This window comes from Spirochaetota bacterium, from assembly GCA_034190085.1.
In the GTDB taxonomy this organism is placed as follows: Bacteria; Spirochaetota; UBA4802; order UBA4802; family JAFGDQ01; genus JAXHTS01.
Genome location: JAXHTS010000015.1, coordinates 57,672 through 115,342 on the forward strand (window position 1 = coordinate 57,672; position 57,671 = coordinate 115,342).

The 57,671-nt window shown below is 38.5% G+C and carries 44 protein-coding genes, 1 other RNA gene and 2 pseudogenes (2 of these 47 cut by a window edge); 33 read left to right on the forward strand and 14 right to left on the reverse strand.

Features of this window, described 5'->3' with window-relative positions; genetic code table 11:
* Positions 1-133, reverse strand: partial view of a TolC family protein gene (locus tag SVZ03_03015; protein ID MDY6933177.1) — the 5' portion only. Its footprint begins 1,439 nt before the window's first position; only the first 133 of its 1,572 coding nucleotides appear in the window; the start codon lies at positions 131-133; its stop codon lies off the left edge, out of view.
* Positions 134-1,040: 907 nt separating this feature from the next.
* Here SVZ03_03015 and SVZ03_03020 point away from each other — a divergent pair.
* On the forward strand, positions 1,041-1,778 hold the full coding sequence (locus tag SVZ03_03020) for a calcineurin-like phosphoesterase C-terminal domain-containing protein (GenBank protein MDY6933178.1): 738 nt from the start codon (positions 1,041-1,043) through the stop codon (positions 1,776-1,778).
* A 226-nt stretch (positions 1,779-2,004) separates the two neighbouring features.
* On the opposite strand, the gene SVZ03_03025 is transcribed toward SVZ03_03020, so the two are convergent.
* Together SVZ03_03025 and SVZ03_03030 are read right to left on the reverse strand one after the other, a co-directional pair.
* Complete coding sequence (locus tag SVZ03_03025) at positions 2,005-2,520, reverse strand: flavodoxin family protein (protein ID MDY6933179.1); 516 nt, start codon at positions 2,518-2,520, stop codon at positions 2,005-2,007.
* Between the two features lie 386 nt (positions 2,521-2,906).
* Positions 2,907-3,265: pseudogene (locus SVZ03_03030) on the reverse strand (IS3 family transposase).
* Positions 3,266-3,951: 686 nt separating this feature from the next.
* Here SVZ03_03030 and SVZ03_03035 point away from each other — a divergent pair.
* A complete protein-coding gene (locus SVZ03_03035) occupies positions 3,952-4,152 on the forward strand; it encodes a hypothetical protein (GenBank protein ID MDY6933180.1) in 201 nt (66 codons plus the stop codon).
* Between the two features lie 203 nt (positions 4,153-4,355).
* On the opposite strand, the gene SVZ03_03040 is transcribed toward SVZ03_03035, so the two are convergent.
* Positions 4,356-4,862 carry an Ig-like domain-containing protein gene (locus SVZ03_03040; protein ID MDY6933181.1) on the reverse strand — a complete coding sequence of 169 codons (507 nt, stop codon included), beginning with the start codon at positions 4,860-4,862 and terminating at the stop codon, positions 4,356-4,358.
* A gap of 613 nt (positions 4,863-5,475) precedes the next feature.
* Here SVZ03_03040 and SVZ03_03045 point away from each other — a divergent pair.
* The 8 genes from SVZ03_03045 (at position 5,476) to SVZ03_03080 (ending at position 17,819) form a co-directional block, all read left to right on the forward strand.
* Positions 5,476-6,204 carry a hypothetical protein gene (locus tag SVZ03_03045; GenBank protein MDY6933182.1) on the forward strand — a complete coding sequence of 243 codons (729 nt, stop codon included), beginning with the start codon at positions 5,476-5,478 and terminating at the stop codon, positions 6,202-6,204.
* 83 nt (positions 6,205-6,287) lie between these two features.
* Positions 6,288-9,242 (forward strand): molybdopterin-dependent oxidoreductase, encoded by a 2,955-nt coding sequence (locus SVZ03_03050; GenBank protein ID MDY6933183.1) that lies wholly within the window; start codon positions 6,288-6,290, stop codon positions 9,240-9,242.
* Positions 9,243-9,246: 4 nt separating this feature from the next.
* A complete protein-coding gene (locus SVZ03_03055) occupies positions 9,247-10,086 on the forward strand; it encodes a 4Fe-4S dicluster domain-containing protein (GenBank protein ID MDY6933184.1) in 840 nt (279 codons plus the stop codon).
* A 117-nt stretch (positions 10,087-10,203) separates the two neighbouring features.
* Entirely contained in the window at positions 10,204-10,863 is a 660-nt protein-coding gene (locus SVZ03_03060; GenBank protein MDY6933185.1) for a formylmethanofuran dehydrogenase subunit E family protein, read from the forward strand.
* A 354-nt stretch (positions 10,864-11,217) separates the two neighbouring features.
* Complete coding sequence (locus tag SVZ03_03065) at positions 11,218-12,627, forward strand: CoA-binding protein (GenBank protein MDY6933186.1); 1,410 nt, start codon at positions 11,218-11,220, stop codon at positions 12,625-12,627.
* Between the two features lie 331 nt (positions 12,628-12,958).
* A complete protein-coding gene (locus tag SVZ03_03070; protein MDY6933187.1) occupies positions 12,959-13,222 on the forward strand; it encodes a DUF5615 family PIN-like protein in 264 nt (87 codons plus the stop codon).
* Between the two features lie 512 nt (positions 13,223-13,734).
* On the forward strand, positions 13,735-14,124 hold the full coding sequence (locus SVZ03_03075; GenBank protein ID MDY6933188.1) for a toll/interleukin-1 receptor domain-containing protein: 390 nt from the start codon (positions 13,735-13,737) through the stop codon (positions 14,122-14,124).
* A 578-nt stretch (positions 14,125-14,702) separates the two neighbouring features.
* Entirely contained in the window at positions 14,703-17,819 is a 3,117-nt protein-coding gene (locus SVZ03_03080) for a tetratricopeptide repeat protein (protein MDY6933189.1), read from the forward strand.
* 30 nt (positions 17,820-17,849) lie between these two features.
* On the opposite strand, the gene SVZ03_03085 is transcribed toward SVZ03_03080, so the two are convergent.
* The gene (locus SVZ03_03085; GenBank protein ID MDY6933190.1) at positions 17,850-17,987 is read right to left on the reverse strand and encodes a hypothetical protein; all 138 of its coding nucleotides are present in this window, start codon (positions 17,985-17,987) and stop codon (positions 17,850-17,852) included.
* 545 nt (positions 17,988-18,532) lie between these two features.
* On the opposite strand from SVZ03_03085, the gene SVZ03_03090 reads away from it, so the two are divergent.
* The 4 genes from SVZ03_03090 (at position 18,533) to egtD (ending at position 24,644) form a co-directional block, all read left to right on the forward strand.
* Positions 18,533-18,853 (forward strand): hypothetical protein, encoded by a 321-nt coding sequence (locus SVZ03_03090; protein MDY6933191.1) that lies wholly within the window; start codon positions 18,533-18,535, stop codon positions 18,851-18,853.
* Between the two features lie 250 nt (positions 18,854-19,103).
* Positions 19,104-19,418 carry a hypothetical protein gene (locus tag SVZ03_03095; protein MDY6933192.1) on the forward strand — a complete coding sequence of 105 codons (315 nt, stop codon included), beginning with the start codon at positions 19,104-19,106 and terminating at the stop codon, positions 19,416-19,418.
* 759 nt (positions 19,419-20,177) lie between these two features.
* Positions 20,178-23,573 carry an IscS subfamily cysteine desulfurase gene (locus SVZ03_03100; GenBank protein MDY6933193.1) on the forward strand — a complete coding sequence of 1,132 codons (3,396 nt, stop codon included), beginning with the start codon at positions 20,178-20,180 and terminating at the stop codon, positions 23,571-23,573.
* 72 nt (positions 23,574-23,645) lie between these two features.
* On the forward strand, positions 23,646-24,644 hold the full coding sequence (gene egtD / locus SVZ03_03105; protein MDY6933194.1) for an L-histidine N(alpha)-methyltransferase: 999 nt from the start codon (positions 23,646-23,648) through the stop codon (positions 24,642-24,644).
* Between the two features lie 298 nt (positions 24,645-24,942).
* Here egtD and SVZ03_03110 read toward each other — a convergent pair whose 3' ends face one another.
* Together SVZ03_03110 and SVZ03_03115 are read right to left on the reverse strand one after the other, a co-directional pair.
* Positions 24,943-28,434: a hypothetical protein gene (locus tag SVZ03_03110; protein ID MDY6933195.1), complete on the reverse strand. Its 3,492-nt coding sequence runs from the start codon at positions 28,432-28,434 to the stop codon at positions 24,943-24,945.
* 314 nt (positions 28,435-28,748) lie between these two features.
* Positions 28,749-29,345: a 2-hydroxychromene-2-carboxylate isomerase gene (locus SVZ03_03115; GenBank protein MDY6933196.1), complete on the reverse strand. Its 597-nt coding sequence runs from the start codon at positions 29,343-29,345 to the stop codon at positions 28,749-28,751.
* Between the two features lie 456 nt (positions 29,346-29,801).
* Between SVZ03_03115 and yidD the strand changes: the two genes are divergently transcribed.
* The 4 genes from yidD to SVZ03_03135 all read left to right on the forward strand — a co-directional run bounded on the left by yidD (position 29,802) and on the right by SVZ03_03135 (position 32,927).
* Entirely contained in the window at positions 29,802-30,053 is a 252-nt protein-coding gene (gene yidD / locus SVZ03_03120) for a membrane protein insertion efficiency factor YidD (GenBank protein ID MDY6933197.1), read from the forward strand.
* A 17-nt stretch (positions 30,054-30,070) separates the two neighbouring features.
* Positions 30,071-30,994 carry a hypothetical protein gene (locus tag SVZ03_03125; protein ID MDY6933198.1) on the forward strand — a complete coding sequence of 308 codons (924 nt, stop codon included), beginning with the start codon at positions 30,071-30,073 and terminating at the stop codon, positions 30,992-30,994.
* Positions 30,995-31,059: 65 nt separating this feature from the next.
* A complete protein-coding gene (locus SVZ03_03130) occupies positions 31,060-31,662 on the forward strand; it encodes a hypothetical protein (GenBank protein ID MDY6933199.1) in 603 nt (200 codons plus the stop codon).
* A complete protein-coding gene (locus SVZ03_03135; protein ID MDY6933200.1) occupies positions 31,662-32,927 on the forward strand; it encodes an adenylosuccinate synthase in 1,266 nt (421 codons plus the stop codon). The genes SVZ03_03130 and SVZ03_03135 overlap by 1 nt, the downstream gene beginning before the upstream one ends.
* Before the next feature lie 38 nt (positions 32,928-32,965).
* On the opposite strand, the gene SVZ03_03140 is transcribed toward SVZ03_03135, so the two are convergent.
* Positions 32,966-34,051 (reverse strand): tetratricopeptide repeat protein, encoded by a 1,086-nt coding sequence (locus tag SVZ03_03140; GenBank protein ID MDY6933201.1) that lies wholly within the window; start codon positions 34,049-34,051, stop codon positions 32,966-32,968.
* A 495-nt stretch (positions 34,052-34,546) separates the two neighbouring features.
* Between SVZ03_03140 and SVZ03_03145 the strand changes: the two genes are divergently transcribed.
* Entirely contained in the window at positions 34,547-35,572 is a 1,026-nt protein-coding gene (locus SVZ03_03145; protein MDY6933202.1) for a lysylphosphatidylglycerol synthase domain-containing protein, read from the forward strand.
* Positions 35,573-35,714: 142 nt separating this feature from the next.
* On the opposite strand, the gene SVZ03_03150 is transcribed toward SVZ03_03145, so the two are convergent.
* On the reverse strand, positions 35,715-35,981 hold the full coding sequence (locus SVZ03_03150) for an RNA-binding protein (protein MDY6933203.1): 267 nt from the start codon (positions 35,979-35,981) through the stop codon (positions 35,715-35,717).
* Positions 35,982-36,283: 302 nt separating this feature from the next.
* On the opposite strand from SVZ03_03150, the gene meaB reads away from it, so the two are divergent.
* The 5 genes from meaB to SVZ03_03175 all read left to right on the forward strand — a co-directional run bounded on the left by meaB (position 36,284) and on the right by SVZ03_03175 (position 42,605).
* Positions 36,284-37,222 carry a methylmalonyl Co-A mutase-associated GTPase MeaB gene (gene meaB, locus SVZ03_03155; GenBank protein MDY6933204.1) on the forward strand — a complete coding sequence of 313 codons (939 nt, stop codon included), beginning with the start codon at positions 36,284-36,286 and terminating at the stop codon, positions 37,220-37,222.
* Positions 37,223-37,405: 183 nt separating this feature from the next.
* A complete protein-coding gene (locus SVZ03_03160; GenBank protein MDY6933205.1) occupies positions 37,406-38,134 on the forward strand; it encodes a class I SAM-dependent methyltransferase in 729 nt (242 codons plus the stop codon).
* A gap of 289 nt (positions 38,135-38,423) precedes the next feature.
* Entirely contained in the window at positions 38,424-40,664 is a 2,241-nt protein-coding gene (locus SVZ03_03165; GenBank protein MDY6933206.1) for a glycosyltransferase, read from the forward strand.
* Complete coding sequence (locus SVZ03_03170) at positions 40,664-41,593, forward strand: glycoside hydrolase family 130 protein (GenBank protein ID MDY6933207.1); 930 nt, start codon at positions 40,664-40,666, stop codon at positions 41,591-41,593. The genes SVZ03_03165 and SVZ03_03170 overlap by 1 nt, the downstream gene beginning before the upstream one ends.
* 1 nt (position 41,594) lies before the next feature.
* A complete protein-coding gene (locus SVZ03_03175) occupies positions 41,595-42,605 on the forward strand; it encodes a glycosyltransferase family 4 protein (protein MDY6933208.1) in 1,011 nt (336 codons plus the stop codon).
* Positions 42,606-42,676: 71 nt separating this feature from the next.
* Here SVZ03_03175 and SVZ03_03180 read toward each other — a convergent pair whose 3' ends face one another.
* The 3 genes from SVZ03_03180 to trpB all read right to left on the reverse strand — a co-directional run bounded on the left by SVZ03_03180 (position 42,677) and on the right by trpB (position 46,507).
* On the reverse strand, positions 42,677-44,161 hold the full coding sequence (locus SVZ03_03180; GenBank protein MDY6933209.1) for a glycoside hydrolase family 130 protein: 1,485 nt from the start codon (positions 44,159-44,161) through the stop codon (positions 42,677-42,679).
* Between the two features lie 313 nt (positions 44,162-44,474).
* Positions 44,475-45,242 carry a tryptophan synthase subunit alpha gene (gene trpA / locus SVZ03_03185; GenBank protein ID MDY6933210.1) on the reverse strand — a complete coding sequence of 256 codons (768 nt, stop codon included), beginning with the start codon at positions 45,240-45,242 and terminating at the stop codon, positions 44,475-44,477.
* On the reverse strand, positions 45,239-46,507 hold the full coding sequence (gene trpB, locus SVZ03_03190) for a tryptophan synthase subunit beta (protein ID MDY6933211.1): 1,269 nt from the start codon (positions 46,505-46,507) through the stop codon (positions 45,239-45,241). Before trpB ends, trpA begins: the two co-directional genes overlap by 4 nt.
* 203 nt (positions 46,508-46,710) lie before the next feature.
* Between trpB and rnpB the strand changes: the two genes are divergently transcribed.
* From rnpB to SVZ03_03210, 4 genes are all read left to right on the forward strand, one after another.
* An RNA gene (gene rnpB / locus SVZ03_03195) (RNase P RNA component class A) lies at positions 46,711-47,066 on the forward strand.
* Positions 47,067-47,275: 209 nt separating this feature from the next.
* Positions 47,276-48,301 (forward strand): hypothetical protein, encoded by a 1,026-nt coding sequence (locus SVZ03_03200; protein ID MDY6933212.1) that lies wholly within the window; start codon positions 47,276-47,278, stop codon positions 48,299-48,301.
* Complete coding sequence (locus SVZ03_03205) at positions 48,298-49,638, forward strand: helix-hairpin-helix domain-containing protein (GenBank protein ID MDY6933213.1); 1,341 nt, start codon at positions 48,298-48,300, stop codon at positions 49,636-49,638. The genes SVZ03_03200 and SVZ03_03205 overlap by 4 nt, the downstream gene beginning before the upstream one ends.
* Positions 49,617-51,269 (forward strand): hypothetical protein, encoded by a 1,653-nt coding sequence (locus tag SVZ03_03210; protein MDY6933214.1) that lies wholly within the window; start codon positions 49,617-49,619, stop codon positions 51,267-51,269. The genes SVZ03_03205 and SVZ03_03210 overlap by 22 nt, the downstream gene beginning before the upstream one ends.
* 146 nt (positions 51,270-51,415) lie before the next feature.
* Here the strand turns inward: SVZ03_03210 and SVZ03_03215 are convergent, their stop codons facing one another.
* On the reverse strand, positions 51,416-51,616 hold the full coding sequence (locus SVZ03_03215) for a hypothetical protein (GenBank protein ID MDY6933215.1): 201 nt from the start codon (positions 51,614-51,616) through the stop codon (positions 51,416-51,418).
* Between the two features lie 368 nt (positions 51,617-51,984).
* Here SVZ03_03215 and SVZ03_03220 point away from each other — a divergent pair, with 368 nt between their 5' ends.
* Both SVZ03_03220 and SVZ03_03225 read left to right on the forward strand, forming a co-directional pair.
* Positions 51,985-52,698 (forward strand): hypothetical protein, encoded by a 714-nt coding sequence (locus SVZ03_03220; GenBank protein MDY6933216.1) that lies wholly within the window; start codon positions 51,985-51,987, stop codon positions 52,696-52,698.
* 16 nt (positions 52,699-52,714) lie between these two features.
* Positions 52,715-53,119: a hypothetical protein gene (locus tag SVZ03_03225; GenBank protein MDY6933217.1), complete on the forward strand. Its 405-nt coding sequence runs from the start codon at positions 52,715-52,717 to the stop codon at positions 53,117-53,119.
* A 4-nt stretch (positions 53,120-53,123) separates the two neighbouring features.
* On the opposite strand, the gene SVZ03_03230 is transcribed toward SVZ03_03225, so the two are convergent.
* Complete coding sequence (locus tag SVZ03_03230; protein ID MDY6933218.1) at positions 53,124-53,648, reverse strand: hypothetical protein; 525 nt, start codon at positions 53,646-53,648, stop codon at positions 53,124-53,126.
* Positions 53,649-54,064: 416 nt separating this feature from the next.
* Here SVZ03_03230 and SVZ03_03235 point away from each other — a divergent pair.
* From SVZ03_03235 to SVZ03_03245, 3 genes and pseudogenes are all read left to right on the forward strand, one after another.
* A pseudogene (locus SVZ03_03235) lies at positions 54,065-56,341 on the forward strand (ribonucleoside triphosphate reductase).
* On the forward strand, positions 56,304-56,999 hold the full coding sequence (locus tag SVZ03_03240) for an anaerobic ribonucleoside-triphosphate reductase activating protein (protein ID MDY6933219.1): 696 nt from the start codon (positions 56,304-56,306) through the stop codon (positions 56,997-56,999). Before SVZ03_03235 ends, SVZ03_03240 begins: the two are co-directional and overlap by 38 nt.
* Positions 57,000-57,224: 225 nt before the next feature.
* Positions 57,225-57,671, forward strand: partial view of a glycosyltransferase family 4 protein gene (locus SVZ03_03245; GenBank protein MDY6933220.1) — the beginning only. The gene runs 741 nt beyond the window's last position; the window shows 447 of its 1,188 coding nt (coding positions 1-447); it begins with the start codon at positions 57,225-57,227; the stop codon falls past the right edge of the window.

Consider the following 57,671-nt stretch of genomic DNA (forward strand, 5'->3'; position numbering starts at 1 on the left):
CTTTTATGGTCTCTTCATTTTGCATACTTTTTTTGTCCATTCCTGGCTTATTATTTTGTGAAAAAGCCATACTCGAAATGAATATAAAAAAACATATAAACATCCATTTATACATCATTAATGGTTTTCGCATAAAATCCTCTCAATTTTAACTTTTTTATCCATTTGCTTGTGAATTCATTTATTAGATAGATTAAGGTGTTTATAGCGTGGTTTCAGATTTAATTATACTATGATTGTATTGGTCTAAAACTCCTATTCGCTAAATGGAAGTTGCTAATTAGTGTGAATGCCAAGATATATTTTTTTTCATCATGATGCAATTAAATAATCAGCAGGCAATGAGGATCAGATGTAAAAAAACATAAACAAACTGTTTGTTGATCCCTTATAATTTTTGGCGAATTCAGTTTTGATGGAATAACATTAACCTCATGATATTCAAACCTTTTTTTGAAGTAATCACTATCTCATTTTATTTAAAATTTACTATTTCCTTATTCGTAATTAACAGGCTGTGTGTTTTATTTTACTGTATTTTCCGGAAAAATATTAAAGCAGTGTGTATACTACTAATAACCTAAATCTTTTTATTAACTCAGTAATGGTATAAAAGATAATGGTTATAAAGGTCTGTATGGATTATGCGTTTCAAATGGCAAAGAGGTTGTCAAAACAAATGGATTAGGATATTATTCTTTACCCGCTTATGATGAGATGATTGTTTTTGTAAGTAAGCCAAGATGTTTTCAGTCCCCTCTAAATGAAAAAAGGATTCCTAAATTCTTCTATATTCATCAGGTGATTATAAAACCTATCATGGTGAAATTGATGCAAAACAGATGGAATGACTAAAAAATGAACTTAAATTTGTTCCGATGGATCATCTAATAGTTTTAAATATGCATATACCAATTGTATCGCATTGCGACAACCAAGCTCAGCAACATCAGTTGAAGAATTGAGAAAAATTATATCAGCTGCTCGAAGGGAGAAAAGCTATATCATTAGGCGGGCATTCACATACTCTTGAACATTTTTTGCCAGGGGATGAAGAGGACGGCTGGGGACAACCAACGCCAATTCGTCAAATAATTGTCAGCGCTGCTTGCTGTTCTTGGTGGTCAGGTGACGTTGATGATGCTGGTATACCAATGGCATATCAAGGAGGTGGAGCACCACGAGGTTACATGGTGTTTAATTTTAGGCAAAACACCTATATTGATGAATATAAAGCAACGGGTGAATGCAAAAACAGGCAGATGAATATTTCCTTCATGACACCATCTTTTCAGGGTTGGTATGATCAGTTATGGGATTGGGTAAATATTGATCCTGCTATCAGATCGCCAAGTCCGCCTGTGACGATTAACGATCTGAATAGTCCGAATTTGCTTGCCAAGTCCGATCTGGATAGCACAATACTAGTAGCTAATGTTTGGAATGGATCTAGGGATTCTATTGTTAAATGCAAAATTGATAATCGTAAACCCATTACTTTAATGAGAGATAGTGAATATCCTGATCCTTACGCGTTTCGACTACATGCATATGTTTATCGTTATGCAGCAGGATTTGAGCTATGGACAGGAGCACAGTATGGTCCAGCAGACCCTCAGCCATTAGATCCATGGCTGCATGCGAGAAGATCAACACATGTTTGCAAAGCTGCTATACCGACTGATCTTGAGGTGGGTATGCATAATTTAAAGGTTATTACAAAGGATATGAACGGAAATAGATACGTTGAAAAAATGACTTTTGAAGTAATTGAATAATCATCAAAACTGGTCTAGTCAGAACGATAATTATTTACATGGCTATCAGGATAGAAGGGGATTTTTTTAATCCCCTTCTATCCTGAGATTCAGAAGGTAAAAATATATATTCGATTTTGTTGTTAAATTAGTGAAAATTCATATTTAGCTCTTTGAAGGTTAGCGACCCTACCTTTGCATATGGGTGAATTGTCTCATGCTTACTGATTTATTGTATAAAATTTTATTATGCTTTTGATAATACATCTTTAGCAAAGGCTTTAGCATTACCCTCATCATCACTGTTAGGGTGAGAATCAGATTGTGCCATTCTCTCAGACCATTCTTCATCCGATAGTCCTCGAGACTGTTTCACTATGTCATGAAGCTCTGGTGTAAGACGTCCCTGACAATCAAAGCAACCAAGGTATTTTATACCCTTTTCCTTGGTTACTTCATCTAAAGTCTTTAGGCCTACTTCAAAGCTAGTTTTTTCAAAAGCTGGAGAAGCATGAGTGACAAATCCGGCTAATTTTAATGATCCGGAAAAGGACTCTAAAAATTCCTTGGCATTAGCAGAAATTCCGCCTGCGTGTATTGGGGTTCCCAAAAAGACTAAATCATAATCACTCACATTGCTGACATTAGTCTCTTCGAGTTTCTGTAAAACTGCATCATTGGACTGTGATGCTTCCTGATGAATTGCCTTAGCAATCTGTTCAGTGTTTCCGGTTTGACTGAAGTAAGTGACTAGTACTTTCATTTTATACCTCCCTTTAAATTATTCAATATTATAATGATGCTGATACACAACAGCATTAAATTCAATCTATACCTTTTCGTTAGTCATAGTGAAAATTAGGCTATCAATATACTTACTGTTAATAAGTGTCAATAAAATGATGTTATTCGTGATGCGATTAAAAAAAATCAATATTAAGAAAAGACAAAACTTAATCTTATAAGCGAAGCAATGTCGTTGCTTCTTTAAACTTGGATATTTAAGAAATAAACCCTGGTGATAATCTAATATAATTGCAACCCTTTTTTTATTATTTTATCCAATGGGGGTAGCAAATTGATTTTACTGCCCATTGTGGAGCAAAATTGATAAACAGGTGGGCTTGCCCCACAATTACGGATACATAGTTAAGCAACATATTTCATTATTGAATCAGATGACTCATATTCTTCTGGACTTTTATAGTCAAGAAAAGAATGAATCCTCTGTCCATTATAAAAGACTTCAATATATTCAAAAATAGATTCCTGTGCTTCTTTTCTGGTCTTATAATTTCTTTATAGACTCCCTCCATCTTTAATGTTGAGAAAAAACTGTCAGCACATGCATTATCCCAGCAATCCCCCTTTCTACTCATGCTCTGAACCATTATATATGTTTTCAAATCCTCTCTAAATGATTCAGATGCATACTGAATTCCTCTATCTGAATGAAAAATCAATCCAGGATTTGGTTTCCTATGAGCAACAGTCATAGTCAGTGCATTTATAGCAAGATCAGATCTAAAACAGCGAAATATCACAAGACGCAACTCGAATAGGGTGTAAATCCCATGATCTCGTTATCAATATATATTTTTAAACGCCTTTTAAACAGAGATAACTCAAATCCTAATTGGTTTTTATTGATAATGGATGTCTATTTCATGATGTAACGGATATCTGTTTCTATCTTTTGCACAATTGAGGTATTCGCAAGGTTTTGTAAAATTTAAGATTCCGGCACTCCGCCCGGAATGATATACAATATAGCTTATTATATCATTTTTTTTTGGTAAAACAGAGAATACAGGGTTCATATTAGGGGCGAAGGGCCCTTCGCCCCTAATATGAACTTATGGCTTTTCACTTAACTCCTTGAATCCTCTTTACCACGAAGTCACATACATTTTGTTCCTTATAGTGCATATCCTTTTCAACTTAAATTTAATGGCATAGAGAAGAGCATTAACAAGCCCTAAAGGTAGTCATTCAGGTCGCTGAAAGCTGCGCTTTCATTCCGCTACAGGCGTTCGCGAGAAGCCTTTATATTTTCCCCGGTGCCGAATCTCAGGTGCTGGAAAGAGCATTGTTACTGGAAACGGCCGGTTGTTACGATAGACACGGGACGTTCTCCCACAGCCACAGTGGGGATTACCATTGGAGTCAGCGCCCCGTCTGCGCCTATGGTGTATTGCGAGACATCAAAATCAATGTTATAACTGGCCACATAGGCATATTTAGGGACAGCGACAAAGGCGCTGTTCCACTAACAAAGGCGATGAATGCAGGCACGCTAACTGTAGCAATGGTGGCAGGCGCAATAGGTGTCAGTGTCCCGTCAGGCTCTATGGTGTATTGCGAAATACTATTGTCGACAAAATTAGCCACGTAGGCATAGCTGCTCGATGGATCAACGATGACGGATCGGGGACTATCACCCGCAGCCACGGTGGGAAGCGCCATTGGAGTCAGCGTCCCGTCAGGCTCTATGGTGTATTGCGAAACACTATTGCCCAAAAAATTAGCCACATAGGCATAGCTGCCCGATGGGTCAACGGTGACGGAAACGGGCAAATCTTCCGTCCCTACTTTACCCTAGTAGCGAAACCGGCCAGTATCGTTTTCGACCGCATAGGTTGACACGGAATTATTGCCCATATTGACAACGTAGGCAAAACGTGGATAAGCAGTATCAGTTGTAAAATTCCATTCATAATTACTATTCAGAGGATTGCCCGCCAGATCCTCCGCACCAGAGGTGATAGTGGCTGTGTATGTTGTATCGTAAGCCAGAAATCCTGAAGGCTGGAATGTTGCTGTCATCGTAGCCGCTTCATAAGTAACACTTCCTGCAAGGCCGCTAACTGTGAATGTTGAATCATTGATCGATACGGGATTCATCTCTTCGCTGAATGTTACAGTTATGGAGGTGTTGACAGCCACATCGCCAACTCCATCCTCCGGAAACACGAGGGTAATGACAGGCGGTGTGGTGTCGATTGGGAAATATCCATCGCCTCCATTATCATCGTCATTGCATCCGCATCCAGATATCAAACAAAGCATAAAGGATATTACTAAAGTTATAACTTTTTCCTTCATAAATAACCTCCCCAAATATCTTACTATATATTAAATTTATATTTATAATAATGCTTTAGATAAGACATCCAGTCGCTAGTATTAAACTGAGGTTGGATACCTCAATAATGTTTAATTCATAACAAATTGTACAACAAATGTATAAGCTGAATTGTATATTGGTATTGATTAATTATTTTAACTGTAGCTTAATTTATAATGTGTAATGGTATGAAAGAAAATTAATTTGAAATGGTTTATTTTGTAAATTTCAATTATCTAATGAATAGATAATCATTTTTCCAATAAATGTCTATTGAAAGTGATGAAATTTTGTCATTAAAGAAAAAGCAGGGTTATTCAGTAAAAATGTTTCATCAAGCAGTAATTTTTTCTGAATTTTAGCAAATAGTCAACTGCCACCTGCTTATAGGTTGTTTGATCGGCCCCGGAAGAGCGATAATAAAAAGTGTTTATTGATCACAGCTATAAGCAGTAGTTTTAATAGAATAAATCCCCGAATTCAAATTCGGATTTTTTGTAAAATTTATCATAAGTTGAGGATTTATATTTGACATCTGCTATAGTCTCAACTCCCAATTATAATTGGGAACAAAGCGAGGAGGGAGATAAAATGAACAAAGAAAATATCATCAGTAACAAAAGGAGAATCAGGCCTATAGATATTATGATTGCTATTATAATCCTTGGTTCTCTCTGGGGTTTTTTATCGGAGTTAGCGTTAAACACCATGGCAATAATTAAAGGTCTTCCCTACAAAGGGGGTACAGCAGGCATTTCAATTGGTCTCGGGATAGGCATAATGGGTATTGCTGTCGGTATCTTCAGAAATCTATCAATACTGCCGAAGGGTTTGCCTATAGTTTTACTTGGTATTCCCTTCATAGCAATTTTAAGCAAACTGCTAATAATAACAATCCTGGATATCACGTCATTTGGGAAAATAAATCCATACCTGGCTATACTCTGGGGAGGGCTTTCCCTGACAGGGATTGTGTCCATCATTGGTAATAAAATACACAGCAGCAACCTGCTTCGAATAACCTGCGGCATGCTGGCTGGTTTTCTAGCAGCCGGGGTTTTCTATGTTGTCGGTATCCAAATAATGCCATGTCCCTATCTTCTATCCTTTAACAATATGGGATCATTCATTATTTCCCATGGTCTGGTATGGTCGTTAATTTCGGGTATACTCTTCAATACAGGATATTTAACAGGAACAGCTCTTAAAAAGATTCTTGTTAAGGACAGGGTAAAACCACTGTTTTATTATACTGCTTCGATTTTACTTATGATTTCCTGCTGGGCTGGCATAACATTCTTTGTTGCATCAGCATCATAAACCGAAATAATTAAAATTTCTATGATTAAGATCTAATCGCCTCGGTTGAACAATTGCTACAAATCATTTCAAAAGGGGGAACCATGAAATTTGTAAACATTAGATTCTCCATTTTACTCTTTGGTCTTCATGTTATAATGAAAATAATATCATTCAGGTATCCATTGTATAAAAAACGCCTGAAAGATGCGCCGAACTTTACTGCACAGATAAAAATCAGGGATAATTCAATGGGCCGGTATTTTACATTTAAGGACGGCTTCACCTCAAAAAAGGGAATTCATCCTGATCCTGATGTTATCATAACATATTATACTGCTGAGATAGCTGTAAAACTGCTCTCTCCGCCAATAGATTATCTATCCACATTAAATGCTGCAAAAGAATTCCTGATGTCAATGGAGGGACCTGATGAATTATCATCATGGTTTATTGAAACCCTTGGCCAGATAATGACCATGGGAATAAAATATGGTATAGATGTAGGAAACAACACAAAAAGGTATGTAAATTGCACTCTGGGTGGACCGGTCTTTGTTTATGTGAAGGATGGGAGGATAATACGAGTTACACCCATAGAATTTGATAGGGATGACGCTGAATCATGGACTATTAAAGCAAGGGGACGTGAATTTACACCCCCTCGAAAGGCTACGATTTCCCCCTTTGTTTATGCCTCGAAATCGCTTGTATACTCGCCTGACAGGATATTGTACCCGATGAAACGAGTCGACTTTGATCCCAAGGGAGAGCGAAATTGTGAGAATCGAGGGATATCAGGTTATGAAAGAATCAGTTGGGAAGAGGCCCTCGATATTGTGGCTGATGAGATGAAAAGAATCAAAAGAGAATATGGTCAGGGCGCAATCCTGGCTGCCCCCAGTGATCATCAGACCTTTTCGAATATCGCACATTACTTAAGCACTACCTACAGGTTTTGGAATATTGCTGGGCACAGCAGGGTTATTCAGAATCCAACAAGTTTTGAGGGATGGTACTGGGGCGCTATGCACCACTGGGGATACAGCCTTCGTGTCGGCATGCCGGAATCCTACAGCATGGTTGAAGAGGCGCTTAAGGAATGCGAGATGATTGTATTCTGGTCCAGCGATCCGGAATGCACAAGCGGTGTGTATGGCGGAGGGGAAGGCACGATTCGCCGCATGTGGGCCAAAGAGTTAGGCATAAAGATGGTGCATATCGATCCTTACTATAACCACACTGCTGCCCTTTTTGGGGGCAAATGGCTGCCGGTAAGACCATCTTCCGGAAATGCGCTGGCCCTTGCAATCGCCTATGTCTGGATCACAGAAGACCTTTACGACAAGGATTATATATCCAAACGGACGACGGGGTTTGATAAATGGAAAGACTATATACTGGGCAAGGATGATGGTATCCCGAAAACGCCTGAGTGGCAGGAGAAGGAAGCGGGTGTCCCCCCAAAGGACGTCAGGGCCCTTGCCAGGGAATGGGCATCCAAAAAAACCTTCCTGTCCGCCGGCGGTGTTGGAAATGGTCTGGGTGCAGCCTGCCGCGATGCCACTGGAGCAGAATGGGCCAGATCAATGGTCTGTCTCATTGCCATGCAGGGACTCGGCAAACCTGGAATCAATATGGGCAATCTCCAGGTGGGCACACCCATTGACGGCAGTTTTTGCTTCCCGGGTTATGCGGAGGGTGGAATCAGCGGTGATTTGCAGAATACAGGCCTGGCCTTTCGCCTTATCAACAATATGCCACAGGCGGTTACGATGAATACATCCAACCAGAAAATACCAAGATTGAGGCTTCCTGAGGCAATACTCACAGATGAGCCACAATCCGGATATATGATCGATCCACTCACCATAGAGGGTCAATTCCAGAAATTTCAGTATCCCGAACCCGGACATGCGAGGATACAGATGTATTACAGGCAGGGCAGCTCACATATTGCCACAATGACCGAGACAAATCGATTTGTTAAGATGTACAGGACAGAGAGGCTTCCCTTTGTTGTAAACCAATCCATCTGGCTTGAGGGCGAGGCCAAGTTTGCTGATATTATTCTACCAGCGTGCACAAATTTTGAGCGTTGGGATATCTGTGAATCCGGTCATTATCTCGGTCATTCCTTTAATATTCTCAATCATCGCGTTATTACGATGCAACACAAGTGTATTGAGCCCTTGGGAGAATCTAAACCGGATTATGAAATCTACTACGAACTTGCAAAGAGATTGGGTTATAGCGCATATTTCTCCGAAGGCATGACAGATTTGGACTGGTGCAAGAGGTATTTCGATGCAACTGACATGCCCAAGGTTACCACATGGAAGAAATTCCTAAAGAAGGGCTACTATGTTGTCCCTGCCCCTCCGGAAGAACTCAGACCACCGGTATCTTTGAGATGGTTTGCGGAGGGGAGAAAGAAGGACACTCCGGATATGGGTCCCCTGCCGGGAGATTATACTGATAATTTACTGGAGGGTCTGCAGACGCAATCCGGAAAGATCGAGTTTGATTGTTCAAGCCTAAAAAGATTCGATCCAGATGATACTGAAAGACCAACAATGACAAAGTATGTCCCTTCATGGGAAGGTCATCATACTAAAGAGCTCTATGATAAATATCCATTACAATTGGTAACCCCGAAGCCGCGCTTTAGCATACATACCAATTATGATGGGAAAGACAGTTTTGTGAACGATGTTAAGGATCATCGTGTTCTTGTTGATGGTTATTATTACTGGATTGCAAGAATCAATACAAAGGATGCAGACAAAAGGGGCATCAAGGAAAACGATCTTGTCAAGGTTTTCAATGATCGGGGAGCGGTTCTCTGCGCTGCAAGGATTACTGAGCGCGTCTCCTCCGGGGCGATTCATGCATGTGGAGTATCCGCAAAGTATGATCCAGTGGGCAAACCAGGGGAATCCCCGGATCGTGGGGGGTCTATGAATATTCTAACATCCAAGCGCTTTATTGCGCCAAAGACACATTCAGCGGCCTACAATGCGGTCCTTGTACAAATTGAGAAGTGGAGGGAGGAATAGATAAATGAAAAAATGGAACCTGATAATAGATATATCAAAATGCTCTGATTGTAATAACTGTTTCCTTTCCAATAAGGATGAATATGTTGATAACGATTATCCACCCTATTCAGTAGCCCAACCAAAGCATGGGCATAGATGGATAAATGTTATGCGTAAGGAGCGGGGTCATGGAGGTTTGATGGATGTTGCATATATGACTCTGCTTTGTATGCATTGTGATGATGCCCCCTGCATAAAGGAGGCGAATAATGGGGCGGTATACAAAAGAAGGGATGGCATAGTAATTATTGATCCGATTAAAGCCAGAGGTCAGAAGGATATTGTTAGTTCATGCCCCTATGGTGTTGTTTATTGGAATGAGGAAAAGCAGGTTGCTCAGAAATGGATATTTGACGCGCATCTTTTGGATGCGGGATGGGAGGAGCCTAGATGCGTGCAATCATGTTATACGGGCGCACTGCGTTCACTATATGTTGAGGACTCTGAAATGCAAAAGATCGTGAAGGCTGAAGGGCTGGAGGTGTTCCATCCTGAATACAACACAAGGCCGCGAGTATATTATAAAAATTTTTATCTATTCAACAAGTGTTTCATCGCTGGCAGTATCGCTTACCAGCATGATGGGATAGCGGACTGCGCAGAGGGGGCCAAGGTGGCGTTACTCCAAGATTCAAGGTTAATAGATGAGCTAGTGACGGATAATTTCGGTGATTTTAAATTTGACAGACTCGATGAAAACAGCGGAAAGTATGTTCTTGAGATATTATACAAGGATTATGATAAAAGGACAATGGATGTGGACTTAAAGACCAGCGTATATTTAGGAGACATCTATTTGTGATCACAGCGCTGCACAGCGAGGATTGAGGATGGCAGAAGGCAAACGTCCTTCCATTCGCAGCGCCAAGCGGTGTTAAATCCATTGTCCAGTCGCGTCCTGTGGGATGGGATTGGACACTTGACAAAGTCAGAACCGCTTATTCCCCATGACGTTGGTTGCTATGGTAGAAAAAATATTGAGGAATATATGAATATCTGTGCCTATAGGTTTGATGAATATGCCGACATTGTAAAATCTTTTCATGGGAGTTTAGCCCCAGGTATCCTGGTCGGAGGCTTTATGATAGACCTGGCAATGAATAATCTTCCTGAGGGAGATTATTTTGATGTTATCTGCGAGACACAGGCCTGCCTTCCGGATGCAGTGCAGCTTTTGACTCCATGTACAATCGGCAATGGCTGGCTAAGGATTGTAGATTTTGGTCGATTTGCTTTAATCTTTTATAATAAATATTCCGGAATTGGGGTTCGCATATATCTTGATATTGAAAGGTTGGATGACTGGACTGAGATTAGAAGCTGGTTTTTAAAGGAAAAACCGAAGAAGGAACAGGACCTTGACCTTCTCATTACGCAAATCAAGGAAGCGGGGCATAGAATTTATGGCATTCAACGAGTTAAATTGAAGCCTGAGTTCATAGAGGGCAGCAAGAAGACAAAAAAACCGGTTGCTATTTGTGATTTATGCCATGAAGCATTTAAAGCAAATCCAGATAATGTCTGCCCTGCTTGCAGGGGCGAATCACCATACAGGCTATTGGACCAGGAGATTAAATAATCCTTACGAAGGTAATAATTATTCAATGGCGCTATTGGCAGGGAGATATAAGGGCACAATAGTCCATGGAAGGTTATTTGATAAACCACATCATTCCCTCACAAGAAAACTAACAAGGCGCTCCCCCAAAAGTCATCCTCAAAATGCAGGAGTGGCAGTGTGAGCAACTCTCTTTATCATACCCTTGTCGAGTCGTTACTAGAAAAACAGCTTATATAACTTTTTTTTGTTGACCTCACTAGGGGGTAGTCTAATTTACTCGAAGTCTATTGTAAACCACTTAGGATTTGCCTAAAGGTCAAATGCTCATTAGAAGCAATATAAAATTGATACATATAAGCAAAGGAGTTTAAATTGACAGAACAAATTATCGAACAACTTGATTCAATATTCAAACCAAGATCAGTTGCAATAATTGGCGCGAGCAACAATCCTGCGAAATGGGGTGGAATGGTTTTACAACAGGCCATATCATCTAAGTTCCGCGGAGATATTTATCCAATAAATCCAAAGGAAAAAGAGGTATTCGGACTTAAAGCCTACCCTGACGTGCTCGATATTCCCAGCAATATTGACTTAGCCGTTTTTACTGTGCCTGCTGCTCATATGCCAAAGATTATGGGAAACTGCATTAAGAAGGGCGTGAAGGGAGGGGTGATAATTACGGCAGATTTTGCTGAAACTGGCGAGAGGGGCAAAGCGCTGGAGGATGAAACAGTAAGAATAGCAAAATCAGGGGGATTGCGATTTATAGGCCCAAATGGAAATGGGTTATGGACCTCTGCTGTTGGATTGAATGTGTCCCCCTTTCCTCAACCTGGTCATGGGCCAATGGCATTTATTAGCCAGAGCGGCACCTTTCGTTTTGTCGCTGCACAAGTTGCCGGCATCAGGGGCTTTGGCATCAGTAAATCTATCAGCATTGGAAATCAGGCTGATCTACAGATAGCAGATTTCCTTGAATATCTTGCTCAGGATGATGACACAAGGGTAATATGCCTCTATGTTGAAGGGTTAAAGGATGGCAGAAGGTTTTTCAATGTAGCTAGAAGGGTGTCTAGGATTAAACCTATCATAATATTCAAGGGTGGGAGTTCAACGATTGGGGCAAAAGCTACTTTATCACATACAGCTTCTATTGCCGGCTCAGATGAAATCTTTGATGCAATGTGTCAACAAGCCGGACTGATAAGAGTTGATGAGATTGGACACCTATTTATTATGGCAGAGGCCTTGTTTAGTCAGCCCCTACCCAAGGGGAAGAGGGTTGCAATAATCGGCAATGGCGGGCAGGGTGTAACAATGGTTGATAAACTCGTATCATGGGGTGTTGAAATCCCTGAATTAAACGAAAGCGATAAACAGAGGCTAAAGGGGATAATGCCTCCGCATGCGCCAATCCCCAACAATCCTATCGATTTTGCGGCTGGAACCATGGAAACAATGGATGAAGTTAGAATAGTTGAAATGATCGCCTCAATCGACTACATTGATGGCATAATCACAAATGTACCATTCGCAATGAGCTTTCAGCCATCATTAGCAGAGCAGAAGAAGTCGGTGATTTCTGCAATTGATATCTTCAGTAATCTCCCAGAGAAATACGGCAAACCGATTATTACTCAAAAGTGGATGGAACAATCAAATGTTTCAGATATTCTAAAAAGCAAAAAAATACCTATGTTTGACTCCACTGAAGATTGTAGTCGAGCTATGCACGCGCTTGTTAAATACGCTGAGATAAAGAAGAGAATAGGAATATAGAATTATTAGAAAAAACGTAACCGCCCAGGTATTTCTTTCATACACACTATCGGATGAAAAATGTAATAGTGAGATGAGTGGGGGGTGTCTATAGTCTGTCATTCCGGCCGAAGTGCCGGAATCTTTTTTTCAGAAGGTTATAGATTCCGGCATTCCCCTACGCTACAGCCGGAATGACATCAGAAATGATATTTTCCATAAATTAACACACCACCGAATTTTTCATTAAAGCCATAGATGTTGTGCTGATCTTATAAATCTACCCGTATCAGATTTCAGAATGTAATAATAAAGCATCACAATTATTGACATTGATTTCGGAAGCCTGATAATGCGGTTTATTGTGGATGAATGCGCTGAACCAGTTGTTGCACAATGGCTGCGTAAACATAATCATGAAGTTTTCTCAATATTCGATGCTGCAAGAGGAATGGAACATGAAAAAATTATCAGGAAAGCAAACAAAGATAAATGGATGCTAATAACTAATGATAAAGATTTTGGAGAAAGGCTTTTCAGAGATGGCAAACTTCATAATGGCATCATTCTGCTTCGTCTTCAAGATGAAAGGTCTTCCATGAAAATTCACGTGTGAACCCGGCCCTTTCAATCCTATTCACATAATCTGCCAGGGTCTTTTGTTATAGTTACGGAAAAACGCATTCGCTTTGCAAGAATATAAGGAACCCTCCGTCCCCTCTTCAATACCAACAAAACTTGCTTGATCTTTAATTACTCCTTTTTTATTGTTATTCATGGTGACTATCTCCTTTAAATTATATTTTTTATTGGCCCATTATCTAATAATGGGCATGAAGATCCCACCTAATTTTCAACATTGATTGGGACATTCCCCAATCATACGTCAATTCGGGTCTGGTATCTATTTGATAGTCCCAAGATATTAATACAAAGTATGATCGTCAATCGCTATAACGGGATCGATCAAACGACTCAGTTTCAACAGTGACCATCTCAAGTCTTTCACGTTTTCTGCGTCTCGTAAAAAGGCGACAATTATGATAACAGGGCAGAATTATTATAATACTGAAATCATTTGCCTTGATATCTCACGTTAAACTTCAAAGATGAATTTGGAGGTATAATTTGGCCAGAATATTCATAAGCCACCGTTCTTGTGACACAACTGAAGCTGAAAGATTGGCTATCGAATTGAGAAACACGGGACATGATGTTTGGATTGATAAATGGATGATAGATATTGGGAATTCGATCACACAAAAAATGAACGAAGGTCTCGAAATCGCAGATTACGTTATTGTTTGTTACTCTTCACAAGGAATAATGTCTCCTTGGATGAGCATTGAATGGCTTACAACACTTGCCAGACAACTTGATGGCGTTGGTGTAAAAATCCTACCGGTTATCCTTTCTGGTGACCGAATACCAGCAATTCTATCAGGCATAAAGTATGCTGATTTGAGGTCAAACTGGTCAGAAGGAATGAGTGAAATACTCCGAGCTATTGGTACATAACAATGAGCTGGACAGTTGTTATTGCACATACTGAAACAGACCAAAATGTTGCAAATAAGATTGGAGAATTTCTTGAATCTGCAGGTTATGGTGTATGGCACCTTGGAAAGGTCAAAGTCGGAGAGCATTTTTCTGAAGAAGCTTCAAAAGCTCTAAGTCTTGGGGGGCCAGTCGTGCTATGTGCTTCAATACACGCTTGTGGCACGGGTTGGGCTCATCATATAATCAACTCTTGCAAATGGTATCAGAATGTACGTATATATTGTGTTAAAATTGAAAAGGGTGCTTACACCGAGCTACTATCATCTAATAGCCCAGATGCTCAATATTATGAAGACCCAGGAAGAGCATTGGACTTCTTACTTGAAAGCATTAAAAAACATTATCCAATTAATAGTCTAAACATCCACAATGATATATCTGCAGAAGAAGAACGCCCTTTTTGGGATAGACTAACAGCAGTTGCTGAATACGATCAAAATGCGCTTTCTGAATATCGAACAATTTTAAGAGATACTGTAAAGCCCATGTTTCCTCCTGAATTATCGGGAGATGCATTTCTAGAACGCTGTAAATTGATGGAAAAAGGGGTTTTGACTAGAGCTGGTGTTCTGCTATTTGGTAACAATCCTTTCATCATATTTCCTTCGTCTATTATTAACTTAACGGTATATTTGGGCAACGATCAAACAGCAGATTCAAAAACTAATAGATATCGCGGTACCATCCATAAACAAATAATTGAAACTGTCGATACTATCTATGAGGAAATTGATAAGTGGGAGACAATAACCAATGAAAGCGCTCTTGCAAAAACGGTTTTTGCCTACCCAATTAAATGTATACGGGAGATTGTTGCAAATTCAGTTGTGCATAGAGATTATGAAGATGAGGGCCGTAAAGTTCATGTCAGGTTATTTTCAGACCGGTTGGAAGTCATAAATCCCGGTAGGTGGTACTCGGTTAGTCTGCCCCAAGGTAAATTTGTTTCACTTGACACACTAATAACATCAGGATCAGTAAAAAGAAATTCACGTCTGTCAGAGATACTGTCTTGGACAAAACTGTTTGAAGGGGAGGCTTGTGGTATTCCCAGGGCTATTAAAGATTGCGAAGAGAAAGACGCACCTATTCCAATCGTAAAAGAAGAAAACGGATTTGTTACTGTCATTATACGTCCAGGCAAAAAGATAATAATAGACAGTGATATTCACGTTCATTCCCAGAGCACCAAACTTCCCAAAATCCTTACGACCAAAAACCCTACAATCTCGCCCGACAAAATCATAGGCCGAAGTGGCGAATTAGAAAATTTGCATAAGCGTTTGTTCGAAAACAGGCAGGTGGTGCTGGTGAACGGTTTGGGAGGCATTGGCAAAACCACTATAGCTCAAGCGTACATAGGCAAATACTGGGATGAATACTATCATATCGCCTGGATTAGCCAGACTTCGGAGGATATTGTTAATGACGTTATTAATACCGAAGGGCTGATGCCCAATCTGAACATACAAAGCCAGGGTAAAGAGCCAAGACAGCTCTTTAATGAAATAATCAATGGACTGAACAGGATTCAAGCCGGGCCCAATCTCTTGATAATTGATAATGCCAATGCTGATTTATGCGAATGGTATGATTATTTGCCGCGTCAGCCGGAGTGGCATATTTTGGCGACTTCAAGGGAGAAGATAGAAAAATTTGATGTACAAGAACTAGGATTTTTATCCCTGGACGATGCTGTTCAATTGTTTGAAAGTCATTATACGCATGGTAAAATAAGCAGGGGAGAGATAGAAGAGCTTGTAACAACAGTGGATTTACACACATTGACCATTGAGATCTTAGCAAAAACAGCACAAATGCAACGGACACACATAAACCAACTAAAAGAAGCAATTGAAAACGACTTAAAAACAAATGTATATGTACACCGCAAGGGCGACAAAATTGAAAGGGTTACCTCCTATTTAAGCTCCAATTTTACAATGAGCAAATTAACAGAAAATGAAATCTGGCTGCTAAAACAATTTACATGCCTGCCGCCAGAATTCCATGACTATGAACTCTTAAAGGAATTGATAAAACCCGAACAGAGCGAAATGGATGATAGTTTTTCCCAGACAATAGAAGAGCTGTATGTTAAAGGATGGCTGCTTAAAAATCAAAATCCGGACAGCTTTAAAATGCATCGGATAATTGCTGATGTTACAAAGAAACAACAAAACATACACATTGCTGATGTGCTGCCTCTAATGGAAAGTGTGACAGAAAAATTAAGCATAGACCAAACCAAAGACAACCCTGTTCATAAATTCCCATGGATACCCTTTGGCAAAACTTTGCTGGGTATTTTCCCGGACTGTAGCGATGCTAAAATTTCGCACCTGCAAAATAATCTGGCATTAGCGCTTAAAGCCCTTGGCGATTATGAAGGGGCAAAAGAGTTGTTGAAAAGAGCCATGCGTTCAGCAGAGAAGAACTTTGGCCCTCACCATCCCGCAACCGCGGTGAGTTATTCTAATCTGGCAACCGTGCTTAAAGACCTTGGCGATTATGAAGGAGCCAAAGGCTTGTTGGAAAAAGCCATGCGTTCAGATGAGAAGAACTTTGGCGCTGACCATCCATCAACGGCTCGGAGTTATTCTAATCTGGCATTAGTGCTTCAAGACCTTGGCGATTATGAAGGAGCCAAAGGCTTGTTGGAAAAAGCCATGCGTTCAGATGAGAAGAACTTTGGCGCTGACCATCCTATAACCGCGGTTCGTTATTCTAATCTGGCAACCGTGCTTAAAGACCTTGGCGATTATGAAGGAGCCAAAGGCTTGTTGGAAAAAGCCATGCGTTCAGATGAGAAGAACCTTGGCGCTGACCATCCCACAACCGCGGTGAGTTATTCTAATCTGGCAAGCGTGCTTCAAGACCTTGGCGATTATGAAGGAGCCAAAGGCTTGTTGGAAAAAGCCATGCGTTCAGCAGAGAAGAACTTTGGCGCTGACCATCCTACAACCGCGGTTCGTTATTCTAATCTGGCATTAGTGCTTCAAGACCTTGGCGATTATGAAGGAGCCAAAGGCTTGTTGGAAAAAGCCATGCGTTCAGCAGAGAAGAACTTTGGCGCTGACCATCCCACAACCGCGGTGAGTTATTCTAATCTGGCAAGCGTGCTTCAAGACCTTGGCGATTATGAAGGAGCCAAAGGCTTGTTGGAAAAAGCCATGCGTTCAGATGAGAAGAACTTTGGCGCTGACCATCCCACAACCGCGGTTCGTTATTCTAATCTGGCAACCGTGCTTAAAGACCTTGGCGATTATGAAGGAGCCAAAGGCTTGTTGGAAAAAGCCATGCGTTCAGATGAGAAGAACTTTGGCGCTGACCATCCCACAACCGCGGTGAGTTATTCTAATCTGGCATTAGTGCTTCAAGACCTTGGTGATTATGAAGGCGCCAAAGGCTTGTTGGAAAAAGCCATGCGTTCAGATGAAAAGAACCTTGGCGCTGACCATCCCACAACCGCGGTGAGTTATTCTAATCTGGCAACCGTGCTTAAAGACCTTGGCGATTATAAGCGAGCTTTGGCATTATCAGAAAAGGCGGTGAATATTCTTACAGGAGCGTTACCCCAGGGTCATCCAAATATTAAAATTGTATCTAATATCCATGAATCAATAAAGCAACAGATTCAGAAGGAAGGGTGAATGAAGAAAATCCCCTGAGAATTCGGGTTTTCAATGTTTAAGAGATACTGCCATTAGATTGCGGTCATGAGGAAGCCGGGAGGGGATGTTCCCAGCATCAACCCGGCCCAGCAAGGGATCACCTATTTTAGGCTCTATCTTAATTGCTTCAGCGTCAAGGTCGCTCAATATGACGCTGACATCTACCCACAAATTAGTGTAAGCCAGGGGATAAGGGGATTATAGAGATAGAGTGATTGGAAAAGTATTTATAGAAAGGCATTAGCAATGGAGTTAAACAATTGAAATATTACAGCTGTCCTAGGCTTGGTATTCCTGTTAACGTTGCTAAGGAGGGGGCAGATTTTAGAAGAATAGAAATTGATTAGATATCTCCTTATCCCTTTAATCCCCGCATCTCCTTGTTTTACACAAAAAAATGCGGGTAGAGGTCAGCATATGACGAGCTGCTTCGACGCTCAAGATCAAGACCTGCATGTAAGTCTATTTGCATAATTATGGTAGTAGTTTAATTTAGCATGTAATTTTCTAATCTATGTTATTCCTACGAAGGCGGGAATCTCTCATTATCCTAAAATAATGAAGATCTTTCTTTAAATATAGAGATTCCGATATTCCACTTCGTTTCAACCGGAATGACATGTACATAATAGTGTAACCACCCATTTAATTTACTACCCGTATTTATTTTTTGTATAATTGCTGAAAATAGCTTGATTTATTTGAGAATAGCCCTATGCTTTAATGTTTCATTCATTTATTATTTATTGGGGAAGGGAGGGCTCTTCTTAACGCGCCGCACAACCCTTCCCGCACCTGTAGAGAAACCATCTACACCTGTAGAATCTTCCTCTACAGGTGTAGAGAGCAATCCTTCACATGAAGAGCGCATATCTCCATGTGGAGAGCGCATTCTTCATGTTGTAGAGGAATCCTCTACACGTGTAGAACAAGCATCTACATGTGTAGAATCCAATCCGCAAGATGTAGAATCTTCCTCTACAACAAGCTATACCCACAAGGGGCATAATTAACGATTTATATACATATATTGTTGCCGCTTCTTATTTATTTGAAGATTTTAAGCGATTGAAGCCAAAGAGCCAAGGGAGATATTGTTTAGTTTGTAGAGAGTTCATTTGAACATGCAATCCTTTTAATCTGCCTTCATCTGCGGCATAAAATCACACTTTATCACCATCTTAATTATAAAGCAAATTCCGGCATGAAGAGGCATGCGCTTCATCTCTGGAAATATTATAAATAAAAGGGGGTGATTGAAAATTGAGGAAACAATCCTTTGCAGAAATAGTAAACTCGACAGAGGTGATGCTATCTGGATTGAGCGCGAACGCTGATCGAGTGGCAAAAAGGGGAATAGACTCAAACTTTATTAATAAACTCGAAAGCCTTCAAAGCGAAGCCACAAGCATTAACAATGAACAGGAAGATTTAAAGGCCAGACTCAAGACAAAAACTCAGGAGCTTGAGAACAAGATAAAGGAAATCAATAAGATGATGAGCGAGGCGAAAAAAGTAGTTAAACTCGAGATGACACAATCTGAATGGAAGGCATTTGGCATTGAGGACAAGAGGTAAAGGGGCAAACCTAGCGGATGTTCCTGCGTAAAGCTGCCACCTGTTTTTGACTTCGATTATTTATCCTATGGTTTCTTTCAATATCGCTAAAATAGCGATCAGGAATGGGTGGCAGGTTTAAGAGGAATACGCATTGTTCTCAGCAGGTTTTATATACATACTTATAGTTATCAGACCTAACCCTTATTCTATCTGATAACAGCTCCTCATACCTCTAATAGATATCTATCCTTCACATATCATCGTGATTCTCTTTGTAAATGACTTCAGCATAGGCAGAATGACAATTGACTGATGTCATTTTTGCAAATATAGGGATCTCATACCGCAGAAAAGACAGCGCAAACAACTGTCTTCCGCCTATTATTTAGGGAGTTGCATACTTTTACAGAATTTTGCTTGAATTATAAAGTATTTTATAAGAATAGTTCATAAAATATTAATAATTTGAGATAAATTTGATTTTTCTCATAGGCATATTATACAGTGATTTTAAGATGTTACAAACACATGTATTATAATAGACCTTGTTCCTAATTCTCTTATGAGAGATCCAAATTCAAACAGAAAATTCTAATGCAATAAAATAATTAATAAGCCTTGATAAAACAATATATACATCCAACCCAAAATACATATAAATCCAATAAGGGATTCAGTGGATTTCTAAAATCAACGCCTGTATCCGCCTTTCTGCTCAGTATATTCTGACTATACAATTATAATACAATTATCACATTTAAGGATATTTTTGGACAAATGGAAAATAAAGAGACATTTAATAAAAAACGGGGGATATGTGGTATCTGCAGCGCTGGTTGTTGGGTTGTGGCAACCTATGACGAAGAGGGCAAAATAATTGAAGTTAAAGCTGATGATGATTCAAGTATGGGCATCATATGTAAATTAGGTGAAGCGTCATCGGATATAATTTACTCAAAAGATCGGCTATTGTATCCGATGAGGCGAAAAGGCGGAAAGGGAACCCATGATTTCGAGCGTATATCCTGGGATGATGCCCTTGAGATAATTGTGAATAGATTAAATTCAATCAAAAGGGACTATGGCCCGGAAGCCGCTGCAATTTACACAGGGGTGGGGAGTTTCGAACTATCGATGTGCGAAGTGTATCAGCCCAGGGGTGTTGCTGTGTCCTCAGCCAATAGCGTGTTGTTCCCCTTTGGCTCTCCCAACACAATGGGCGTTGGGGCATTGTGCTATGTTTCCTATGGAATAATAGCGCCTCATGTTACTATGGGCGAGCTGCTAATCGACATGTTCTCTGATATTGAAAATTCGGGGCTGATCATTGTATGGGGAACAAATCCGGCTACGGATCTGCCGCCGGTTGATATGAACAGATTATTGCATGCGCAAAAACGGGGCGCGCAGGTTGTTGTGATTGATCCCAGAAAGACCATGACCGCAAAACTGACTGACGCAGAATGGATACCCATACGCCCGGGCACGGATGGGGCCCTGGCATTGGGCATGTGTAATATATTGATTAAGGAAGAATTATATGATGAGGAATTCGTTAACAACTGGACAGTTGGTTTCAGCGATTTTTCACAATACGTTCAACACTTCAGGCCTGAGGTTGTTGAGCATATTACCGGGGTTCCTGCCCACACAGTCATATCACTGGCAAGACGAATTGCAGAGATAAAGGGCGTATCACACCTAATGTATACAGGATTGGAATATGGCAGCAGCGGGGTTCAGAACATCAGGGCAACAATAATCCTATGGGCCCTTGCCGGCCAGCTTGATGTGCCCGGAGGGCGTTGTTTTAACATGAAAAAGAATCGCTTTCCAATAAACAGGGATGGGCTTGTTGCAAACCCTGTCAGCAATCCAAGATTAGGTCGCAATAAGTTCCCTGTTTATGTTAAATACAGGGATGAGGCTCATGCTATTGCCCTGCCTGATTCAGTATTAAACGGCAATCCATATAAAATTCATTCCCTTATCATATTAGGGGGATCCATCATAACCTCATGGCCCAACCCTAAGCTTTGGGAGGAGACATTAAATGCCCTTGATTTTCTTGTTTGTATTGACAGGCAGTTAACAGCGGATTCAGCCTATGCGGATATTGTGCTTCCGGCGACTACTTATTATGAAAATGAATCCTATATGACCTATGGATCTGTATTCCGAATAAGAGAAAGGATGATCAATCCGGTTGGAGAGGCGCGCAGTGATTTTTTTATCCTTGCTGAGATTGCAGAGAGGCTTGGATATGGCCACCTGTATCCCCAAAATGAAGAGGAGCTTTTGCGTTATGTTTTAAAGAATTCCGGATTTACCCTTGAGGATGTGCGCGGGGCAGGGGGGATTGTATCAATAGAAACAGAAATGATGCAATACAAGAAATGGGAAAAGGGATTATTGAGGGATGACGGAGAACCGGGATTCAATACTCCATCGGGCAAGTTTGAGATCGCCTCATCAATATTGGAAGACTATGGCTATGATCCCCTGCCGGTTTACAGGGAACCGGAGGAGGGGCCATTGTCCTGTCCCGACCTTTTTCAAAAATACCCGCTAATTTTCAACTCAGGGTCGCGTTCTCGAACAAGCTTTCATACTCAACATCATGGAATAGCATCACTGAACAGGAGGCGTCCGGAGCCGGCGGTTACAATCAATACAGAGGACGCGAGGGCTCGCGGGATAAAGAATGGGGATGAGGTCTCAATAAAGACATTGAGGGGTTCAGTATCAATGAGGGCATTCGTAACGGAAAATATTGTTCAGGGTTGCATTGATGCTAATCATGGCTGCGGCAGTCCTGTGGGACCAAAAGCATGGCAGAGGTGTAATATCAATTCACTAACCGATCTGGATCAGTATGATCCTATCTCCGGCTTTCCTGTATACAAATCCCTCTTATGCGATGTGGTAAAGAGTCCTAGGAAGGGGGATAAGGTTGTAATCGACTCCGGAGAGTCCAGCGAGGATTATTCAGAAGGGTATAGGGATGAATCGAATGTTGAGACCATATATCTAGACCATAATGCCACAACACCCCTGGCTCCGGAGGTTAGTGAAATAATGAAGGAGATGATGGATTGTTATGGCAATCCCTCCAGCATCCATGAAGCTGGGAAAAAGGCCAGGATCTCTGTTGATCGAGCGCGCCGAATGGTTGCCCAGTCTATCAATTGCACCGCGAGACGGATCGTGTTTACAGGATGTGGCTCAGAATCCAACAATCTTGCTATAAAAGGGGTTGCCTTTGCCAATTGGGGCAAAAAAAATCATATAATTACTTCCACTATTGAACATCCTGCCATACTCAATACATGCGGATGGCTTGAAAAATATGGCTTTGAGGTGAGTTATCTCAAGGTGGACAGCGCAGGAATAGTTGATCCTGATGAATTAAAAAACACAATTAGAAAAAATACTTGCATTATTAGCATTATGATGGCAAATAATGAAACAGGTTCAATTCAGCCTATTCGTGATCTGGTAAACATTGCAAGGGAAGAGGGGGTTTTGTTCCATTCCGACGGATCACAGGCCTTTGGCAAGATCCCTGTTGATGTAGAAGCCCTTGATGTTGACATGTTTACCATTTCAGCACATAAGATTTACGGTCCAAAGGGGATAGGGGCTTTATATATTAAAAAAAATCTTACTATGGAAAGTCTGATTTCTGGCGGCGGCCATGAAAACGGACTTCGTTCCGGTACGGAAAATGTTATAGGCATTGCTGGCTTCGGTATGGCAGCGGAATTAGTCCCTCAACATCTCTCTAATATGAAAAATGTGAGAATACTACGGGATAATCTGGAGAAGGGAATCAGTTCAGTATTAAAAGATTACGCATTGAATGGTCATAGAGAGGAGAGGCTTCCCAATACACTCAATGTAACCCTGCCTGGTTTTAGAGGAGAATCAGTAGTCTTAGCAATGGATAAAAGGGGGATTTTTTTCTCATCTGGTTCCGCATGCAGTTCTGGTTCTTCCCAACCCTCACATACTTTACTGGCAATGGGTCTATCCGAAGAAGATGCTCATTGCTCCTTGCGTTTTTCGTTAGGGCATGAAAATAGCCCTGAAAAGATTAATCATGTAATTCGCTCCCTTGGCGAGGTAATTACAAAATCAAAGAATATTGTGAATTTTGTTCCATGCCGCTAATTTTATATGCAGAACATATTCTCATTTGCTTTTGATTATTAATTTATTAAATTATATTTTTAGGAGAAATTTATGACTTCGCAGTATCAAATCTTACAATCAGGCGATGTAGAGGTTGCAAAATCTCAACAGGAATTTGCAAAGGATATTCTATTTGGGCTATCCCAACCTCAAAAATGCCTGCCAAGCAGATATATATATGACACCCAGGGTAGTAAGCTCTTTCAACAGATCATGGAATTACCCGAATATTATCTTACTCAATGTGAAACAGAGGTTTTACATAGACATAAGGACACAATTACAGATTTTTTTGAGAGTAACAGCTTTAATCTAGTTGAACTAGGGGCAGGCGATGGGAAAAAGACAAAGATATTGTTAAGCCATTTTCTAGAAAATAACTTGGATTTTCAATATGTTCCAATAGATATATCTGAGACGGCTATACATGAATTGTTAGATGAATTAAACCAGGAGTTTTGCGAATTGGAAAGCAGGGGTCTGGTTGCTGAATATTTTGAGGGGTTAAACTGGTTATCAAACTTAAATCATAGATGTAATGTTGTATTATTTCTGGGTTCGAATATCGGCAATTTTAAACCATTCGAGGCCCGGGATTTTTTGTTATGCCTCTGGAATGCATTAAACGATGGTGATTATGTATTAATAGGCCTTGATCTGAAGAAGGAAATTGAAATGCTTTTAGGAGCCTATAATGATTCTCAGGGTATAACCGCTAAATACAATCTAAATATACTTGATCGAATTAATTATGAGCTGGACGGAAATTTTGATCTGGATAATTTTGAATATTACTGCACTTATGATGTCTCCTGCGGCGCAATACATAGCTTTCTGGTCAGTCAAAGGGAACAAACCGTTAGCATCGGAGCGCTAAACCGAATGTTTCATTTTGAGGCCTGGGAAGCAATACATACTGAGTCTTCCTATAAATTTTTAGAAAAGGATTTTTCAACACTCGCTGAAGAGACCGGATATGAGGTTATTGGGAATCTCTATGATTCCAGGAGATATTTTGTTGATTCCCTATGGCAGGTTAATAAGATGTGACGGATTTTCCCCACAGAGAGCCACTCTTAAGCATGAGGAGAGTTGAATAATCTACATGTTGAATATTGTGACGTAAAGAAGTAATTACATTATTCAGCATAGCATTCACCACACCCTCAGTGCCCTTAGACCCCGTTATTTAAGATCGATACAACCCAAACAATGGGGTAGATTGGTCCTTATAGTAAAATATCAATTAATCCTTAAAGATGCAGATTCTTGCATGTGCTAGGCATTATGGCGCTGCCACAGCAATTAATTGAGAACCTTGAAAAATCCTGAAACCCTCTTCAATAGCTCATAGTCTAAATAGTGTTACCTCTCTACCAAATACCTTAATCGTTATCCTTGGATTATCGGAAGACAGATTCACCTCACCCCCGAGGATGTGAACTGTTTTACATTTTTTTATAATTATACCGCAATAACATGCTTCTCCTTCAATATCATAACCGAAAGATGCATTACTGATCGATACTTCCAGGAGAACCTCATCAAGTCCAATAATAACACATGGAGTATTAATTGTATTAGAACCAATCAATTCAAAACCATCTCTGGAAAATCTGCTAGATACCTCAATTGTTCTAAAAACCGTCCCCACTTTTCCATAGAGTTCAATAGAACTTGTAGAGACAAAGAGTCTTGAACTAGTGGAAAGAAATACAGGAAAACTTCCAACCACGAAATTCAAACCGCTCTCTACTTCTAAATATGAACTCTCACCAATCCCTGGTCTAAAATCAACAAATGTTTCAATGGCTCCCCCAATATCAAATTTTATAACCGAAAGCCTGGAACTTGAGGAGATTATGCCGCCAAGGTTAATTCCCTCCCAACTTATCCTCATTGCTGCGGCTACATGATTCGTAGAGCCTATCTTCATCTCCTGTAAAATATTTGAGCTCGGTAATGAATCAACAATATATTCCGGAGCGCCAAATTCAAAGGAAGCGCCAGCCTCGCCAAAGATCTTTAAATAGGAGTTATTCGGAATTGAGAGATTTGAATCAATATGGAGTTCAATCACCAAGCCTGCCCTCAAATCGATTGTTGAGAGTTGCGTAGCTGATTTCACCTCACCCCGGATCCATACACCATCCTTATTTATTCGCAGTTCAGCAGTGGTAAGCACCATGGTCTGGAAGTTATTTAATACATTGGATGGCACTGCTAAACCAGCAAGGCCGGCAGTGCTAAAGTTGAGACCAAACTCTCCCTTCAGACGAAGGAAATCCCGATCTGGATTCTTTAGATCAATTAAGCCAGAAGCCTCAACGCTTGCATCCTCATTAAAACTTATTGGCAACCTATCGTTTATATCTATATTAAGCCCCTGGTCTAACCTTCCATGAAAGTATAGAGATTTCTCTTCATTTCTAACATTCACAATCGCATTTGCTTCGCCATCAAGATTTAATTCTCCAATATTACCTAAAGGCAGATCCACCTTCATCTTCCCTGCCATGCCAAAGGTAAAATCTATATCTTCTGTGTTTTCAACATACAATCCGTCTAAATCGGGATCAATATTGAGAAACAACTCCCCTGTGCCATCAAACGAAAGATTGCCAGGTATATATGCAAAGAGAGGCATCCCTAGGCCCAAATCACCCTTAAAATAGAGATGGGCATCAAATCCGGGTTTATCATCCTTTATATAAAAGCCCTCAAAATCCTTACCAAACCAGTCAAAGGATAGATCAATCATCCCTGGTGTCTCGCTAAACTGCTCAAAATAGTCTGGCTTATCCTTCCCAACCTCATCCCATGTTTTTAAGATAAAGGGTATTTGAGAATACAATGAAATCCCAGCGGTAAAATTTAGGGAACTGGTCAGTAAGGGATAACTACTCTCAACGCTCTCATCAAAAAAGAATGTAGCATTCAACGGATCAAGCACAATTGTAGTTTCGCTATTTGCTATACCCGTAAGATAAAAGGGGAGTGATAATTTAAAAAACATATAAGTATTTTCTGACTTGAGGGGAAGTTCAAGGGCCTCCATGTTTTCGCCTAAATCTATACCTATCTCCACTTGTCCAGAATTTGCAGTCTCAAGCCATGTTAGAAAATCATTAATAAATTCGGATGAATACAATAATGACAGCATTTCAATATCCGGCATTGGAAAACTTGCTGAACCGTATAGTTTACGAAGGCCGTAGGGTATGCCATCTTCTCCATATTCTGCCATGAGTTCGCAATTATGAATCTCAATCTCCTCGCCATCTAATGTTATTATATAGATTGTGCCTTCAATATAGAAACCGCCTTCCTCTATACTAACATTAACTGAAAGTGTTTTGAAGATTATCGGATACCCGCTTTGTGGATTGAGGGTGAAGTATCTGAATCCCTCTTCATCAATATAGTCATTATTAAAATATGTCTTCAAAGACCCTCTATACCCATTTGTTATTCCATAGAGTATATTGTCCCACTCCTCATAAAAGTATGGGGGTGAGTCTGAATTATATATGCCAAACCAGTCTTCACCGGAAGCTATCGTTTCATTGCCATCATTGTTGGTGTCGCCTCCAAGTTCGTCGTCATTGTATGAGGTGAAATAGACGCCCCTCCCATTATAATTATTGAGATTATCACCTTGGTAATTAAGCTTCGTTTTGTAGAATTTAATAATAATATTATCAGAGAGAGTCAGCAGATTGTCAGAATCTATAGCTAAATCATCGAGTACAACAAAGGGAACCTCAGTCTCTGCCCAAGTTATGTTGCCGACTATGGAGGGAGTCTTTTGAATAAAAATTCCATTTCTTTTATTTGTCTTTGATAGATCCTTTGGATTATGAAATATATTTGAATCATCAATATTAAATCGAATATCCCCCACAACGCATAATGGCTTTACATTATCATAAAAATTATTCTTTGCAATTTTTGTCCCGCTTCCAACATTATTAACACACAGCGCGCCGGAATCCTCGCCTGTATTATGCGCAAAGGTACAGTTTGTAACAGTTGCATTGGTAAAAGGCTCAAGCAGGAGGGTCTGTTCTCCCTGTCCAGTGGCGCCGCCATAATAGAATTCACAAAAGGTAAATACTGATCTATTCTGACCTCCAACAATCTCAATATGAGCCCAATCCCCTGGAACAGGATTGGTATTATCTTCATCACCATTGGTATCTCCCCCGCTTCTGTCATCATTATAGGATGTAAAGATGATAGGCTTATTCTCATTACCTAGGGCTATTATATCCCCCCTCCCCTGGATGCGCTTATTTCTCCTGAACTTAACAATTGTCCCTGGTTCAATTGTAAGCTCTCCATTAATCTGAATATTTTTTTCGATAATATAAATTGTATTAGCCTTCCAGAGAGTATCACCAACAATATTTGAATATATTCTCTCTATTTTATTTGACTCAGGAATCACAGTGATGTTGATTGTATCAGTAACTGAATCTCCTCTGGAATTTGTTGCATTAAGGGTGATTACATGAGCGCCGATAGTAAGCCTATTTATAGAAAACATGTCCCCTACTCCTATCTGGCCATCTAAACTTGATGTCCAGATCAACGAATCACCGCTTAACTCCCCATCTTCATAGTCCATCGCTGTACAGGCTAGGGTGATATTATCATTTTCTACAAATTCCTTATCCGGTTGTGGTGATATTATGGATGTTACAAAGATATCGCTATAAAATTCATTATTGGATATATATTCTCCATCATCATTGCCGCTACAGTTGATCAGATGGAGGGTAGATATTAATATCAAGGTTATTATAAATCTTGTGTATAGCCTCTTTCCTATAAACATGGAAACCTCCCAATAATATTTATGCTTTCATATCAATTATGGGCTATGATTAAAGCTATTAGTGTATTGTCAATGTCTTTTCAGATATACGAGTGGATAATGGTTTAATTAGTCGAATAGATTAAGAAGAAAAAATGTGGATTGAGATCCCATGAAAGGGCTATAATTATTCAGGGCGTTATTATCGGGCGGTGAAATTACATCCAACAGTAATGAGTCAAAATCCCGGCACTGCATGTCTTGCAGAAGGCGGTATGGAGTCAATATTGTTCTGATGAATAATATTTCGTCTATCCACTCCCCTTGACACTTGTTTAGAGTTCCTCATTCAGATATGCCCTCATCAATACAAGCCGATCGTTTCCCCAGAACATCTTATCCCCCACAAAGAAAGTAGGTGCCCCAAAGGCGCCGCGGTTTACCGCTTCAGTAGAATTCTGTTTTAAAGCTTCCTTGATTTCTGGCTCCTGAGTCAGTTTTATAATTTCATCCCCGCATAGACCGGCAGATGAAGATATACTCTGAATAATCTCCGCTAAACTCGGATCTTTTCCCTCAGCCCAGTATGCATTCATTATGGCAATAGCGAATTCACCCCCCTTACCCAGGCGTTCTGCAGCAATAGCGGCACGCATTGGCAAGATGCTGTTAACAGGAAAAGAGGATGGAAACTGAAGTGGGACTTTATAATAGGCAGCCCAGGCTTTCAGATCATCCAACATATAGGAATTTTTTGATTTAACCTCCAGTGGAGGCCTGTTGCCGGTATCCTTAAATACACCGCCAAGCGAAAATGGTCGCCACTTAACTGAGGTGCTGCATTCAGAGGCAATATTAACGATTTGGGTAGAAGCAAGATAAGTGTAGGGACTTGATACATCCCAGAAGAATTCAATAGTTGTATCAGACATTTTTATCTCCAATATAATCTCTTTTGTTTGCTAACTATAGGATCTTTCTTATAATATTAATTCAACCCTTTTTTGAAATCCCGTTAGATATTGGTATTTGTTCTTGAACTATTTGCCTTGTTTACTTATATGTGTAAAGATGTCGATTATCTTACATGATAATCGACATTCATTTCAATCAATTAGGTCTAATCCTTTTGTATACAATGAATTATACAGCGTACACATTGATTGAAATGAAATCATTAATGATTTACAGAAAATTTAGCATCAGTTCTGAAGTTTAATTAAGAAGAGATAGGAGATAATATGTTAAGGTTTATTCTCTTGCTTATGCTTATGGGGTATTGCCTGCCCTCATCTGCCTTTGCAGGTGCCGCTTTTTCTCCATGGAAAGCTGATGTTAAGATTGCTGATGAAAATATAATGATTAAACATAATTTAAAAAAACAAAATATTAACGTTTATAACAGCCCTCAGGGGGGAACATATTTCCTAATACGGTTCTTTCAGATTGTAATATCCCCTCAGGATGGGCCAAGTTGCAGATTTCATCCAACCTGTAGCAATTATGGCAGAATTGCCATCTTGAGATTCGGAGCAATTATTGGGGCTATGTTAGCCGGTGACAGAATAATAAGATGCAATCCCTATTCTGCTCCTGGGGAGGATCCAGTGCCGGAGTCAATTATAGGAGAAGACAAATAGAGGTTATTATCCCTATTATGAGAAATCGGTTTATAGCAATATCCATAATTTCCATGATCACTATCATTGCAGGAGGTTCTTTTCTTCATGGTTCAGTACCTAGAGATTTGATTCAAAAGCAGAAGTCCTTCGTTAGAGAACTCTACTTAAAGGAACGGTATTTTGATTGCATTGCCGAGGCAAGGCGGACTCAATGTATAATTTCAAAGACGAATAATTGGCATGAATATGCCTATTTTATTGAAGGATGCTATTATTTAGGAAAACAGTACAAATCCGTTATTTCCCATATTGGACTGGATGATGAATCAGATGATCTGAGACTTCCATTCCTAATAATGCTATCTCAATCATATCTCAATATTGGATTGTCTAGTAAGGGCATGGATGTTTTAAGACAGATCGATTATGTTGAAATAGGAGAGGATGAGAGATATGAACTACTTCTAAGGAGATGTGAAATATTATTTAGGAAATCAGAATATGAAAACGCCATCTTTGAAATAGGGATTGCAAGGAATGATATTATTGGAAGGGAAGATGATATAGTGAAGATGAAAGAGGATATAGAGATGTATAGAGAAATAGGAGAAAGATCAAAATGGCTTTCTGTTACTCTTTCATCCATCTTCCCAGGGGGAGGTCAGGTATACTCTGGGAGATTGATGGATGGCATGATCAGCTTTATATCTGTTTTGGCATCTGCTGTAGGTGCGTATCAATTTCATAAAAGGGGAGAAGATTCGCTTTCAATAACCTTTGGATTCCTTTCACTACTATTATATGCCGGGAATATATATGGAGCATACAATTCTGCAGAGAGGATGAATATGCAACGAGATAGCTGCTTCAAGTTAAAGTTGACAAAAAAGTATATTTCTCCATATAATCCAATGAATTACATTAATATTGATAGTATTTTGGGGATAAGTGATAAATAACTTTATCCTTTACTTAATATTATTCCGATATAAGGAAAAGAAAATATAAAAGAGAGAGAGAATAAATGAAAAAGAATTTTTTTGCTTTATTCATTTTATTTATTATCAATAGTCCTTTATTTGGTGAAGAAGTAAAAAAGACTTCGAGTCCGGGTATCCCTGTTCAGTCCCTATATAGTGAAAAGTTGAAGATTAAAAACATCAGTTTCAATAGGCTCGTTGATGTTCAGGGAAAGGGTGAGACGCTTGAGGTTGAATTTTTACTAAAGAATCTGATAGATGATCCACAGTACCTATATATAGTTGTTGTTGCCACCTTTGAGAAGGTGGAGAAGACGAAATCCAGTTTTGAAATGCCTATACCCCCAAAAAAAAGGATTAGGAGTTTTGTGCCATATCCGGATGATATTAGCAATTATGAATATGATAATCCCCAAAAAGAGGGCGAGAAGAGGCTCATTAAGATGCCCAAAAATCCAAAAGCTGGGATAAATCCGAACACGGGCAAACCCTATCATCTTGTGAATCAGATGATAGTTAGAACATATCATTTGAGTAATTACAGAAGTAATTACTTTTATTTCAATGAAGTTGCAATTATTATTTTCGATGCAGAAGGCAGCCTAATATATAAGCAGCTATACAAAATATCAGGTGTACGTAGATAATGACTTGTACAGCAATAATCGGAACTCAATGGGGTGATGAGGGAAAGGCGAAGATAATCGATTACTATACCCAGGACGCTGATATCATAGTTCGATATCAGGGCGGTGCAAATGCCGGTCATACTGTTGTGGCAGAGGGAAATAAATATATATTTCACCTTATACCTTCCGGGATACTCCATAAGGGAAAGATATGCGTTATTGGTAATGGCGTTGTTATTGATACAACAAAATTGATAGAAGAGATAGATCTATTAAAGGATCAGGGCTATGATATAAGTGAACGATTAATAATTTCGGATTCAGCTCATCTAATAATTCCCTATCATAAAGACATTGATGAAGGTATGGAGAACCTCAGATCGCAGAAGATTGGCACTACAAAGCGCGGGATTGGTCCATGCTATTCCGATAAATGTCTGCGGTTAGGATTGCGTGTTGGGGATATTTTTGATAGGGAATATCTGATAACTAGAATTAAGGGCGCTTTAGCTTTCAAAAACAGGCAGTTGGAGAGAGTATATTCTAAGTCTGGTTATAAGATTGATGAAATTATAGATATGCTTGATAAATTTCGAGAACGAACCCATAGCATGATAACAAATACACAGAACTATCTCCATAATTCCCTAGAGAAAGGGAAGAGGGTTTTACTTGAGGGCGCGCAGGGTAATGCCCTTGATATTGATCATGGAACCTATCCCTTTGTAACCTCTTCCAACTCATCAATAGGGGGAGCTTTAATCGGAACCGGTTTGAATCCTTTTTGCATTACTGATGTTGTAGGCATCGCAAAGGCATACACAACAAGGGTGGGCGAGGGTCCCTTCCCTTCTGAGGACAAAGGAGAGGATGGTGACCTATTAAGAGAGAAGGGCGCAGAGTTCGGGGCAACAACAGGCAGGCCAAGGCGATGTGGCTGGTTTGATGTGGAACTGCTCAAACACGCAAAGAGAATTAATGGACTTACAAGCCTTGCGCTTACCAAAATGGATGTTCTTGCCGGGGTGGAGAAGATAAAGATTGCAGTAGGTTACAAAGTCGGCAATCGGAGGCTAGAATATTTTCCCTCAAAGATGCTGGATAGGGTAGATCCCATCTATGAGGAGCTTAACGGCTGGAATGAAGATATTTCAAGTTGCAAAAGCTTTAAATCACTACCAGAAAACGCTAGACGCTACATAAATTTCATTGAGAACAGTCTATCGTTGAAGGTTTCAATAATCTCAGTCGGTGCGGAGAGAGAGAGCACCTTTGTGAAGTAAAATCATCTTTGATGAAGGTGATTGGATCGAATCTTTTATTATTTTATATACTTTGATACCGAATTCGAGCGGAATGATCGAAGTTTTGCTTCATATTCCTTAGCCTTCTTTTTGTCTCTATCCTCAGTACATAGCTTGACAAGCTCATCCAACGCTCGCAAATGATTGGGTTTGAACTCAAGTACCTGCTCACAGACACTGATTGCCTTTTTTATTTTTCCCTGTTTTTGATATAGTCTTGAGAAACCTAAAAGCGCAAATGGATTAAACCCGATATCCAAACTCTTCTGGAAATATTCTGTAGCCTTGTCATATTGGTCAGCCCCTAGGTAAGCGTCTCCAATGCGAGTCAGCAATGTCTGATTCTCCGGTTCTTTTTCTATTATTCTCTTCCACCAGTTAACTGCATCCATATAGTTTAACATGCCACGTTCACAATCTCCAAGTCCAAAGATAGCATAAGTATTGTCAGATTCAAGGTTCAGGGCACGTTGATAATATTCCTTAGCTCTGTTATAGTCCTGCCTATGTCTGCAGATGTTTCCTGCCATAGTTAAGATATTTATGAAATTTTCATCAATGGCTAGCAGCTTGTCAAAATAGCAGAGGGCTTTATCATATTCCTCCATTTTATAATATAGATCCCCAATACCCAACAGGGCATATTTGTCATGGGCATATATACTAAGGGATTGTAGATAATAGGATTCAGATTTCTTATATTCCTCGAGTTTTTTATAGGCATCCCCAAGGCGTGTCATCACTTTGTTGTCATCACTCTTCTCTTCTAGGTATTTATGCCAGTATTCTATTGCATCTGTTAGCTTTTCAAGTCCGCGATATGAATCACCAATACCACGAAGTGCGAATATATTTACTGGATCATTCTGAAGGACAATACCGTAATAATTAATGGATGTCTCGAAATCCTTTTTCTCTCTAAATAGGTCGCCTAACCCAACCAGAATATATGGATTCTGTGGATCAATGGCAAGCGCCTTTATAAAGACATCTTCTGCATCCTTAAGGCGTTTCTGTTTTAGAAAACGTGTTCCCTGACGAGAAAGCTCGATCACTTTTCGTGATATACGAGACGGGAAAGCTGTGCTTGTAAAAAGAGCCATCTGGAACCTCATCCATGATGATTTTAATAAACTACGCTACCTCCAAGTAACGCTTTTCATCACTTGAGTAAAAGTGAATATAAGATAATATTATATTGTAATGCTGACTTATAAGAATTTGCCAACTTATTAGAAGGTTATAAAAAAATAATAATTACATATAATTAAAAAGTCAACACAAAATAGAGCAAAAATATATCATAGTTTTTCAATGGAATAATTACATCCAAATTGTGATTTATAGTCAATAATCCTATGAAGTTATGATGAAATGAGTCTGGAAGAAGCCTATTGCCCCTTCAATATGATAGGATAAGCTAACTTGTTATTGACATATTACTATCACTAAGGCGAATAATTACTCATCTATTGATATATAATACTGCTAATTATCTTGTTGATCATAGGAAAAATCGCGCCCAGAGATCAGAATCCTTGATTATTAACCAAAATATGAATTATATTCAATAATCAATAATGAAAGGGAATGAAATCATGAAAGAGAACAAGTTTGAAAGGGATGTTCAAACCATTATACGCAAATGGTTGCCTTGGATATTGACTATATCTATCTTTATCTATTTGTTTCATAGAATTCCGATCGTAAATATTATAGATGCTATTGAACAGGCGGATATCGCTTTATTTTTACCTATATTAATCTTTTGCGTATTGTTTTTTTATCTAATAGATACTTACATCCAGACTTTTCTCTTTCGATCATTCGGGACTGATGTGAATTTTAGAGACATGGCTCCAATCCGCGGCGCAACTTACTTGATCGTCCTTCTAAACTATGTAGCTGGCCAGGGAGGTATGGTATTATTGATGAACCGATGGAAAAACTTAGCCATATCCCGCGCTACATCAGTGGTAATTTTTAGCTTATTTGTAGATTACTATACATTATTAGCGCTCTGTTTAGCAGGCGCCTTCAGCCTCCCTGACGTAGACTTAGCTAACTTCTTCGATCTAACAGAGGCAGGACATCTGGTAAAGTTTATAGTCCTTTCATGGATGGCAATAATATTCTTCTTGATCTTTTTTTTATGGATATTGCCACATTCAAATGGTCTAGAATGGTTTAAAAAGAATGAATTATTGGCCTCCTTTCGTGAGGCTCATCCATTATTATATATTCAGGTAGGCTTGGTTAAGTGTGTTATGTTTGTAGTTGGAATAATCTGTATATATTTTGCTCTTAGGGCATTTCACATTTATGTACCGCTAATTGAACTCAGTGTAATGCTTCCATTGGTCTGGTTTATCGGCTCTATACCCATTACTGTAATGCGAATGGGAACCACTCAAGCTGCAATGGTGTGGCTGATAGTACGTTATGCAGAGAGCGACCTTGATATAAAATCACTGGAAGCAGTCATATTGGCCTTTAGCCTATTGTGGGAAACAGGATTTATTTTTGCACGATTTGCAATTGGATCTATTAGTTTCTCTCTTTTACCACGAAACCTATGGGTGCGTAAAGGTAATGTAATTTCTGATGAATTGAAGCAGGATTAAACGGTTTTTGTAAGTTATATATAAGATACATATATATCCGCACTCCAAGGTCAAATAGGAATGAAGGCATATATGTATCTTTTTGTGATAAAAACTATAGGAGCTTTCATCTTTTTTCCTATCTAAAATAAGATCTAAATCCCTAAGATGCCAATGCCCTTTTATTTACTCCTCGTCTTAAGGGTATTACATTATTCACCTTTATATTTCTTCCTTCTAATTTGAAACCATTCAATGCATTTCTTGCCTTTTGAGCTTGTGGGCTGCTGGACATTTCAACAAATCCAAAACCTCTAACTTCAATTATATTGACATCCCTGACTTCCCCATAATGTGAAAATAGTTTTTCCAAATCTCCTGGGGTTACAGCATAATCAATATTATCCACGAATAGCCTTTTGTTGTTCATTTTGTCCCCCTTATAATTTTAGGATAAATATTCATTTAACAATAATTAATCGATATGAAAGGTCAATTAAGGACAATAATTTTCCTCTGATCTATAATTATTATCTTAGTAAAATCTTATCAAGATAAGCACTCGTTCATGATTAGTCAAGTAAAAAAGTTAAAATTTTTATATTTAATTACTTTTTTTGTAATGTTGAAGTGACATTATTTTTTACATTTTGGGTTGACATTTTACTTCAAACATTTAGCCTTGATCCCTATCTTAGGGATAGGGATTTAGCCTGAATAGGAGATTGAATAGTGGATATAAAGAAAGGTATTTTAGAGGGTAACATTTTATCAGCAGCCAGGATGATTTCAATGATTGAAAATGACAGGGAAGAGGCGGCTAATATCATTAAGGAAATATTCCCTTATACAGGAAATGCTTACTTAATAGGAGTAACAGGTTCTCCGGGGGTTGGTAAGAGCACACTTGTATCTCAAATGATTAAAATATTCAGAGATAGAGGCAAAACTGTTGGTGTTATAGCAGTTGATTCATCTAGCCCCTTTTCAGGGGGGGCGTTATTGGGTGATAGAATAAGAATGCAGGAACACGAAATGGATCCAGAGGGCGTTTTTGTTAGGAGTATGGCAACTAGAGGCAATCTTGGTGGATTATCTAAAGCGACAAGAGATGCTGCATATGTTATGGATGCTATGGGAAGAGAGATAATTATCATTGAAACTGTTGGAGTAGGACAGGTTGAATTGGATATAGTCAAGACAGCTTACACAACAGTAGTCATTCTGGCTCCAGGAATGGGAGATACTATTCAGGCTATGAAGGCTGGAATTATGGAGATAGGGGATATCTTCATTGTCAACAAAGCTGATCATGAGGGGGTTGAAGAGACATTAAGGGATGTTGAATATATGCTGAATATGGGGGCTGATGAAAGAGAATGGCATCCAGATGTGTATAAGACGATTGCTGCCAAGGGGGAAGGGGTTGAAGACTTTATTGATGGTATTGAAAAGCACAGAAAATATCTTGAGGATGCTGACCTCAAATTGCAAAAGGTGTATGGAAAAGAGCAATTGCTTGACCTCCTTAAGGAAAGGGTAGAAAGACGTATTATGAAAGATGACAAACTTGGGGAAGAGTTTGTTCAAGAATATGTGAAAAAAATCATACAAAGGGAAATTGATCCCTATACTGTTTCTGAAATAATGATGAACAAGATAGGGTTATAAATTTTAATTTACTTTTCCCTCCCACCATTATTGTTCCATCGAATAAAATTTCGTTGACTTTAAATTTATCAAGTTAATAAGCTTGAGCAAATAGTGTATATTGCCACATGCCATGTGGAATATTTTATGAATCCTATACATTAGAAATTTTCACTCGATCAGATGGCTGTAAGATTAAATAATATGGACTCAGAGAAACAATATTTTTATCCTGATGTATTTGATGTGATAACGCTTTCACTAGCACACTCAAAAGATCCAGATCTAACATTTTGGAAAAAATCAGAAGACTCGATTCTTTCATATGCTGAGGAAATGTTCAAGAGAAACAGATTCAACAAGCTATTGGATGTGGGATGCGGCGATGGAAGGCTTACAGTTAAATTCTCAAAGTATTTTAATAGGGTTATAGCACTTGAACCTGATAAGATAAGAATGGAGTTTGCAAAGTATAATGTTCACAATAATAACATTTCAAATGTTACATTTGTACAATCTCCCTTCCTGAAGGCCGGAATTCAGGATGATTACTTTGATGTTGTTATCTGTAATCATGTTATCCAGCATATTAATACTGATATGATAGAGCCTACGATACAGGGTATTTTTAACGTTTTACGAAAAGATGGCATCATTGTGCTTACAACATCCTATTCAAAAAGAAAAGATGATTATTTTCTTAAATCCTTTTTGGATAAAGAAGGCAATGTCAATGGAACTGATATCTCTGAAAAAAGCTTCAATAACCTCATTATAAATGAGCAAAGAATTCTGCCCATCCATTTTTTTACGGTGGATAATCTAAAGGAATACTTATCCAAGTTTTCATTAATTAAGTTAGATGTTTTTGATGATATATACCCTCACTCTATGCTGGACACAGTTATTTTCATTGGATCAAAGCCTAGTTAGATTTGATCTTACATGGATATTACTATTTCTTACAAATATCGATTATCAATTTGCTCATTTCCTTGACATAAACAAGGATTATGATTAAATATGACTGACCAATTTTAGTACTTACTCTCCTCTTTGAATGATATTAGAGGATGCATAGTCATAGTATCTACAAATATCTCTTTTCATAATACTCGATTTAATTATTAACATAAGGCATTCCTGAAGAAAATTTTTCTCTTCAGGTAAAATGTTGTGTTCAGGGCTATTTCACTAATCTAAAGGCATAAACATGAGAAAGATGAAGATTGCATGTATTGGTAATTATGTTCCACGGCAGTGCGGAATTGCAACATTTACCAGAGACCTGGTATCATCAATGATTAATAATGATAAGAAAAATAACATTAAAGCTGATGCCTATATAATTGCAATGAATGATGGAGATCAGAACTACGATTATCCGGAGGAGGTAAAGCAGGTAATTAGGCAGGAAGAACAGGCTGATTACCTAAAGGCTGCGAAGTATATCAATTTCAGTGATGCTAATGTCTGTCTACTACAGCATGAATTTGGAATTTTTGGCGGGGAATGTGGAATATACATTTTGCCCTTAATTCATAGGTTGAATATTCCAATAATTGTTACTTTTCATACTATATTGAAGGAACCAACCTACAGTCAAAAAGCAATTGTGCATGAGATCGGTAAAGAGGCAATGAAGGTCGTAGTAATGAGCAACCTGGCGATTGATTTTTTAACAGATATATACAATGTGCCTAAAGAGAAGATCGCTCTTGTTGAGCATGGTGTCCCTGATATTAGCTTTACGCATAGCAAGCACAATAAAAAAAAATATAATCTGGAAAACAAGAAATCCTTGCTCACCTTTGGACTTCTTAATAGAAATAAGGGCATAGAAACTGTTATTCAAGCATTGCCAAGAGTTGTGGAGAAGCATCCGGAAGTCATTTACATAATATTGGGCAAGACTCATCCTATAGTGTTAAGAGAAACGGGAGAGGAGTACAGGAATTATCTTAAACGCTTAGTGGAGAAGAATAATTTAAGGAATAATGTATATTTCAATGACCGTTATGTGACTAATGAGGAATTGTTTGGCTACTTATCTGCAGTTGATATATACGTCACACCCTATTTAGATGAGACACAGATAACAAGCGGTACTCTATCATATGCTGTAGGGGCTGGCACAGCAGTAATTTCCACCCCATACTGGCATGCAAAGGGACTTTTAGCAGATGGAAGGGGGAAACTATTTGATTTTGGAGACTCAAACGCGCTTGCTGATATTCTGAATGAATTATTAGACAAGCCTTCAGAATTGCTGAAGTTAAAGAAAAAAGCTTATAGATATGGTCGAAAAACGATCTGGCCTGTAATTGGAATTCAATATCTCAAGCTCATCTCAAATTCATTAAAATCATATACATGTAATAAGCTAAAGGAAGAGATAATTATCAATCCTTTATCACTGCCAGCCTTTAGCATTACCCATGTTAAGAGACTAACTGATGATACCGGCATTATTCAACATGCCAAATACAGCATCCCAAATCTAAAAGAGGGTTATTCCCTTGATGATAATGCCCGAGCCCTATTAATGACGATAATGGCTTACAGACAGAAGAAGGATCAGGTTGCGTTAGAGTTGTTGCCGGTCTATTTAAGTTTTATTCATTATATGCAAAATGATGATGGCACATTCAAAAACTTTTTGAGTTTTAGTAGGGATTTTCTTGATGATATCGGATCTGAAGATACCTTCGGTAGAACAATCTGGGCTCTAGGCTATCTTGTTCAATATGCGCCAAATGACGCATATTTCCAGATAGCTAATGAAATGTTTATTAATGCCTATCCAAAATTTACAAAATTGAAGGTTTTAAGGGGAAGGGCAAATACAATAATTGGAATTTGTCATTATCTACACCGTTTTACAAATGATGAAGGCATGAACAAGGTTCTTAGTGAGCTTATAAATATGATCATTGATGAGTATAATCGCAATAAGGATAGCCAATGGCATTGGTTCGAGCCAAGGCTTTTATATGACAATGGTATTATACCTCTCTCTCTATTTCACGCCTATGAGATTACCGGGGATGAGAAGATTCTAGAAGTTGCAAAGGAATCCATGGAATTTCTCGAAAAGATTATTATTAGAGATGGATATTTTTCACTGGTGGGTAATGAAAAATGGTATGTAAAGGGCGAGGAATGTTCCCAATTTGCTCAACAGCCGGTTGATGCCATGGCTATGGTATTGATGTATTATCAGGCCTATGTTGTAACCAGGGATAAGATCTACATTAATCGAATGATTACCTCCTTTATGTGGTTTCATGGTGAAAATGATTTGAGAATTCCATTATATGATTTTGAAACAAATGGATGTTGTGATGGTTTGGAGAGTTATGGCGTTAATAGGAATCAGGGTGCCGAGAGCACCATATCTTATCAAATAGCCCACTTATCTGTTCTTTTTGCATATGAGCAGGAGATACGAGGTGTAAAATAATGTTATTTGTTAAAAGGTATGAAAAAAATCCAATATTAACAAAGGATGATATTCCTTATCCTGTTGCGACTGTACACAATGCAGGAGCAACAAAATATAGGGATAAATATATACTATTATTTCGTTCACATTTACATAATGGACGATGTGTTATAGGATTAGCAGAAAGTGATGATGGATATAATTTCAGTGTAGCTCAAAAACCCTTTATGACGCCTGCAACTAGAGGCGTGTTTAGAGAATATGAAGAATACGGGGTAGAGGATCCGCGCATAACCTTTATGGGTGATGAATATTTGATTACTTACAGCGCCTATTCCAGACATGGTGTGCGCATAGGATTGGCGAAGACAGTGGATTTTAAGGATGTTGAAAGGGTATCTCTAATTACTGAGGCTGATTATAGAAATGTAGTTATATTTCCAAAAAAAATTAATGGGCAATACGTTCGCCTTGACAGACCTCACTCCGAGATCAGTCCATGGTCTATATGGATATCCTATTCTCCAGATTTAAGATACTGGGGAAATTCCAAAGTGATAATGAAACCTTTACAGTATCACTGGGACGAAATGAAGATTGGCCCCGGAGCCCCGCCAATCAGGACAAAGAAGGGTTGGTTGAGCATTTATCATGGCGTATTCCCAACAATGGATGGCTGTATTTATAGGTTAGGCGCAGCGCTTCATGATTTAGATGATCCATCCAAAATAATTGGTGTTGGCGATAAATGGATATTACAGCCAGAGGAGGAGTATGAGGTTGTAGGCTATGTCCATAATGTGGTGTTTACCTGCGGTGCAGTACCTGAGGATGACGGCACAGTGAAAATATACTGGGGAGGGGCGGATAAGGTTATGTGTGTTGGCGCTGCCATGTTAGACGATCTCGTGAATCTCTGCATCAACGATTCGAGGCCTGCGTTGTAGCATGAAAGTGGCAGTTTTAGCGCCAATCTGCTGGAGAACCCCGCCGCGCCATTATGGTCCCTGGGAGCAGGTTGCTTCTAATATTGCAGAGGGTCTAATTTCACGGGGGATTGATGTAACGCTTTTTGCTACTGGGGACTCCTTAACACAAGGGAAACTGGAATATATTACAAAACGTCCATATGAAGAGGATAAAAGCATAGATCCCAAGGTATGGGAATGTATGCATATTGGACATATAATGGAGCATGCTGATTGCTTTGATATTATTCACAATAATTACGATTTTTTGCCTCTTACATACTCGCGACTAATAAACACTCCCATGTTAACAACCATACATGGGTTCTCATCACCAAAGATTATTCCGGTATACAAAGAATACAATGATTCAGTTTCTTATGTTTCCATCAGCAATTCTGATCGCAGTTCCGAATTAAACTATATTGCCACTGTATATAATGGAATTAAGATAGAGGATTTTATCCTTAACGAAGGGACTGGTGATTATTTATTATATTTTGGAAGGATTCATCATGATAAGGGCACATATGAGTCCATTCAAATTGCAAAAAAATCCGGCATGAGGCTCATCATTTCCGGAATCATCCAAGATCAGAGATACTATGATGAAAAGGTAGAACCATTCATTAATAATGATGATATTGTATTTGTTGGACACTCCGGTCCTGAGAAGAGAAATAAATTACTCGGAGAAGCCTACGCCCTGCTTCATCCGATAAATTTCGCTGAACCATTTGGATTAAGTGTTGTTGAATCAATGCTCTGCGGTACTCCGGTTGTTGCCTTTAATAAAGGCTCAATGCCTGAGTTGATAATACATGGCAAAACCGGATTTTTGGTAAACAATATTGATGAGGCGGTAGATGCTACTCAGGAGGTGTATACAATTAAGCGCAGGTATTGTCGAGAATGGGCAACTAACAAGTTTAGTCAGGAAAAAATGGTAGATGATTATATACAGGTTTATAATGGAGTATTAGGAAAGTAACAATATTGATTGTTGTCTCCTTAAACATATTTCTCATATATGCAGTGAAATTAGTATCAGTGAGTCTTCATTCATCGATGATTTAATAGTTTATTTAATAGATCATCAAGGGGAATGCTGGCAAAGGTGGAGGCATAATCTGCCATAGCATATGGAATAATCAGTTCATTGTTATGAATAATTGATCCACAGGAATAAACAACATTTGGAACATAACCCTCCCTCTCCTCCTCGTTTGGCACTAAAATGGGTTCATCTAACTTTGCTATTACATTGGTGGGATCATCCAAATCAAGAAGTATTGCCCCAAGAGAATATCTTCTCATTGCACCCACACCATGTGTAATAACCAACCATCCTCTTTCTGTTTCAATGGGGGATCCTGAATTTCCAATTTGAATAAATTCCCATGGATACATTGGATCTTGTATTTTACAGGTCTCTTCCCAAACATTGATATTATCAGAAAACATAATATAATTGCACACGCCATCTATGCGGGAGATCATCGCATATTTGCCATTAATTTTACGAGGGAAGAGCGCCATCCCCTTATTTTGAGCCTGTTCTCCATGAATAGGCGATATTTTAAAATGATAAAAATCTTTTGTTTCTAATAACCGCGGCAGAATGTTATGTCCGCTATAAGCCGTATAAGTGGCATAATAGGTAACAGTGTCATCATCATCCACAAACCTGACAAATCTGGCATCTTCAATACCATGACTTTCGGTATATGATATCGGGAATATCACTCTCTCAGAAATTGCGGTATCAAGTGAAAAGGTGATTTCATAATGAGAACTCGCTAACCATTTAATCTCTTGAATAACTTTTCTGATGCCATTATTAAATCTGGTGTCATCAATGGTATCGTCAATGACTGCTTGTAGTTCACTGTAATTAAATGTATTTTTCATTTTATCCATAACAATGCCAACAATTTCTTCATGGCCAATAATTTCTTCATGAATATTCATCTCATTAATTTTTTTTAAGAAGTCTTTTTTTTCATAGACATGACGTTTAATTATTTCCGGCACATCAACCAGCTTACCCGTTGGTTGAAACTGCAGGTTGTTGTCCTTGTCAATGATGCCGCTTCTAAACACAATGGATGAGATATGACCCTCGCCAGTGGCGCGAAAACTTACTATTACTCTTCTTTGTCCTTCCTCTAAATCACCCTGATCTGGATCTTCTACAATTGATGGATTAAAAAAAGCAGAGGATTCAATTGAATACTCCATTGTAAAGTATGATCCAATTAGTAATTGCCTTTCCTTTGGCAAGGAGTCAGGGTCAATATTCATGCTATGAAATAAATATTTTATTCTGTTGAAGTACTTTTCAAAAATGATTGTTATATTACGATGACGTTTAGAAAAATTTCTTAATACTTGGTTGAGTGTAGCTTGTACCTGTTCCTCCGTTAAATTTAATACTTTTTGAATAATTGTCTCAGACCTTTTATTCCCTGGCATAAAGAAACGCGCGATTACTCTTTTGGGATCAGGATAAAACCGATTCTCTTTTCTTATTAAGGTTATAGGCATCTGTTTGGGTATTCTCCCCGTTTACATTATAATTGATATACAACTAAGATCAATTAGGACTCACTGATGTACATATAAAATATTCTTATCCATAATTATTTTAACACGGTTTTTTATTTAAGTAAAACCAATTTTATTATCACCAAAATTAATTATTATCAGTTAAAGATATTATAATGAAAGTACTAATTGTAAAGGATTCAAAGGAGACCAATCATAAAAAAATAGATTTCATTTCTCATTATTTTTATTATCTGATGAATTCTATTATCCGCATGATTTTAAATATAAAGCTATGTCTATGCTCTCTGGATTAGGATAGGGATTTTTTTATTTTATACAAAAATTTGTATACATTCTTTCCAAAACAGCTTCCCGATTCATCAACTATGTTGATTAGCTTACTGCCAATCACAATAATATCAGCAAACTCTGCAATGGCATTAGCTGATTTAACGCTGTCTATTCCAAATCCAATTGCAATTGGGAGATCAATAATTTTTTTTGCATTGAGTATATAGTCTCTTAAATTATCATGAGGTTTCTTCCCAGCGCCTGTAATCCCAATCCTTGATGTGCAATAGACAAAACCTGTAGCGATCTCTCTTATCCTCCATAACCTCTCTTCGACTGTAGTAGGAGAAAACACCGGAACAGGGTGTAAATTATACGTATTACACATTGGATAAAAGTTGTCTTTATCCTCTTCTGGCGGGATGTCAGGAACTATCAGGCCATATAATCCGGCCCTCTTCGATCTTTTAATAAATTTTTCAACATCCGAATTAAAAACAATATTATAGTATGTCATAAAAAGAAAATCTATAGCCTCAAAGGAGCTGGTCATTTCTTGAGCAAATCTGAAACAATCTGAAACACTCATATTATTTTTCAGAGCAACCTGGTTAGCATTAAGAATAGTCCTTCCATCTGCAATAGGATCGGTGAAGGGAATCTGCAACTCTATATAGTCTACACCCGCATCTGTCATTGCAGTGATCAATTCAATGCTATCCTCCATTGTTGGATAGCCGATAACGATATGCGTCATAATCGATTTATTGTTTTTAGGAGAACTCATTGGTCATCTATCAAGGTAAATTCTGATTTATCAACCTTGGATTTTAAAAAGGATATCCATTCTTTATCCTTCAGGGCCTCCGCAATAAGGAATATGTCCTTATCACCCCTACCAGAAATATTAACAACTATCGTCTTATTCTTATCTAAATTTCCTGCTATCTCAATACCCTTTGCCAAGGCATGAGAAGATTCAAGGGCTGGTATTATCCCCTCAGATTTAATTAATAGCTTAAGGGCTTGAATTACTTTTTTATCAGTAACATATTCATACTGTACTCTTCCAACTGAGTGGAGATAGGCATGTTCAGGACCCACTCCGTGATAATCCAAGCCTGCTGCAACAGAATGAGTTGGCAGCGTCTGCCCATCACTGTTTTGCAGAAACAATGATCGAAACCCCTCCACCATGCCCTCTCTGCCCTTTGCGAATCTTGCAGCATGCTTATTGGTATTTATTCCATGACCACCCGCCTCAACACCAATCATCTTTACATTTTCATAATTCAGAAATGGATAGAATAGACCAATGGAATTGCTTCCACCCCCAACACAGGCAACAAGATAATCTGGCACTCTGCCCTCCATCTGCTTCATCTGCACCATTACCTCCCTGCCTATAACTGATTGGAAGTCTCTAACTATTACAGGGTATGGATGAGCGCTTAACACTGAACCGATAAGGAAATGCGTTGTATCCAAAGTCTCTATCCAATTTCGTATTGCTTCGTTTACAGCATCCTTGAGGGTCATATTTCCAGTTGTCACGGGTGTAACCTTTGCACCAAGCTGTTCCATCCAGAATACATTAGGCCTCTGACGGTTGATGTCGGTTTGTCCCATGAATATCTCGCATATAAATCCAAATTTAGCAGCAGCAGTTGCTGTGGCAAGTCCATGCTGTCCTGCCCCAGTCTCAGCGATAATTCTTTTCTTACCCATCCTCTTAGCAAGAATCGCCTGTCCAATTACATTATTGATTTTATGAGATCCAGTATGTCCCAATCCCTCCCGTTTCAGATAAATCTTGGCCCCCTGAATATGCCGTGTCAGATTCTCAGCAAAATATAAGGGGGTTGGTCTGCCAGAGTATACCTTTAGGGTATGTCTTAATTCTTCTTTAAAATGCCTGTCAGCTTTAGCTTCTAAATAGGCCTTTTCCAATTCATCCAAGGCAGGGATAAGCATCTCTGGGACATATCTCCCACCAAATTTTCCAAAATGTCCTCTTGTTTTAAAAGGATTAATCTGAATCTTTTTTTTCATTTATCGATTTATAATTATAAAGATTGATTCTCTCATCAACGAGCTAATCATCTGTAGTACTTTTCATATGAGTCTTTGTTATTAGGGAATGACTGTTATTAACAAGATAGACCTATTAGCTGTCAATATAAATTTTTCTTGATTATTTAGGGCATTTTATTGAAGTTAAATAACATAAAGAATAATTATAATCCACTATTTCTGGAGGGGAACAAGCAGTCGCGCTTGCCTGATCTCAGGATCAGGCGGTGAGGAAAGTCCGAACACCGCAGGGCTGGGTGCTGGATAACGTCCAGGCGTCGTGAGGCGACGGAAAGTGCAACAGAAAAAATACCGCCAGAATCAATTTCTGGTAAGGGTGAAAAGGCGAGGTAAGAGCTCACCGCGCCTGTCGCGAGACAGGCGGCAGTGTAAACCCCACCCGGTGCAAGATCAAGTAAACAACCCTTTGAGAGTTGCCCGCTCGAGGTTGTGGGTAGATCGCAAAGAGGCACATGGCAACATGTACCCAAGATAAATGGCTGCAAAAACAGAATTCGGCTTATGATCCCCTCCTAATTATATTCAAATGTATAATTTCTTTACTACCTTTATTCGCCAAATCTAAATCTTTTAGTAAGATAAATATCCAAATAGTTAATTTTTTTATATGATTACATGAACTGATCTCTAATTATTATATAATAGTTGACTTTATTATTACTTCAATTTTTATTCATTATTTCAGGAAGCAAAAAGCATTTGATCTAATGAAAGAGAGTTTCCTTAGTGATAAAAGCAGTAATTATATTGATGCTGTACATAATGCTGACAATACCTGCCTTTGCCGGACTTCTGATAAACGAGATTGCTTGTGCTACATCAGGCGATGATTGGGTTGAGATATTCCTGCATAGCGAGGATAGGGAAAAGATAGATGTATCACCTTTATATGTCACTATGTACTATGGAGATAACCAAAGACTTAGTTCAGATCCAATACATATATATAGCTATGATAGACCTGAGACACCATATGACGATAGATTTTTAGTAATCCATCTGACAGAGGCTAACAAATCAGATGAGTCAGACCTGACAGGGGATACTAATAAGAACGGATATATTGATGTCTATTGCAATAACTATTATGGCAGCCTGTGGAATAGTGATTGTGTGGTTGCAATAGATGCTGATGACGATCCGTCAAATGGGGGCATAATAGACTTTGTAGCATATTCAAATAGGGATGGAAGCATAAATGATACAATCTGGTCATATGTTCGGGATGCTCAGAATTACGGGCAGTGGTTGGAATCTGATGGCCCTGATCCGCAAGAGAGCATGATATATATTGGTTCGGGTGGTCTCTCATCCTACAGCAGCATATCAAGAAAAAATTCGATTGATAACAACTCACAGGATGATTTTGAAATCACCAAATTTCAGACTCCTGGTAGAGAGAATATCCTTTCAGGTGGTGTATTAGGCAAAGGAAGGTTATTCAGATCTCTAAAGAAGAGAATAACTATTATTCCCGGGCACCCTCTTCTTGGTGCTGGCGAGATTGGATTGTTTGTCTATGAAAGATGTAGCATTAGACTCCGAATATTTTCTTCTATAGGAATGCTTATCTATGAATCTCCGCTTTATAGGGATGTTCATCCTGGAAGACTTAACCTTAATTGGAATCTGAAGGGACAGAATAGAAGAGCATGCACAGGCCTCTATATCGGATATATAGAAGCCACAAGCAAAATGCTGAAGAAGACTGAATCAGATCGTATCTTCATTATTTTGAGTAAATACAAATGACGATGATTGCCCTTTCATTTATCTTGGCAAAAACCCTATTTCTATCATTTGAATATAAAACCCATCCATCCTCTCTCTTCCCATATAACAATGCTGTTTCGGAATCTTCTGCTTTTGGGCATCTCTCCAATCCGGCATATCTGCCCATATGGAAAGTAACTTATATAAGCGCGATATATGAAATGCCCTACTCAATGGAAGAGATGAACTCAGGGGATTTGCGGATAGGATCTGCCTTTAATAACATCGGCCTTCAGCTTGGATGGAGCAGGTTTGGAATTGAGGAATACAGAGAGGATATCCTAAATATTAACCTCGGGTATAGGGTATGCAGGTTTCTTTATTCTGGGATTGGGATGTCCTATTACAGTCTGTATATAAATACCGAGGAACTTCATTTCAGAGAGGGTCTAACCGATTTTAGGGCGTCGCTTCTCTTCCTGCCCTTTAGATGGATAAATGTAAGTTATCAACAAGAAAACATTAACTCCATATTCAATCAGGAAAGGAAAGACATTCTTTATCCTGACAAATGCTTCGGCATCTCCATTCATCCTGTCTTGGGGATTTCGTTTGCCTGGAATATAAATAAACTATATTATAATTATATTAACACCTTTACCCTGTCAACAAACCTGCTCTCCTCTCTAAGTATTAAAGCAGGATATTCCAGAGAGATGTCATCCTTTGCCGCTGCAATTGTTTTTCTATATAATCTAATAAGATTCTCATATGGGTTGAGGCATCATCCGTACCTAGGCTTAACCCATTCAGTGGGAATCACACTTACGAGCCACAATCTGCCCTTTAATCAGGTTAATTACAATAAAAGGATATACCGACGTAGTATACCCAAAACCATTAAGAGGGTTAATGTAAACAACTGCACTATTGATGAATTAAGGGATATACCCTTGCTCACCAAAGAGATTGCTGAGAGAATCATTAAATACAGAAATATCATTGGTCCGGTCACCCGAAAGGCGCTTTTCCAGATTGGATTGACTGCAGGTGAGGTTGATAAACTCGATAGATATATATGTGGACTTGCCAAAAAGTCAGAGAGAAAGACGAATGAGGATGATAGTAAAGCCATTAAATATAAAAGGCTTCAATACAAGAAACGATCTCATCGTCCTTACAACATAGAAACTAGGAAAATGCTATTTCAAATGCTATTGGAATCCGGAATAAGCGCATCCACAGCTCTAAGGATAGCTGAACTCTCCAGAGAAAAGAGGAGAGAAGAGATTATTCTTGAGATAGAGAATATATCTGATCTTTTAATTGAGGAGAAGGATTTAATAATAGAGATATGCAACGATATCTTATATTGATATTGCCTATATTCGTTTCCCTCCTCTCTATCATCCTTAGTCCAATGGTCGTGATAAGCTCAGAGATTATAGTGAGGCCGGAATACTATATTCAAAGCGAGTATAGGAAGGATTCAATAGATTATAGCGAAATTGAAAGAACGTTTTATAGAGAGAAGTTTAAGGTTGTGTTCAGCAATGATAGCAGCCTGCGGTTTGCCTATGTCCATATAGACAAATATAATGATAATAAATATACCTACAGCCTCGCTTTAGGCGACATCTCCCCTTATGCTTCTTTTATTATCGGAAATTATTATGTCAACTTTGGATACGGACTTATGGTTGGACGAAAGAGGATATACGATCCTGACGTTTTTTCACCGAGGATGAATATTGCCTCTAGGGATGTCTTCAAGCCATGCGGAAGTGGAAATCCAATCTTTGCATTTAACGGTCTCAGCGCTTCACTGAAGGAAGAGATATCAGAAATAAAGCTGTCTTTAAATATATTCTACTCAATAAAGGAGAGGTTCATAGATGAGAATTCATATAACGTTGGCAAAACCACCGGCAGTATGGATGCAATAGATTATAAACTTACAAAGGAATATAACCATAATGAGCCAATAGATATGCATACTCATGGCGCAATGTTGTCTCTTAGCGCGATGGATCTATTCTTTTTCCAAGTCTACTATTTGTCTGCTGATCTGCAATCTGTTAGCGGTGGGGAGATTCTTTGGGATTTTGATGAAACTGGAGATCAATCCTATGGTATCTCAAGTTTGTTGGGATGCGGTTTCGTTTCAGAATATAGAGATGATTTTATTTCTATTTTCTTTGAGGGATCCGTTGCCAATAGAGAGATGAAAAATGAAATAAGTGAGATACAAGAAAATGTAAGTGATAATATATATGGATACGGCTATCTACATGGGATTATATTTACACCTCCGTTTCTTGTCATTTCGATTATTGGGAAGGATGTGGGCCCTGAATACTACTCCCCCTATAGCTCATCTGTAGGTGAGGATTATCCGGAAAAAGGGTGGTTCTTTGATGCTGAGCTTAGGCCATTTCGAAATCTCAAGATAGGAACCTCAATATCATCGCAAAAGAAATCATCAGTAACGAGTTCAAGATATGATGAATTGCCAAATACTCAAAGGGAGAGGATATATCTTCACTATTCATATGGTTTTTTTAAGGATTTGAATATTATTCTCAGGAGGATTGAGAAGAAGTCAGATGATAGTGAAAAGAAATTTCAATTAAGAGAATCGACTAGATTAGAAATTTCAAAACTCCTGAAGCTCAGATTATATAACACCTATCAGAGTGGTAATAATGTAAATTCCTCCAAATTATTTGGTGTTGGGTTTGAGGTATTTCTTCATTCATACCTAAAAACGGATATACACTATTTTAAGGGATATATCTCAGAAGGCAATGCAATCTATTCAGTAGTCTCGCCCATCCAGCATTCCAATATTCGTGGCTTTTTTCTAAGAGAGGATTCAGATTTAATATTGCTGAAATCATCCCTAAAATATAAGGGGTTTTTTCTATCAAGCAGATGGTTTTATCAATTTGTTTGTAAAAGGTCCATTCATAAAAGATTTGAATTTGTCGGAAGCGGCTTCTTTTAATAAATTAATGTATTTGAAAGTGTGAATTAGATTTCCTGTTTGTTATTATATGTTGTTTTTTATCGGGAAACATCATCGAACCTTGTTATAATCGTTTTTAATAAAGGGTTAATCCTATCCCTTCTTTCAGTTATATCGCAAAAAGGTCAGTCTTTAAAGGCATCCCTTTTATTCCTTTTCTCCCTTAATCTATCGTTTGAAATAGATTTTCTGAATATATACCTATAGTTATTAGAGTTATCACTATTGATCTGCTCGATTGACACCTTGTTTCCTTCATTACTATTGCCGCATGCTATGTAAGAGAGGAATAGTATTATAATAATTATATTAACATGTCGTTTCATATGAATTTGGATATTAGAGGAAGAATTTCTATACATCCTTTCAAGGATATTAGTATCTTTACTTCAACTATTAATTATATACAAAAAGCAAAAAATCTTCCACAAACAAATTGACACTATTCAAGTGATATACTACCATTAGTATTCTAATGAATTTTAGTACCTACAATATATATTGTCCAATGCATTTACATAATTAATAAAGATATCTCCACAAATTGGAGGGATCATTATACAATGTTTTAATTATCATATAAGAATTAAAGGGGTATGGAGTATTATAACGCAATATTTCATACACCAAAATATCACTCATAGGGGTATATTATAATGAAGACATAGAATAAAGTCAAGGGAGGGAGTTATAAATGAAAATTAATGCAGACGTTTATGAGGTTTTATATGGGAGAAGGGGGGCAGGAGTAGCCCCACCTGATAAGAGAGTAGCGAATTCTAATAGAATAACCCCACAGATCCATGAATCAGTTTCAACAAATGCTTCAAGGGGTAGGGAGTTAATAGATGCCTTTATAATAGCCAATATGGCCCAAGTCTTTATTAATAAAGCCCTTGAGATATCCTCAAGGTTGAGAAATATTGCCTCAGAGGCTATCACAGGAGGGAAAATCGAATACACTGAATTCAGTGAGGTAATGTCGAGTATTAAAATCTCGCTTAGTGAGATGAATGAAGGAATGGTTAATACTGTGGACTTGGCTAATGTTGAAAACAGAGGAATCGGGAATGGTGATGAAGATATTATTAACAGTCTGCCGCCAATCAAGAGTGAAATTGATAAACTAAATATATTATCTTCTGAGCTAGAATCAGGAGGAAGGCCTGAGTTAAATAGAATAGACATTTTATCGGACAACCTGAGCAATAAGGCCATATTAGTTGAGAATTTGCTAAGTAATGCAAGGAATACTATTATTGATCCTATGAGTAATTATTATTATAATCCAAATACAGACTACTCAAAATCATTGGGACAGATTGGAAGGGAACTTATAGAGAATCCTAACATTGCTATTAGAACTCAGGGTAATGTAAACCCTGAAATGCTTAGAAGTCTTTTGTAGGAGGCCGGATCGGGATATGGATTATTTTGATGGATTTATCGCAGCAATAGCAAGTGAGTTTAAGATCAAATTTCATAAGGATAAGGACGATACATATATCACTAATATCGAGTTTGATAATAATAGGACACAGGAGGTATTGATAACCCTTTCTAAAGATGAGTCGGGTGATAGAATTATTAACTACTTTTCTGTTATAGCAAGGTTAAAGAGGGACTCATTTGAACTGTATAAATATTCCCTAAAGCTAAATTCAACCTTTGACTATGGAGCGATGGCACTATTAGATGAGACGCTAATCTTAAGGGACTCAATTCTATTAAACCATTGTGATCCTCAACAGTTTATGAAAACCTTAACCTATATTGCAGCAAAGGCAGATGAGCTTGAGGAATTATTCACAAAGAAAAATCTATATTAATGTATTATTTTTTGATTAAACCTGTTAGATTTTTTTCTATTTTCTTTGACATTTTTCGTATAATGTGAAAATTTTCGACATCATCTACATGAAGGTAGACTACCATGTTTTCCTTAGTGACTACAATTGATCTATCTTTATTGAATTCAACAAACTCTGCTAGTTTTTCAATTTCGACTTTAGCTGAAGCGCGGTCTCTAAATTGAATTATATAACAGACTATGTCATCCCCATGAGGTGTTTCTTTCTTTGCCATGATTGTCATATGGATTTTCGATATTTTTTTATAATCGCCTTGAGGGTATATCTTGTCCGTTAGTTTTTTAATTGCGTTTTTATCCATAGCCCATGGGTTTTCTTTAAGGATCTTCCTGGCATAATCGGGTATTATCCCATACATAAAGCCATTGGGGATATCGCTTTCAGTGGGTTTAATCTTGTCAATAATGTCATTCCCGAGGTTTGCCATGATTGGTGATAGGGTGATAAATAATAATGACACGACGAAACAAATTGCTATTTTTTTCATGTAAGCTTCTCCTGTAATTATTGGTTTTTCCCATATCTAAAACAATATATTTTACTGATTTTCTTATCGGCACAATGATTTAATAAAAGTAATACAAAAACACAATCTTTATGGAAATCCTACACCCAAGCTAAGAGTGTTTCAACTGCATTAGAGATGTACAATGTTTTTTGTGACATAATATTATTAATTGATTGACTGAAATGTCAGGACATGTATAAAGATATTCAGCTTTCATAAAATCGGTTTCAATTCAGAAGAAAAGAATATGCTAACATCCTCCCCAATGGTTGAGATGAAGGAATTTAGGTCCTCGAAGTGTGCGTCCTTTATTAATTTTTTTCTACTATAATATAAACATATCAATTAGCAGATGATCAGAAACCTTTAACAATTAAGAACCTGGAGCAAAAATAATGGAAGAGAGTATAACCCAGCTTAAACATATTCGAAAGAGAGATGGGAGGGTTGTTTCCTTCGATTCTGAGAAAATAACCTCAGCTATCTATAAAGCTGTAAAAGCAGTAGGCGGAAGCGATAGGGAGTCAGCACAAATGGTTTCCGCATCAGTAGTCGGCATCCTTGAGGTGATCTATAAAGACGAGAGGATTCCAACTGTTGAAGAGGTTCAGGATCTCGTAGAAAAGATATTGATTGAAAGAGGACATGCCAAGGTTGCCAAGGCATACATTCTTTATCGAGAACAGCATAGAAAGATAAGGGAAGGGAAGGAACTTCTCGATGAAGGGATGAAGCTTGTTGAGGAGTATCTCGATCGAACCGATTGGCGCGTAAATGAAAATAGCAATATGAGCTATTCCCTACAAGGGCTGAACAACCACATAGCCTCAGCAATAACCGCAAAATATTGGTTAGAAAAGATATATCCCCCAGAGATTAGACAGGCGCACATTAACTGCGATTTTCATATTCACGATCTTGGTCTGCTCTCAGCATATTGCGTAGGGTGGGACTTAAAGGATCTTCTGATTAGAGGATTTGGAGGGGTTAAGGGCAAAGTGGAAAGCAGACCGGCTAAGCATTTCCGAAGCGCTCTTGGGCAGATCGTTAATTTCTTTTATACTCTTCAAGGTGAATCAGCGGGTGCACAAGCTTTCGCAAATCTGGATACATATTTAGCTCCCTATATTAGATATGACAACCTTTCATACAGAGAGATTAAGCAGTGTCTTCAGGAGTTTATTTTCAATATGAATATTCCTACAAGGGTGGGATTTCAGACACCCTTTACAAATGTAACACTTGACGTCAATATACCCTCAAATATAGCAGAGGATTATGTTATTGTGGGTGGAAAGATGAAAAATTTGAAATATTCTGAATTTCAGGAGGAGTCGAATCTATTCAATCAGGCCTTTATAGAATGCCTCTTAGAGGGTGATGCAAAACATAGAATATTCACTTTTCCAATTCCAACCTACAACATAACGAAAAATTTTGATTTTGATAATCCATCATTGGAAAAGCTTTGGGAATTGACCGCAAAATATGGAACTCCCTATTTTGCCAACTTTGTAAACTCAGATATGGATCCGGAGGATGCAAGGTCTATGTGCTGCAGATTGAGACTCGATAACAGAGAACTAAGAAAGAGGGGGGGCGGATTGTTTGGGGCTAATCCACTCACCGGAAGCATCGGTGTAGTTACAATAAACATGCCTAGCTTAGCATATCAGTCAACGAGTGAGGATGATTTTCTAAACAGATTGTCAAGCATTATGGATTTGGCTAAGGATGCACTTGAGATTAAGAGAAAGGTTTTAGAGAACTTCTCCATGAATAATCTGTATCCGTATACAAAATATTATCTTATGGATATTTTTCAAAGGACGGGTAAATATTGGATTAATCATTTCTCCACAATTGGACTTATTGGCATGAATGAAGCATGCCTGAATCTCATGAATAAGGATATATCGACAAAAGAAGGAAAGGAGTTCTCTGTGATGGCTCTTCAATATATGAGGGAGCGAATAATGGACTATCAGAGGGAGACTGGCAATCTATATAATCTTGAGGCCACACCGGCTGAAGGTGTAAGTTATAGATTAGCAAAACATGACAAAACCGCCTTTCCTAATATAATTACCTCAGGGGTGGATGAGCCATATTACACAAACTCAGTCCATCTTCCAGTCGGGGTTACTGATGATATCTTTGACCTTCTCGATTATCAAAATGATCTGCAATCCCTCTTTACAGGTGGCACGGTGGTTCACTGCTTCATTGGTGAGAAGATTGATGATCCTCAACTTGTAAAGGTCCTAATAAAGAGAATTTCGCAGAATTACACAATACCCTATTTCACAATAACGCCGACCTTTAGCATCTGTCCGATTCATGGTTACATTCCTGGATCTCACAAATATTGTCCTTATGAGCATACCCGGGAAGAACTAGATCTATATGGAATTGAGGTTATAACAGAGGAATTTGATTTTGATGGCAAATTAGCAATGTAATATGTTTTTATAAAGGAGTAAAGGATGAAGAAGGGAAAAAAGATCCCAGTTGAGGTGTATTCCAGGGTTGTGGGATACTACAGGCCTATCAATCAATGGAATAAAGGGAAACAGGAAGAGTTTTATGAGAGAAAGGAACTAAAGTTGAAGGGATCGAAAACTACACATCTCTATGAATATAAAGGGAATTCTCAAAACATCTCTGATTGATTACCCCGGAAAGATATGTTCTGTTTTATTTACAGGGGGATGCAATCTGAGGTGCTGCTATTGTCACAACCCTGAACTTGCGAAGGATAGCAAAAGTCTTCAGATTTATAAAGAGGAAGATGTTTTATGCTTTCTTAAAAAAAGACGCGGTTTGATAGATGGAGTCGTGCTAACAGGAGGCGAGCCAACTCTGCAAAATAAGATTGATACATTTATCGAATCTGTAAAGAAGATACCCCTATCCATAAAGGTTGATACCAATGGTCTTAGACCTGAGGTTATTGAAAGACTTCTGAGCAAAAACCTCATAGATTATATTGCCATTGATGTAAAAACGTCACCAGAAAAATATGAGCTTGTAACCAGCAAGCGAGTTGATTTTTCTAAAATAAAAGCTACTATTCAGATCGTTAAAGAATCAGGTTTAGACTTTGAACTAAGAACAACCTGTGTCCCGGACCTAGTGACAATAGATGATTTCAAGATCATTAAGAGGGAGATTGGCTCGGTTAATAAGTATTATCTTCAACAATTTACAAACAGAAAAACGCTTGATTCTTCTTTACAAGAATACAAACCCTATCCCTCTTCGATTATATATGAATTCAAGAGAATCGTTCATTCCTTTGCGCAAATTTGTGAGATTAGGGGAATATAGATGTTCATTTGATATTAACATAATCATATTGGAAAAATATGATATACATACCCCCCGCATCTTCTACCATTAAGGTAGAGTCTGTTTTATAAACATGAGTAAATAGGCCTGCAATAATAAGCATCAGCATGTAAGTTTGTTATGTTATTACATTAGACCTTGTTATGATTTCGACTGGCAAAGGCAGTTGACTAAATTGTATAGAAATAAAAGAGAACAATAGACATGGGAAAAGGGAACAATAAAGATTTAAGAATATTAATTATTAACTATGAATTTCCACCGTTGGGAGGTGGGGGTGGTATAGCGTCTAGCGATCTTGCAAAAGAATGGAGAAAATTGGCAAGGATTGACGTGCTAACCTCTTCTTTTAAAAGATTAAAACCATTCGAGGTTAGGGATGAAATAAGCATCTACAGGGCAAAAACCTTTTTCAGAAAGTCAAAAGATGCAGCAACATTTATATCAATGCTATCATTTCTTCCGAGCGCCCTTATCATAGGGATGCGCCTTTTCAGAAAAAACAGATATAATATTATTAATACACATTTTGCTGTTCCATCAGGCCCTGTTGGTTATCTGCTCGGGAAGTTGTTTCATACACCAAATGTGCTTTCACTTCACGGCGGGGATATATATGATCCAAGCAAAAGCATGTCTCCTCATAGGAAT

Excerpts from the sequence above, each read along its gene's own strand:
- SVZ03_03025 (MDY6933179.1), bottom strand. The coding sequence starts at position 2,520 with ATGAAAGTACTAGTCACTTACTTCAGTCAAACCGGAAACACTGAACAG.
- SVZ03_03040 (MDY6933181.1), bottom strand. The coding sequence starts at position 4,862 with ATGAAGGAAAAAGTTATAACTTTAGTAATATCCTTTATGCTTTGTTTG.
- SVZ03_03045 (MDY6933182.1), top strand. The coding sequence starts at position 5,476 with ATGAACAAAGAAAATATCATCAGTAACAAAAGGAGAATCAGGCCTATA.
- SVZ03_03050 (MDY6933183.1), top strand. The coding sequence starts at position 6,288 with ATGAAATTTGTAAACATTAGATTCTCCATTTTACTCTTTGGTCTTCAT.
- SVZ03_03055 (MDY6933184.1), top strand. The coding sequence starts at position 9,247 with ATGAAAAAATGGAACCTGATAATAGATATATCAAAATGCTCTGATTGT.
- SVZ03_03070 (MDY6933187.1), top strand. The coding sequence starts at position 12,959 with ATGCGGTTTATTGTGGATGAATGCGCTGAACCAGTTGTTGCACAATGG.
- SVZ03_03080 (MDY6933189.1), top strand. The coding sequence starts at position 14,703 with ATGGAAAAAGGGGTTTTGACTAGAGCTGGTGTTCTGCTATTTGGTAAC.
- SVZ03_03100 (MDY6933193.1), top strand. The coding sequence starts at position 20,178 with ATGGAAAATAAAGAGACATTTAATAAAAAACGGGGGATATGTGGTATC.
- egtD (MDY6933194.1), top strand. The coding sequence starts at position 23,646 with ATGACTTCGCAGTATCAAATCTTACAATCAGGCGATGTAGAGGTTGCA.
- SVZ03_03110 (MDY6933195.1), bottom strand. The coding sequence starts at position 28,434 with ATGTTTATAGGAAAGAGGCTATACACAAGATTTATAATAACCTTGATA.
- SVZ03_03115 (MDY6933196.1), bottom strand. The coding sequence starts at position 29,345 with ATGTCTGATACAACTATTGAATTCTTCTGGGATGTATCAAGTCCCTAC.
- SVZ03_03125 (MDY6933198.1), top strand. The coding sequence starts at position 30,071 with ATGAGAAATCGGTTTATAGCAATATCCATAATTTCCATGATCACTATC.
- SVZ03_03130 (MDY6933199.1), top strand. The coding sequence starts at position 31,060 with ATGAAAAAGAATTTTTTTGCTTTATTCATTTTATTTATTATCAATAGT.
- SVZ03_03135 (MDY6933200.1), top strand. The coding sequence starts at position 31,662 with ATGACTTGTACAGCAATAATCGGAACTCAATGGGGTGATGAGGGAAAG.
- SVZ03_03140 (MDY6933201.1), bottom strand. The coding sequence starts at position 34,051 with ATGGCTCTTTTTACAAGCACAGCTTTCCCGTCTCGTATATCACGAAAA.
- SVZ03_03145 (MDY6933202.1), top strand. The coding sequence starts at position 34,547 with ATGAAAGAGAACAAGTTTGAAAGGGATGTTCAAACCATTATACGCAAA.
- SVZ03_03150 (MDY6933203.1), bottom strand. The coding sequence starts at position 35,981 with ATGAACAACAAAAGGCTATTCGTGGATAATATTGATTATGCTGTAACC.
- SVZ03_03160 (MDY6933205.1), top strand. The coding sequence starts at position 37,406 with ATGGACTCAGAGAAACAATATTTTTATCCTGATGTATTTGATGTGATA.
- SVZ03_03165 (MDY6933206.1), top strand. The coding sequence starts at position 38,424 with ATGAAGATTGCATGTATTGGTAATTATGTTCCACGGCAGTGCGGAATT.
- SVZ03_03170 (MDY6933207.1), top strand. The coding sequence starts at position 40,664 with ATGTTATTTGTTAAAAGGTATGAAAAAAATCCAATATTAACAAAGGAT.
- SVZ03_03175 (MDY6933208.1), top strand. The coding sequence starts at position 41,595 with ATGAAAGTGGCAGTTTTAGCGCCAATCTGCTGGAGAACCCCGCCGCGC.
- SVZ03_03180 (MDY6933209.1), bottom strand. The coding sequence starts at position 44,161 with ATGCCTATAACCTTAATAAGAAAAGAGAATCGGTTTTATCCTGATCCC.
- trpA (MDY6933210.1), bottom strand. The coding sequence starts at position 45,242 with ATGAGTTCTCCTAAAAACAATAAATCGATTATGACGCATATCGTTATC.
- trpB (MDY6933211.1), bottom strand. The coding sequence starts at position 46,507 with ATGAAAAAAAAGATTCAGATTAATCCTTTTAAAACAAGAGGACATTTT.
- SVZ03_03205 (MDY6933213.1), top strand. The coding sequence starts at position 48,298 with ATGACGATGATTGCCCTTTCATTTATCTTGGCAAAAACCCTATTTCTA.
- SVZ03_03210 (MDY6933214.1), top strand. The coding sequence starts at position 49,617 with ATGCAACGATATCTTATATTGATATTGCCTATATTCGTTTCCCTCCTC.
- SVZ03_03215 (MDY6933215.1), bottom strand. The coding sequence starts at position 51,616 with ATGAAACGACATGTTAATATAATTATTATAATACTATTCCTCTCTTAC.
- SVZ03_03220 (MDY6933216.1), top strand. The coding sequence starts at position 51,985 with ATGAAAATTAATGCAGACGTTTATGAGGTTTTATATGGGAGAAGGGGG.
- SVZ03_03225 (MDY6933217.1), top strand. The coding sequence starts at position 52,715 with ATGGATTATTTTGATGGATTTATCGCAGCAATAGCAAGTGAGTTTAAG.
- SVZ03_03230 (MDY6933218.1), bottom strand. The coding sequence starts at position 53,648 with ATGAAAAAAATAGCAATTTGTTTCGTCGTGTCATTATTATTTATCACC.
- SVZ03_03240 (MDY6933219.1), top strand. The coding sequence starts at position 56,304 with ATGAATATAAAGGGAATTCTCAAAACATCTCTGATTGATTACCCCGGA.